Below are 56,132 nucleotides of genomic sequence, written 5' to 3' on the forward strand. Positions count from 1 at the left end.
GTACCGGTGGCGGTGGCCACGTGGTTTCACCGTCGCGGACCACGGTGACCGACCGTTGCACGACGTCGTCGAAATCGAGGACGAGTGTGCCGTCTTTTTCCGGGGTAAGCAGCTTGACGAGGTTGACCAGGTTGGTCCCGTAGAGCTGGGATGCCTGGGTGGGCAGCCGGCCTGCCAGGTCGGTGTAGCCGATGATGGTCACGCCGTTGTCGGTCAGGACGGCCTGGTCTTTGACGGTGCCTTCGACGTTGCCGCCGTTGGCTGCGGCCATGTCGACGATCACACTGCCCGATTTCATCGAGGCGACCATGTCGGCGGTGATGATGCGCGGTGCGGGCCTGCCGGGAATCAGCGCCGTCGTGATGATGATGTCGACATCCTCGGACTGCTCGGCGTACAGCTGCGCCTCGCGGGCCTTGTAATCGTCACCCATCTCCTTGGCGTACCCGGTAGCCGAAACCTCGGACTCTGGGGAATCGATTGAAAGATATTCTCCGCCAAGGGATTTGACCTGATCAGCGACCTCGGGGCGCGGGTCGGTGGCACGCACGATGGCGCCGAGGCTGCCCGCGGCGCCGATCGCCGCCAGGCCGGCCACACCCGCGCCGACGACCAGCACCTTGGCCGGCGGGACCTTGCCTGCCGCGGTCACCTGGCCGGTGAAGAACCGGCCAAATGCATGCGCCGCCTCGACGACTGCGCGGTAACCCGCGATATTGGCCATCGACGACAGGACGTCCAACGATTGGGCTCGTGAGATCCGCGGTACGGCGTCCATCGCCAGCACGGTGATCGGACGGGTAGTCAGCTCCTCGACGAGTTCGGGTTTCAGCGCGGGGGAGATCAGGCTGATCAACGTCGCGCCGTCGCGCAGTGCGGCGATCTCGGCGCTGGTGGGCGCATTGACCTTGAGGACGATATCGGTGGCCAGCGCTTCGGCGGCCGTCCCGATACCCGCACCGGCCTCGACGAATGCTTCGTCGGAGAAGCTCGCCGCGACACCCGCACCGGACTCCACCAGTACCTCGTAACCGAGCTTGATGAGCTGCCCGACCGTCTGTGGTGTGGCGGCGACACGTGTTTCCCCAGGCAGAGACTCACGTGGAATCCCGATGATCATCAGTGCGATCCGATCTGGTTGGTCATGCGGAGGCGGGGTGGAAGATGCCAGTGTATGGAATGGCATGGTTCGCCCGCGAACTCCCGGTCGCCGCCAGCAGACTCCACATAGACAGGTGTCCAGTTGAACGACGGGATGTTGTCCTAGGCTCGGGCGGGTGAGCACCGGCGGCGTCGTCTTGGTGGGGTTGGCCATCGCCGTCGGGCTGGTCGGCGTCATCGTGCCGCTGCTGCCGGGCACCCTGCTGGTCTACGCGGCCATCGCGGGGTGGGCCGCGGTCGAGCACAGCCTGGTGTCCTGGGTGGTGCTCGGGATGGTCACCGTGGTGCTCGGCGCCGGCCTGTTGATCAAGTACCTGTGGCCGGCCCGGCGGATGCGTGCCGGCGAGGTCGGCAGATGGACGCTGGCCGCCGGGGCGGCACTAGGGGTCATCGGCTTCTTCGTGGTGCCGGTGATCGGCCTGGTGTTCGGCTTCGTGCTCGGCGTCTACCTCGCCGAACTGGCGAGCCGGCGCGATCAGCGGCGCGCCTGGGCGGCCACGGTCCTTGCGCTGAAGGCCGCTGCGCTCTCGGTCGGTGTCGAGCTGACCGGGGGGCTGATCGCCACCGCGGTGTGGGTGGCCGGTCTGCTGCTAACCCAGTAGTTCTTTGCGCGTGCGTGCGACGTCCTCTTCGGACACCCCGGCGGTGCGCAGGAAGCCATCGAGGTCGCCGTAGTTCTCGGCGATCACCCGGTGCGCGGTGGCCAGGTAGCCCTCCCGCACACCGAGCACCCCGTTGGTCAGGCGCGCCTCGGCGAACGTGGCGATCTCCGGTGTCTCGCCGGCCCGGCTGACGATCGACTCCATGATCCGCTCACGCAGCGACTCGACGGCGTCGTTGCTGCGCAGGAAGTCGGAGAGCACCTTCTCGCGCGGCACGCCGATGGACTCCAGCACGACCGCCACGGTGAAGCCGGTGCGGTCCTTGCCCGCGAAGCAGTGCGTGATCACCGGGCGTCCCGCGCTCAACAGCGAAAACACTTGGCGCACTGCGCGTTGCGCACCGGCGAGGACCGGGAACTTCTCGTATTCGCCGGTCATGAAGCGTTCGGCGGCGTCCTCGACGTCTTCGTCGTCGACCTTCTCGGTCATCATCTTCTGCCAGCTGGTCTCGTGCGGCGCCTCGGCTGTCGTGTTGGACAGGTCCGGGAACGGCAGCAGATGAATGGCGACACCGTCGGGCACCGCGCCGGAGCCGCGGCGCTCCAGCTCCTGCGGTGAGCGCAGGTCGGCGACATCGGTGATACCCAAGCGGCGGAAGGCCTCCCGGCCGTCGTCGTCGAGCCGACTGAGCTCACTGGACCGGAAGAACTTGCCCGGCCGGATCCCTGTGGTGTCGGCGATATCGCGGAAGTTCCACGCACCCGACAGTGCGGTGTGGCTCACGCGCCGGTCACCGCCGCTGCGAAAGAGCTTGGCTCCGAACCGATCTCGGCCCTGGCGATGCTGCGCATGTGAACCTCGTCGGGTCCGTCGAAGATCCGCATGGCCCGCTGCCAGCCGTACATCCGGGCCAGCGGGAAGTCATCGCTGACCCCGCCGCCGCCATGCACCTGGATGGCGCGGTCGATGACGTTGCAGGCCATCTGCGGCGCGACGGCCTTGATCTGGGCGACCAGATTGCGGGCCTCTTTGTTGCCGTGCTGATCGATGGTCCAGGCGGCTTTCTGGCAGAGCAGGCGAGCCTGGTCGATCTCGTTGCGGGACAACGCAATCTGCTGCTGCACCACACCCTGATCGGCAAGCGGCTTGCCGAACGCGATGCGGGTGCGGGCGCGATGGGTCATCAGCGCGAGCGCACGCTCGGCGACCCCGATCGCACGCATGCAGTGATGAATCCGGCCCGGGCCCAACCGCGCCTGCGCGATCGCGAAGCCCATGCCCTCTTCGGCCAGCAGATTCGATGCGGGCACCCGCACGTTGTCGTAGATCACCTCGGCGTGGCCGTGCTGGTCCTGCCAGCCGAACACCGACGTCGAGCGCAGGATCTGCACGCCGGGGGTATCGGTGGGGACCAGGATCATCGACTGCTGCTGATGCGAGGCCGCGTCCGGGTTGGTGCGGCCCATCACGATCAGCACCTTGCAGCGCGGGTCGTTGGCGCCTGAGGTCCACCACTTGCGACCGTTGATGATGTAGTCGTCACCGTCGCGGACCATTTGGGTCTGGATGTTGCGGGCATCGCTGGAAGCCACCGCCGGTTCGGTCATCGAGAACGCGCTGCGGATCTCGCCGGCCAGCAGCGGCTCCAGCCACGTCTTGCGCTGCTCCTCGGTGGCGAACAGGTGCAGGGTCTCCATGTTGCCGGTGTCGGGCGCCGCGCAGTTGATCGCCTCGGGCGCGATCTCGGTGCTCCAGCCGGTCAACTCGGCCAGCGGCGCGTACTCCAGGTTGGTCAGTCCCGACTCGGGCGGCAGGAACAGGTTCCACAGGCCCTGTTTCTTGGCCAGTATCTTCAGTTCCTCGACCACCGGCGGCACGGTGAAGTCACCCGGGCCGGCGGCCTCGCGGTACTCGTCGTAGACCTTCTCGGCCGGGAAGACATGTTCGACCATGAACTCGGTAAGGCGTTTGTGGTAGTCAGCACCCTTGGCAGACATGGCGAAATCCATGACCGCCACGATATGACACCCGTCTAAACAACAACGAGGCCCTCCCTTATGACCATAGGGAAGGCCTCGTTGTCATGTGGAGTAAGAGGGTTAGCGACCGATAAACCTCCAGTACCTCGCGGACGGGTGACGGGTGGTGCTCATCTGACCTCCTCGCCTTAGCGCAGTTTCGCGGCTGCTGAGTGGAGTTAGAGGTGGATGTCGACCAACCCGGCCGAGGAGGCCGAGGCGAGGCTCAGGCCCATGGTGTCGGTCGCTGCGGGGGTGTCCACGATCAAGGTGCCGGCCAGAACGCCCACCGCGAGGGTGGGACCCGCCAGGGCGGTGGTGAAGCGACGAGTGAATGTGCGGTCCATGTCCGTCTCCTTGCTTCTGCGGCCGATGGTTTTCGGCGATGAACCGACTATCCCGCGCAGGTCGGGAGCTGTCTGTCCGCTGATAGGCCCCTGCGAGGGATGAAGTGTTTGTCCCCCCATCGGTGGACCCCTGTGGGAAGCTCCTGGCATGTCCGATAACCGAAAGGTGCGTGTCGTCGTCGGCGATGACCACCCGCTGTTCCGCGACGGACTGGTTCGGGCGTTGTCGGGCAGCGGCGAGGTCGAGGTGGTCGCCGAAGCCGAGGACGGCACGTCGGCGCTGGCGGCCATCAAGGAACACACGCCCGACGTGGCGCTGCTCGACTACCGGATGCCCGGAATGGACGGCGCCGAGGTGGCGGCCGCCGTGCGCCGCGACGAACTGTCGACCCGGGTGCTACTGGTCTCCGCGCACGACGACGCCGAAATCGTCTATCACGCGCTGCAACAGGGCGCGGCCGGCTACCTGCCGAAGGACTCCAGCAGATCCGAGATCGTCAACGCGGTGCTGGACTGCGCGAAGGGTCGCGACGTTCTGGCGCCGCGGTTGGCGTCGGGCCTGGCCGTCGAAATCCGGCGCCGCGCCGAGCCGTCCGGGCCGACGTTGAGCGCGCGGGAACGCGAGGTGCTCGGCATGATCGCCGGCGGACGCAGCATCCCGGCGATCGCCGAGGCGTTGTTCCTGGCGCCCTCGACGGTCAAGACCCACGTGCAGCGGCTGTACGAGAAGTTGGGTGTGGGGGACCGGGCAGCGGCGGTCGCTGAGGCGATGCGGCGGGGACTGCTTGAGTAACCTGCCGGCCCCGCTGAGCCGCGCGGCAGATTTCCTGGGCACCGAGCCCGTCCGGGTCGCGGCCGTCCTTCGGCTGCCGCTGATCGTGCTGATCGGACTACTGGTCTGGATCGAAGGCGTCGACCACTGGCTGCCCGCGGTGTACTGGTCGGTGCTGATCGTCTACACGGCCACCGCCACGTTCTGGCTGGCGATCGTGCTGCGGCGGCCGCTGCGGTGGTGGTTCGGCTGGGCCTCAACGGCGATCGACATGGCAGCGGTGCTGGCGATGTGCGTCGCCTCCGGGGGCGCGACGAGTTGGCTGCTACCGATCTTCTTCTTGATCCCGATCACCGTCGCCTTCCTGGACCGCCCGGAGATCACCGCGCTCATCGGTGCCAGCACTGCGGTCGGATACCTGGTGGCCTGGATCATCTACTCCAAGCGCGACGACACCATGGGCCTGCCCAACGTCGTCTACGTCCAGGTGGGTTGCCTGGCCTGGCTGGCGCTGGCCACCACCGCGCTGTGCCTGGTGCTGGCCCGCCGCCGGGCCAGGGTGCGTTCACTCCTCGAGGTGCGGCGCCGGCTGGTCTCGGAGTCGATGCAGGCCGATGAGCGCAACAACCGGCAGTTGTCCGAACAACTCCACGACGGGCCGCTGCAGAATCTGCTCGCCGCACGGCTGGATCTGGAGGACCTGCGCGAACAGCCCTCCGCCATCGGGTTCGAGCGGGTCGATACCGCGCTGCACGACGCGATCAACATGCTGCGCAGCGCGGTCTCGACGCTGCATCCCCAGGTGCTGGCCCAGGTAGGCCTGGGCGCGGCGCTGCGTGAACTGGTCGGCCAGTACGAGCGGCGCTGGAACGTCACCATCGACTGCGCGGTGGAAGAAGTGGGCAAGCCGGCCGCGCAAGCGCTGCTCTACCGGGCCGCCCGCGAGCTATTGGCTAACGCGCACAAGCACTCTCGGGCCACCCGGCTGCGAGTGGAGCTGGATCACGAGGCCGGTTCGCTGGTGCTGCGCGTGGTCGACAACGGCGTCGGCTTCGACCCGGCTGTTCTGAATCAGAAGGTCGCCGAGGGGCATATCGGGCTGTCGTCCCTGGTGGTCGGTGTCGAAGCGATGGGCGGATCGGTACACCTGATCGACACGGTCGGGGGCGGCACGACAGTCATCGTGACGGTGCCCGACGGCGATATCCCTGCTGAGAGAGACTGATAGCCGGCATACCGTCAGCTGACGCGGCGTTGACGGTGGTTGGCGTCGGTCCGCAGGACCGTGCGGATCGCAACGGTGTCGCCGAGCATCGCTCCGGCGGTGCGCATGGTGGCGTCAGCGGCCCGGATGCCGGCGTGAAGTCCGTGCCGCGCCGGAACGGTCGCGGTCAGCGTCACGGTGGGGATGCCGCCCCGAACGGCGGCGCTGCCACTGGCTTTGAGAACCTGGGCCTTCGATTTCAGCGCCGTGGCCGATGCCCGGGCCACCGCATTGGCGTTCACAGTGACCGCGTGGTCGTCGTCGTAGTCGAGGGCCACTCGGGTGGCCCGCCGTGCCGGCCGGTGTGCGGCCAGCCATCTCAGACCCACCAGAACCAGGATCAGGCCGACTGCCCCGGTGGCGAACGGCCACCACCCGGCATGCATCACCTGTTCGACCTCGGCCAGGCGAAGTGCCTTGCCGCCGTAAAGCTTTCCGATCTGCCACTGCCAGGCGGCGATGGGCAGTGCGATCAGGCACAGGCCGACGACCAGTGCGACGGCACGGTCGACGCCGATGGCGAAACGGGTCATCGTCGGGACTCCTGTCGGACGCGCACGGTGATGCGGGGTGGCTTGGCCAGCGGCTGGAGTTCGTCGCGGACCGCTCGCGCGACCAGATGCCTGACCTCGGCGAGTTCGGGCGCAGACGCAACGCATCGCAGCGAGACCTTGCGGGCGGTCGCGGTGCTGTCGACCTGCTCGACGCCGGGCACGTCCCGGGCGGCGGTCGCGGCGGCCTGGGCGACGTCGCGCAGGCGGACGTAGACGGCCCCGCCGCTGTCGCTGCGGGCTGCCACCGCGGTGGCCCGGCGCGGCTTGATTGCGAGCCCGGTCAGCAGGATGCCGACAACCCCGGCCGCGATGGTCACGGCCAGCACGATCGTCGACGGTTGCAGACCGTCAACGACCCTGACCGCCAACGGAAGCCAGGGTTCACCGCCCACCAGGCCGGCCTGTACGGCGGTGTCGCGCAGACCGACGCCGCCGGCCGCGATCAGCAGAACCGAGAGGGCAGCGGCGGCGTAACTGGCCCCCGCCGGGGCGAGCGGCGCCGCCGCCGGCCGGCACCGGGCCTCGCTCGGCGCGCGATCGGCGGGAGGCTGCTCGGCGGAGACGGTGACAAGCTCAGCCACGACCCCGGCTCCTGAGCCAGGCGGTGGCGTCGAACTCGCCGTCGCGGTGGCCGCCGATGACGTAGCCGATCAGTCCTAGCAGCAGCGCCAGCAGAAAGCCGGTGAAGCCGCCGGCGGCGGCGGCGACACCGAGAAGAATTCCGGCGAGCATGCCGGCGGTAGCGGTGGTCATGAATCCTCCTGAGGTGTCGGGTCGGTTCCGGTGTTCGTGGGTGCTGCGGTGATCTCTTCGACGGTCACATCCACCGGCAGGTCGGGCATTGCTGCCCTGACCGCCGAGCGGACTGCCGCAGCGGTCTGCCGGACGTGCGCACTCGCGGTGACCGTGATGTGGACCTCCACCCGGTCGTCGCGGATGCGCACCCCGGTGACGCGCCGGCCGGGCAGGTAGGTGCCCACTTCGCCGAACATCCCGGGGTGCAGGGCCGCCACGCCGGGCACGGCGCGAGCGATGCTCGCGACCGTGTCCGCGGCGGTCGGATCGTCGTGCACTATTCGACCCGGGTCAGCTGGCCGGCGGTGTCGTCGCTCTCGTCGTCGACGAAGATGTCGTGCACCGTGATGTTGACCTCGACGACCTCCAGGCCCGTCATGCGCTCCAGGGCGGCGATGACATTGCGGCGGATTCCGGTGGCCAGGTCGGCGATGGAAACGCCGTACTCGGCGACGATGTCGAGGTCGACGGCTGCCTGCTTCTCACCGACCTCGACCGAGACGCCCTGCGCGTAGTTGGTCGAAGCGCCGGGGATGCGCTCCCGCAGCGCGCCGACCGCGCGACTGGCGTTGCCGCCGAGATCGTGGACGCCGTTGACCTCCCGTGCGGCCAGCCCGGCGATCTTGGAGACGACGGTGTCGGCGATGGTGGTGCGTCCGTGGCTGGTCGTCAGTGGGCCGTTGGCGGCGGCTGCAGGGGCCGTGGTGGCCGGGGTCAGGGTGCCGGTGGTGCTCATCGGGTGATCCTCTCTGTCCTCGTTGTCCGTACATCTGGTGAGACGGCGCGGCTGCCGCGAACCGAACGCCGGCTCTGTGTGGCATGCACCACACATCCGAATGGCCGTCGGTGCCGAATAACTGACGTGCGGCCACCGCTCAGCGACGATGCAACGCCTATGCCCCCGCCGGGCGGTGACCGCGACCGCGAGTTGGCCGCCGCCGCGGCGGCCGGGTCCATCGAGGCGTTCGAGGAACTGGTGCGCAGACACGGTCCCGCTTTGTATCGCTACGCGCGGCGCATGACGCGGGATGCCGACGCGGTCAACGACATCGTCCAGGAGACCTTCGTGGCCGCCTGGCGGCAGATCGGGAACTTCCGCGGCGACAGCGCAGTCCTGACCTGGCTGTTCGCCATCTGCGCTCGCAAGGTCACCGACTCCCATCGGGTCAAGCGGGCGATCCCGATCGACGACCGTCTCATCGAGCCGATCAGCCAGGACGCCGGCGCCAGCCCGTTCACGTTCGCCTCCAACAGTGCGTTCCTCGACGCTATGGAGGAGGCGCTGGCCGAATTGCCGCCGCGGCAGCGGGCAGTCTGGATGCTGCGGGAGATCGAAATGTTGACGTTCCCGGAAGTTGGCAACATCCTGAATTTGAGCCCGGACGCGGCCCGGGGGCATCATCACCGAGCGCGGGTAACCCTTCAGCAGAGGCTTCAGCAATGGCGATAGGAGATCTCGAGATTTACGACAACGCCGGACGGCAGTTGCGGGCAGTCCCGGAGCCGGAGTGGCAAGCCATCGAGCCGGCGGTGCTGGCCGCGGTGCGCGCCACCCCTCGGGGCGGCTGGCCGCTGGCGGTCGAAGACCCTGAGCCGGGCAGCGCGCACGGGCGCATCCGGGTCAGCGATCTCGCGGTGACCGCGGCGCTGAGCCGGGCACTGGCCGGTCAGCCGGACTATCTTGTCGACCGGATTGAAGCCACCTCCGATGATGAAGTGCTGCAAGGGATTCAGATCCAGCTCAGCGGGCTCTACGGAGCCGACCTGGTGTCGGTCACCGAGCGCGTGCGCGAGCGGGCCGAAGGTGTTCTCACCGACGTGATCGGACCGGGCACCGCTGTCCCGGTCAGCGTGACGGTGGTCGACGTCCACCGTTGACGACGGTCGCCACCGTGTGATCGACACCACGTCGATGCGGCGTTCGGTTGCGCGCGGCGCCACCGTCCAACTCCTGTCGGCGCATCACCGCGCCGGTACGCCAAGGCCGCAATTGCGTTGCGGCGCAAAGGAGGAGGATGTCATGTCAGATGCAAAGGACACCGCCAAGGACGCTGCCGGCGGGATCATCGAGGACCTCAAAGGCAAGGCCAAAGAGGTCGTCGGCTCGGTGACCGGACGCGACGATCTGGTGCGGGAGGGCAAGGCCCAGCAGGACAAGGCCGCGTCGATGCGGGAAGCGGCCGCCAAGGAGGCCGAGGCCGAGAAGGCCCGGGCGCAAGCCAGGGTGCACGAGGCGCGCCAGCAGGCCGAGCGGTAGCGGCGACGGGCGGCGCGGGGTACGCCCGCGCCGCCCATCGAGGCCTACGCCTGCGGCGACTTCAGGCGCACGGTCTCCAGCGCGGCCAGCGCGTGGTCGGGAATCGGCACCGGTCCGTCGTCGCCGAGCAGCACCAGCACGGTGTCACACACTCCGACGCAACGACCGTCGACGAACAATCCGGTCGACGCGACGAACGAGGTGCGCCCGACCCGTCCGACCCCGGCGCCGGTCTGGATGGTTCCCGGCCAGTGCGCCTCGGCGAGGAAGTGCACGGCGTTCTGCGAGGTGACCAGGCGCAGTCGTCGGGTGGTCACGTCGTAGATGTCGGGAAACAGGCTGCGGTTCATGGTCGCCCGGGCGTTCTCGTGCATCGCCTCCAGCGCCAGGTTGTTGAGGTGGGCGTTGGCATCCATGTCGCCGTAACGCGCCTCGACGGCGCCGATGACGGGGTAGGAGTCCAGCCGCAGCCGCATCTCATGCGGGCGGCCCGCGGTCGTTGTCCAGTCGCTCACAAGTGCGCAAGCTTATCGGCCGCGTGCCGCCAGCTGACCAGCGCCGCCGCCGCGACCATGATCAGGGCCGCAGCGATCGTGGGCTCAGCCAGCAGCGCCGCGGCCAGCATCGCGACGGTCAGCAGCACCACGCCGACGGACTGGATCACGTCGCGGCGTCCCGCGTCGAGCACCAGCCACGTCATCAGCAGGAACACCGCCAGTGGGACGGTCAACGTCAGCCCGGCGACCGTGTGGGGCAAGTGGCCCTCACCGAGATGTTCGGCGACGATGACCTCCACCCCGGCCGAGAACGCCGCTGCCGAGGCGAAGATGAAGTAGTGCAGGTAGCCCCAGTAGAACGAGCGGCGCCTGGTCGCGGTCTGGTGGTGCTGCGGACGGTCGAAATAGATCCACCACATCGAGGCCACGATCGCCAGTGAGCAGACCGCAACCCCGATCAGTCCGACGCGGGCGTCGTCGTTCGACAGTCCGCCGATGATCGAATTGGCCGCTGCCAGAATCGATTCGCCGAGAACGATCAGGGTGAACAGGCCGTATCGTTCGGCGATGTGATGGTGGTGGTAGGCCGTCGCCTGGTACCGCTCGGCGATCAGCGCCACCGACAGGTCGGCCATCGCCAGCACCGGGAACAACCAGACCGGGCCGTGCAGGAACCACCAGGACACCCACAGCACTTGCGCGACGACGATGCCGATCGCGTACCGCACGCAGGTGCCGCGGTAGTGCGGATCGCTGATCGCCGCCCGGATCCACTGCGCCGCTGTGGCCACCCGCATGATCACGTACCCGGCGACGATGGCCCCGAAATCGTTGGACAGCATCGCGCTCTGCGCGCCCGCGGCGATCACCAGGGCGCCGGCCATTTGCACGAACACGGTCAGCCGGTAGAGCCAGTCGTCGGTGTCGTAGGCACTGGCGAACCAGGTGAAGTTCATCCAGGCGTTGAAGATCGCGAAAAACACCATCGCATAGGCCGCTATACCTGAGGCGAAGTGCTGTTCCTCCCAAAGATGGTGCAGCGCACCGGAAGACTGGGACACGGCGACCACGAAGACGAGGTCGAAGAGAAGCTCCAGGGAGCTGGCCGCGCGGTGCGGTTCATCGGGGTCGCGGGCGAGCATCGCCCGCAGGCCGGCCGGCAAAGGTACGGTTCAGCGGCGATTAAACCGGCGGATAGGCGGGCGGCGGGTAGACACCGCGCAGCGCCCAGGGCAGCCAGCTGAAGAAGTACTCGACCTCATCGCTCGCGTCATAGTCCGGATTCGGATCCATCCCTCGCACCTCCTGAGCGTCACCGCAATAGAACCGGAGTCTAGTCCGCGGGCCCCAACCGCGACACCGGTCATTAAACTATCCAACCAGTTGATAGAGAGCCGGCGTTGTCGGCGGACAAAATGACGCCGTGCCGGCCGGCGCCGGCACAGGACAAGCGAGGACATCATGGCATCCGAGAACGGGATGACCCGGCGCGAAGAGCTGCTGGCCGTCGCCACCAAGCTCTTCGCCGCGCGCGGCTATCACGGAACCAGGATGGATGACGTCGCCGATGTCGTCGGCCTGAACAAGGCGACGGTCTACCACTACTACGCCAGCAAGTCGCTGATCCTGTTCGACATCTACCGCCGTGCTGCCGAGAACACCCTGGAAGCCGTGCACGACGATCCGTCCTGGACCGCCCGCGAAGCGCTCTACCAATACACCGTGCGGCTGTTGACGAACATCGCCGAGAACCCCGAGGGCGCGGCGGTGTACTTCCAGGAGGCGCCCTACATCACCGAGTGGTTCACCGAGGAGCAGGTCGCCGAGGTCCGGGAGAAGGAAACCCAGGTCTACGAGCACGTGCACGGCCTGATTGATCGCGGCATCGCCAGCGGCGAGTTCTTCGAGTGCGATACGCACGTGGTGGCGCTCGGCTACATCGGCATGACGCTGGGCGCCTACCGGTGGCTGCGACCGGACGGCCGGCGCACGGCCAAGGAGATCGCCGCCGAATTCAGTACCGCGTTGCTGCGCGGGCTGATTCGGGACGAGACGGTGCGGGTGGAATCCCCGCTGGGCATGCCCGACGTGGCGGGCGCGGCCAAGAAGGCGCCCGCCTGAGGCCGATATGATCGGCCGATGCCGCTCGTCAGCAAGACCGTTGAAGTCAACGCCGATGCCGACACGATCCTCCGGATAGTCGCCGACTTCGAGACCTATCCGGAATGGAATCCCGAGGCCAAGGCCGTCTACGTCCTGGCCCGCTATGACGATGGCCGGCCCAGCCAGCTGCGGCTCGACATGGAGATCCAGGGCCAGTCGGGCACCTTCATCCAGGCCGTGTACTACCCCGGCGAAGGCCAGATCCAGACGGTGCTGCAGCAGGGCGAGGTGTTCACCAAGCAGGATCAGCTGTTCTCGGTGGTCGCGATGGGGCCGTCGAGCCTGCTGACCGTCGACCTGGAGGTCGAGGTGTCTCTACCGGTACCTGCCGTGATGGTCAAAAAGCTGATCAACGACGTGCTCGAGCACCTGGCCGACAATCTCAAGACCCGCGCCGAGCAGCTGTCTGCGAGCTCGTAGCCGCGCGATCGGCTAACGCCACATCCCGTTGCGCTCGAGCTGTTCCAGCAGCCGGTGCACGCCGTCGTTGAACTCCGTCGCGGACAGCTCTTCGAGGGTGGCCTTGTCGCGTCGCCGTAGCGCGTCGATCAGCCGGCGATGGGTCTCCACCGCGGCAGCTCCCCAGGTCGGGTCCGTTACGTAGATCTGCGGCGGCATATACCGCGCGGCGTGCAGCAGGAACCAGGCCAGTTTGATCCGGCCCGCCCCGCGGTTGAGCAGTCGGTGGAAGGCGAACTCGGCAGCACCCACGGTGGCCGGATCGCCCTCGGCCACCGCTGCCTCCAATGCCTCGTTGGCGCGTTCGAGCTCGTCGACCTGTTCGTCGGTCAGCCGGTCGGCGGCACTGCTCACCAGTTCCTTGGCGATGGTCGCCTGCAACCAGTAGATGTCGGCGATGTCCTGGCGGCTCAGCGGCTGCACCACGTAGCCGCGCCGTGGCTCGAGTGCGACCATGCCCTCGCCGCGCAGGGTCAGCAGCGCCTCCCGCACCGGGGTGATGCTGACCTCGAGCCGAGCGGCGGTCTCGTCGAGCCGGATGAACGTCCCGGGCCGCAGGACGCCGGTCATGATCGCCTCGCGAAGGTGGGCGGCGACCTCGTCGGACAGTTGTGACCGACGGCTTCCCCGGCGGTTGCCGGCCCGTGTGGAAGCCGGTGCGTTCACGTGACCTCCGGGGACTTGTGTGGCGAGCGGCCAAGCAATAGTGTGACCCAAGCAACAACAGATTTGATCAAATATAACGATTATTGCGTTCTCCAGCCACCGGGTTCACGCATCCTTTACGACATAGGGAACTGTCGCCATTCGGAACTGTTGAGAGGGCAACGAAGACCAGTGACCAGCCAGCTGACCACGACGACCGAGCAGCCGTATCTGGCGCGCCGGCAGAACTGGACCAACCAACTGGCGCGCCATGCTCTCATGCAACCCGACGCCACCGCACTGCGGTTCTTGGGCCGGACTACCACCTGGGCCGAGTTCGACCAGCGGGTGACCAAGCTCGCCGACGCGCTGAGCCGCCGCGGGGTCGGCTTCGGCGATCGGGTGATGATCCTGATGCTGAACCGCCCGGAGTTCGTCGAGGCGACGCTGGCCGCCAATCAGCTCGGGGCGATCGCCGTGCCGGTCAACTTCCGGCTGACACCGCCGGAGCTGGCGTTCCTGGTCCAGGACTGCGAAGCGGCCGTGCTGGTCACTGAAACGGTGCTCGCCGACGTCGCCAAGGCCGTGCGTGACCTCGCGCCGGGGCTGTCGGCCGTGATCGTCGCCGGCGGCGCGACCGAGGACGGGGTGCTCGGTTACGAGGATCTGATCGTCGAAGAGGGCGAGCAGCACCAGCCGGTGGACATCCCCAACGACAGCCCGGCGTTGATCATGTACACCTCGGGCACCACCGGGCGGCCCAAGGGCGCGGTGCTGACCCACACCAATCTGGCCGGCCAGGCGATGACCGGGATGTACACCACCGGCCCCGACATCAACAATGACGTCGGGTTCATCGGGGTTCCGCTGTTCCACATCGCCGGTATCGGCAACACCCTGGGCGGCCTGATGCTCGGCACGCCGACCGTCATCCACCCGTTGGGCGGATTCGACCCGGGCCAGCTGCTCGACGTGCTCGAGGCCGAGCGGGTCACCGGTATCTTCCTGGTGCCCGCCCAATGGCAGGCGGTCTGCGCGGCGCAGAAGGCCAAGCCTCGCGACATCCGGTTGCGTGCGCTGTCCTGGGGTGCGGCCCCGGCATCGGACACCCTGCTGCGCGAGATGTCGGAGACGTTCCCGGACAGCAAGATTCTCGCCGCGTTCGGCCAGACCGAGATGTCTCCGGTGACGTGCATGCTCCTCGGCGACGACGCGATCCGGAAACGCGGGTCGGTGGGCAAGGTCATCCCAACCGTGGCCGCGCGCATCGTCGACGAGGACATGAACGACGTCCCGGTGGGGGAGGTCGGCGAAATCGTCTATCGCGCACCGACTCTCATGGCCGGTTACTGGAACAACCCGCAGGCCACCGCGGAGGCGTTCGCCGGCGGCTGGTTCCATTCCGGCGACCTGGTCCGCGCCGATGCCGACGGCTACATCTGGGTGGTCGACCGCAAGAAGGACATGATCATCTCCGGCGGCGAGAACATCTACTGCGCCGAGGTCGAGAACGTGCTGGCCGCCCACCCGGCGATCGTCGAGGTGGCGGTCATCGGCCGGGCCCACCCCAAATGGGGTGAGGTGCCGGTGGCGGTCGCCGCGATCAACGCCGCCGCACTGCGGCTGGAAGAACTTGACGAATTTCTGACCGAACGCCTAGCACGGTACAAACACCCCAAGGGACTTGAGATCGTCGACGCGTTGCCCCGCAACCCCGCGGGCAAGGTGTTGAAGACGGAGTTGCGGATTCGGTTCAGCGCCAGTGCCGCAACGGATCCCGTGGATGAAACCGGTTCGGGGGCAGCCAATCCCGGTTGACGATCGAATGGCTAACGGATGCGACAAAAATCGAGTAGTGGGGATGGAGGGTCAATAGTGCAGATGCGGTGCACGGCCCGTGAGGCATCGGGTACATTCCTGTGGTCCGCCTTACTACTGAGTAGTAGGGAGACGACACTCACTCACTTCGGGTCGGGGCAAGGAGGGGACGTGCCAGTCGGACTGCCGCCACGCGACGACCGGCGTGGTCCCGTCATGTGGGTGAACCGGTGACCGCCGCGACCACTGGCGTCGGTGGCTACCTCCAGGACAAGGCCCGTCCGGCGCTGACCGCCATCGGCGGCTTCTTTCGCATGTGCGTCCTCACCGCCAAGGCAACCACCAAGTGGCCGTTCGAGTGGCGCGAGTTCATCCTTCAGGGCTGGTTCCAGTTCCGGGTGACCTTCCTGCCGACCATCGCGGTCGCGGTCCCCAACACCATCCTCATCATCTTCACGATCAACATCCTGTTGGTGGAGTTCGGCGCCGCCGACGTCTCCGGAGCCGGTGCGGCCCTGGCCGCGGTGACCCAGCTCGGCCCGATCGTGACCGTGCTGGTGGTCGCCGGCGCCGGGTCGACGGCCATCTGCGCCGACTTGGGCGCGCGCACCATTCGCGAGGAGATCGACGCCCTCGAGGTCCTCGGCATCGACCCGATCCATCGCCTCGTGCTGCCCCGCGTGGTTGCCGCGACGTTCGTCGCCGTGCTCCTCAACGGCGCGGTCATCACCGTCGGCCTGGTCGGCGGCTTCATCTTCGGCGTCTACATGCAGAACATCTCCGCCGGCGCCTACGTATCCACGCTCACCCTGATCACCGGATTGCCGGAGGTCATCATCTCGATCGTCAAGGCGCTCACCTTCGGGCTCATCGCCGGCCTGGTCGGCTGCTACCGCGGCCTGACCGTCTCCGGCGGCGCCAAGGGCCTCGGCACCGCGGTGAACGAAACGCTCGTGCTTTCCGTGGTCGCTTTGTTCGCCGTCAACGTCGTCCTGACCACCATCGGTGTTCGGTTCGGAACGGGGCACTGAAATGAGTACTGCGGCAGTCCTTCGGTCCCGCTACCCCCGCGCGTACACCAGCGCGACCAGGTGGGCGTCGGCTCCCGGCCGGTTCGTCGACCGGGTCGGTGACGTCGCCTGGTTCACCGTCACCGCGGTCGGCCAGATCCCGCACGCACTGCGTTATTACCGCCGCGCCACCCTGCGGCTGATCGCGGAGATCGGCATGGGCACCGGCGCGATGGCCGTCATCGGCGGCACCATCGCCATCGTCGGTTTCGTGACGCTGTCCGGCGGCTCGCTGATCGCGATCCAGGGTTATGCGTCGCTGGGCAACATCGGTGTCGAGGCGTTCACCGGATTCGTCGCGGCCCTGGTGAATGTGCGCGTCGTCGCACCGCTGGTCTCCGGGCACGCACTGGCCGCCACCGTCGGTGCCGGCGCCACCGCCGAACTCGGTGCCATGCGCATCGCCGAGGAGATCGACGCCCTGGAGGTGATGGGCATCAAGTCCATCAGCTACCTGGTGTCCACCCGCATCCTGGCCGGCATGGTGGTGATCATCCCGCTCTACGCGATGGCGCTGCTGCTGTCGTTCCTGGCCGCGCAGCTCACCACGACCGTGTTCTACGGCCAGTCGACGGGCACCTACGACCACTACTTCCGGACGTTCCTGCGCCCCGACGACGTGTTCTGGTCGTTCGTCGTCGCCATCATCATCGCGGTCTTCGTGATGATCAATCACTGCTACTTCGGCTACAACGCCAGCGGCGGTCCAGTGGGCGTCGGCGAGGCGGTCGGCATCTCGATGCGCGCATCGCTGGTAGCTGTGGCGACCGTGGTTCTCCTTGCTTCGTTGGCGCTCTACGGCACCAACCCGAACTTCAATCTCACGGTGTAGCGGTATGACGACGCCGCTCAACTCATCCCGGCGCCCGCCGCTCAAGCTCGCGGGTGTGGTGTTCCTGTTGCTGGCCCTCGTGCTGGCCACGCTGGTGTACCTGCAATTCCGGGGCGACCTGACCCGCAAGACCACGCTGACGATGGTGTCCAACCGCGCCGGTCTGGTGATGGATCCGGGGTCGAAGGTCACCTACAACGGGGTCGAGATCGGCCGCGTCACCAAAGTCGCCTCGGTGAACCGCGACGGCAAGTCGGTGGCCGAGCTGACACTCGAGGTTGCCCCGCACTACATCTCGCTGATCCCGGCCAACGTCGACGCGCAGATCAAGGCCAGCACCGTCTTCGGCAACAAGTACGTGTCGTTCACCAGCCCGAAAGATCCGGTCAAGGCCCGTATTTCGAGCAGCGACGTCATCAAGACCTCGGGGGTCACCACCGAGTTCAACACGCTGTTCGAGACGGTCATCTCGATCTCGGAGAAGGTGGATCCGGTCAAGCTGAACATGACGCTCAGCGCGGCCGCCGAGGCGCTCAACGGCCTGGGTACCAAGTTCGGTAAGTCGATCGTCAACGGCAACGCGGTGCTCGATGACGTCAACCCGCAGATGCCGCAGATCCGCACCGACATCCGGCAGCTGTCGAACCTGGCCGATGTCTACATCAAGGCCAGCCCGGCGTTCTGGGATTCCCTCGACCATGCGGTCACCACGGCCAGCACGCTGAACGCCCAGCAGAAGGATCTCGACGCCGCGCTGTTGGCGTCCACCGGATTCGGCAACACCGGCGCCGACATCTTCGAACGCAGCAAGCCTTTCTTCGTGCGCGGCCAGGCCGACCTGGTGCCGACCGCCCAACTGCTCGACACCTACAGCCCGCAGCTGTACTGCCAGATCAAGGGCGAGGCCGAGGCGCTGCCGCAGGCGCTGGATGCGTTCGGCGGCAACGGCTATTCGTTGGATACCGTCACCGAATTCCTCGGTGCCCCCAACCCATACGTCTATCCGGACAACCCGCCCAGGATCAACGGGCACGGCGGCCCCGGCGGTGCGCCGGGTTGCTGGCAGAAGATCGATCGGAACTTCTGGCCGGCGCCGCACCTGGTGGTCGACGACGGAGCCTCCCTCGCCCCGTACAACCACTTCGAACTCGGCCAGCCCATCCTCACCGAGTACGTGTGGGGTCGCCAAGTCGGGGAGAACACGATCAACCCATGAGAATCACCGGCACAGCAGTCAAACTCGCGGCATTCTCGTTCGTGCTGCTGCTCTTCACGGCGGTCATCATCATCGTGTTCGGGCAGTTCCGCTTCGACCGAACGACCTCGTACACAGCCGAATTCAGCAATGCGAGCGGTCTGCGGGACGGTCAGTTCGTCCGCGCCGGCGGCGTCGAGGTCGGCAAGGTGTCCGACATCAAGCTCGTCGGCAACGGCGACCGCGTACAGGTCACGCTCAACGTCGACCGCACCCTGCCGCTGTACCAGTCGACCACCGCGCAGATCCGTTACCAAGATCTGATCGGCAACCGTTACGTCAACCTCGACCGCGGCACCGGTGAGGGCGCCGACCGGATCCTGCCCGCGGGCGGCTTCATCCCGATGTCGCGCACACAGCCTGCACTGGATCTCGACGCACTCATCGGCGGGTTCAAGCCGCTGTTCAAGTCGCTGGATCCGCAGAAGGTGAACACCATCGCCTCCTCGCTGATCACCGTCTTCCAGGGACAGGGCGGCACCATCAACGACATCCTGGATCAGACCGCTCAGCTGACCTCCGCGCTGGCCGATCGCGATCAGGCCATCGGTCAGGTGATCACCAACCTGAACACCGTGCTGGACACCACCGTCAAGCACGAGAAGGACTTCGACCAGACGGTCAACAACTTCGAGGTGCTCATCACCGGGTTGAAGAACCGCAAGGACCCGCTGGCACAGTCGGTCGCCGACATCAGCAACGCGACAGGAACGTTGGGAGATCTTCTGGCCGACGACCGCCCGCAGCTGCAGAACACCATCGCCAAGCTGGAGACCATCCAGCAGCCGCTGGCCGACGGTCAGGACCGGCTGGACGACCTGCTGACCAAGCTGCCCGCGGCCGTGAAGATGATCGGTCGTGCCGGCGGTATCTACGGAGACTTCTTCAACTTCTATCTGTGCGACATCAACCTGAAGCTCAACGGCCTGCAGCCGGGTGGACCGGTCCGCACCGTGAAGATCACTCAGCAGCCCACGGGTAGGTGCACGCCGCAATGAGGACGCTAGAGGGTTCCAACCGCATCAGGAATGGCCTGGCGGGCATGCTGATCGTCATCCTGGTCATCGGGGTGGGACAGAGCTTTTCCGGCATTCCGCAGCTGTTCGCCCAGCCGGCCTACTACGGCCAGTTCACCGACAGTGCCGGGCTGAACGCGGGCGACAAGGTCCGCATCGCCGGAATGGATGTCGGCACCGTGAAGTCGCTGAAGATCGACGGCGACAAGGTGCTGATCGGATTCGACTTGGGCGCCAGGCAGATCGGCACCGAAAGCCGGCTGGCGATCCGCACCGAGACGATCCTCGGTAAGCGCGTCCTGGAGATCGAGCCCCGCGGCAGCAAGCTGTTGCGGGCCAGCGGGGTGCTGCCCGTCGGCCAGACCACCACGCCGTACCAGATCTACGACGCGGTGTTCGACGTGACCAAGGCCGCCTCCGGCTGGGACATCGACACCGTCAAGCGATCGTTGAATGTGTTGTCGGAGACCGTCGATCAGACCTACCCGCACCTGAGTGCGGCGCTGGACGGGGTGGCCCGGTTCTCCGACACCATCGGCAAGCGCGACGAACAGTTCAAGCAACTGCTGGCCAACGCCAACAAGGTCGCCGCCGTGCTGGGTAACCGCAGCGAGCAGATCAACCGACTGGCGGTGAACGCCCAGACGCTGCTGGCCGCGGTCAACGAACGTCGTGCCGAGGTCGATTCGCTGCTGTCCAACATCTCGCTGATCTCCCAGCAGTTCACCGGCTTCGTCAACGACAACCCGAACCTGAATCACGTTCTGGAGCAGCTGAAGACGATCAGCAATGTGTTGGTCAAGCACAAGACCGACCTCTCCGACGTGCTGATCACCGCCTCGAAGTTCATGGGCGCGCTGGCCGAGGCCATCGGTTCCGGCCCGTACTTCAAGGTGCTCGTGGTCAACCTGCTGCCGTACCAGATCCTGCAGCCGTGGGTGGACGCCGCATTCAAGAAGCGCGGCATCGATCCCGAGGAGTTCTGGCGCAACGCGGGCCTGCCGGCCTTCCGCTTCCCGGATCCCAACGGCCAGCGCCAGCCCAACGGTGCTCCGCCGCCTGCTCCGACCCCGTTGGAAGGCACGCCGGACCATCCTGGTCCCGCGGTCGGCCCCGGCTCGCCGTGCTCGTACACCCCGCCACCGGACGGCATCCCGACGAACGCCAACCCGTTGCCGTGTGCCGGTCTCACCCAGGGGCCGTTCGGAGGGCCGGGCTATCCGAACGCCGACGTGCCGATCTCCGCGCCCAACCCCGCCGCGGGCTACGCCCCAGGTGTTCCGAGCGCCGCCTTCCCGGGTGAACTCTCGCCGAGCATCCAGGGTGTGCCCGCCCCGCCGCTGGCACCCGGTCCGCCGGGGGCTCGCACGGTGCCGGTCGCTCCGACACCGGGCCCGGCCACCGACATCCCCGGATACGCCCCGCCGCCCAACGCCTTGGTCGGCCCGATCCCGCCGCCGGGACCGGGACCGCAGGTGCCGCCGGTCGGTGACTTGGCGCCCGTCGACCAGGGAGGGGGAGCGTAAATGTCGACAGTCTTCAACATCCGTAATCTGGGCCTGCCCAAGATGTCTCGGACGTCGGTCATCGTCGGCACCCTCGTGGTGGTCATCGCGCTGGTCGTGGCGGTGGTCGGTTACAAGCTGTACGAGAAGCTGACCACCAACACCGTGGTGGCGTACTTCCCCGAGGCGCTGGCCCTCTATCCGGGTGACCGGGTGCAGATCATGGGCGTGCGGGTCGGCGGGATCGACAAGATCGAGCCGGCCGGCGACAAGATGAAGGTCACCTTCCACTACGACAACAAGTACAAGGTGCCCGCCAACGCGACCGCGACGATCCTCAACCCCAGTCTGGTCGCCTCCCGCGTGATCCAGCTGGCGCCGGCATACACCGGCGGCCCGGTGATGGCCGACAACGCCGTCATCCCGATCGACCGCACCCAGGTGCCGGTGGAATGGGACGACCTGCGCAACCAGATCTCCGACATCGTCACCAAACTCGGCCCGACACCCGAACAGCCCAAGGGCCCGTTCGGTGATGTCCTGGAGTCCTTCGCCAACGGCCTCGAGGGCAAGGGCCAGCAGATCAACACCACGTTCAAGGCCCTGTCCGACGCGGTGAGTGCGCTCAACGAGGGTCGCGGCGATTTCTTCGCCGTCCTCAAGAGCCTGGCGTTGTTCGTCAACGCGCTGCACAAGAGTGATCAGCAGCTGGTGGCGCTCAACACCGACCTGGCCACGTTCACGAACTCGTTCTCCAACTCCGATCAGGAAGTCGCCAAGGCGGTCAAGGACATTGACACCTTGCTGACCACCGCGCGCAAGTTCGTCAAAGACAACGGTTCGGTGCTGACCAAGGACATCCACAACCTCTCCGATGTCACCACTCAGGTGCTGCAGCCGGATTCGCGCAACGGCCTGGAGACGGTGTTGCACGTCTACCCGAACCTGGCCGCCAACCTGCAGAACATCTACCACCCGACTCACGGTGCGCTGGTGGCCATTCCGACGATCGCGAGCTTCGCAAACCCGATGCAGTTCATCTGCAGCGCGATCCAGTCCGGCAGCCGGTTGGGTTACCAGGATTCTGCGGAGATGTGCGCGCAGTACCTGGCCCCGATCATGGATGCCATCAAGTTCAACTTCCCGCCGTTCGGCGTGAACCAGTTCTCGACGGCGGAGACGCTGCCGAAGTACATCGCTTACTCCGAGGAACGGCTGCGGCCGCCGCCCGGATACAAGGACACGACGGTGCCGGGCATCTGGTCGCGCGACACCTTGTTCTCGCACGGCAACCATGAGCAGGGCTGGATCGTGGCGCCGGGCATGCAGGGCGTCGACGTCCAGGCGTTCACCGCCAACATGCTGACCCCGGACTCACTGGCCGCGTTGATGGGCGGGCCTGATCCGGTGAACTACCCGCCGGGTGGTCCGCGGGGTGGCGCGCCGTCGAATTCGTACGACCAGAACAACCCGCTGCCGCCGCCGTGGTACCCGGGAGCGATCCCGCCGCCACCGCCGGGTCCGGACGTGGTCCCGGGACCGTTGCCGGTCTCGCAGCAGATCAACGGCGGGGCCCCGGCTCCGGCCGGGCCGGCACCGGCCGCACCCGCACCCGCGGGTCCGCCGCTGCCCGCTGAGATGGGAGGTGGACAGTGAGCACGATTCTGAGCACCACCCGTCGGTACGGCTGGCGTGGGTTCGTGCTGGTGCTGACGGCGCTGATCCTGACGTCGTGCGGATGGCGCGGTATCGCCAACGTGCCGATCCCGGGCGGTCCCGGCACCGGTGACAAAGCCATGACCGTGTACGTCCAGATGCCGGATACGTTGGCGCTCAACGTCAACAGTCGCGTCCGGGTCGCCGACGTCTTCGTCGGTACGGTGCGTGCCATCGAACTGAAGAACTGGATCCCGACGCTGACGCTGGGTCTGCAGCCCGGGGTCAAGCTGCCTGCCAATGCCATTGCGCGCATCGGCCAGACCAGCCTGCTGGGCACCCAGCATGTCGAGCTGGATCCGCCGCCGAACCCGTCGCCCGAGCCGTTGCGCGACGGTGCGACGATCCCGCTGAAGAACTCCCAGTCGTTCCCGACCACCGAGCGAACCCTGGCCAGCATCGCCACCGTGCTTCGTGGCGGCGGCATCTCCAACCTGGAGGTCATCCAGACCGAGGTCGCGAACATCCTGGACGGCAACGGCGAGCAGATCCGCGACTTCCTGACCAAGCTGGATACGTTCACCGATCAGCTCAACCAGCAGCGGGACGACTTGACCCGGGCGATCGACAAGACCAACGAATTGGTGTCGATCGTGGCTGCGCGCAACAACACCCTGGACCGCGTACTGACCGAATTCCCGCCGCTGATCAAGTATTTCGCCGACGCCAGGGACCGGTTCACCGGTGCCGTCGAGGCGCTCGGCCGGTTCAGCAAGGTCACCGCCGACACCTTCTCGGAGGCGCGGGCGAACTTCGACACCAACCTGGCATTACTGCAGCGGCCGTTGAAGCAGCTCGGCCGAGCGGCGCCCTACCTGATCGACTCGCTGAAGCTCGTCATCACCGCGCCGTACCCGATCGACAACATCCCGAAGGTGATCCGCGGCGACTACATCAACACGTCGGCCACCTTCGACCTGACGCTCAGTTCGATCGACAACGCGTTCCTCACCGGTACCGGTGTGTCCGGAATGCTGCGTGCGCTCGAGCAGGCGTGGGGTCGCGACCCGCAGACGATGATCCCGGATGTCCGGTTCACGCCTCACCCGAACATGACCGACGGGGGACCGTATGTCGAGCGCGGCGAGTGAAGGGGTGACGGCTAGATGTTGACCCGTTTCATCAAGACGCAGCTCGTCATGTTCGGTGTGCTGACCGTGATCGCCCTGCTGGTGCTGGGCTGGTACTTCCTGCGCCTGCCCACCCTGGCAGGCATCGGGCAGTACGAGCTGAAGGCCAACCTGCCGTCCTCGGGCGGCTTGTACGCCACCGCCAACGTCACCTACCGGGGCATCACGATCGGGCGCGTCACCGAGGTGGAGCCCACCGAGAACGGTGTCCGGGCCACGATGAGCATCAGCGACAAGTACAAGATCCCGGCTGACGCCACGGCCAACGTGCACTCGGTGTCGGCGGTCGGCGAGCAGTACCTCGACCTGGTGTCGGACGGCAATCCCGGGCAGTACTTCTCGCCCGGGCAGACGATCACCAAGTCGACGGTGCCGGAGGAGATCGGCCCGGCGCTGGACGCCGCCAACAAGGGGCTTGCGGCGCTACCGGCCGACAAGATCCCGGTGCTGCTCAACGAAACGGCCCAAGCCGTAGGTGGTTTGGGGCCGGCGCTGCAACGTCTGGTCGACGGCACGCAGGCGATCGTGACTGATTTCAAGACGAACATCGAAGACGTCAACGACATCATCCAGAACTCGGCGCCCGTCGTCGACAGCCAGGTCAACTCCTCGGATGCGATCCAGCGGTGGGCGGCCAACCTGGACACCATCACCACCCAGACCGCCGCGCAGGATCAGGCGCTGCGCGACGGGCTGAAACAAGCCGCGCCGACCGCCGACGCGGTCAACGCGGTGTTCAGCGACGTGCAGGAAGCGCTGCCGCAGACGCTGGCCAACCTCGAGATCATCCTGGACATGCTCAAGCGCTATCACAAGGGCGTCGAGCAGTCGCTGGTGCTGCTTCCGCAGGGCGCATCGGTTGCGCAGTCGGTGTCCGCGCCGTACCCGCACCAGGCCGCGCTGGACTTCGGTTTGACGATCAACCAGCCGCCGCCGTGTCTGACCGGCTTCCTGCCGGCCAGCCAGTGGCGAGCTCCGGCGGACACCCGGCCGATGCCGGTGGAGAACGGGCTGTACTGCAAGATCCCGAAGGACACCCCGGCCAACGTGGTCCGCGGCGCGCGTAACTTCCCGTGCGCCGATGTGCCCGGCAAGCGCGCCGCCACGCCGATGGAGTGCCGCAGCAACGAGCCCTACACCCCGTTGGGCAACAACCCCTGGTACGGCGACCCCAACCAGGTGCTGAACTGCCCCGCGCCCGGTGCTCGATGTGATCAGCCAGTGAACCCCGGTACCGTGATACCGGCACCGTCGATCAACAACGGGATGAACCCGTTGCCGGCCGATCTGCTGCCGGGCCCGACACCACCGACGAGTGACCCACTCACTGCACCCGGGACCGGCACCGTTCAGTGCAACGGTCAACAACCGAACCCCTGCACGTACACCCCGGCAGCAGGTAGCCCGGCACCAGGTAACACGGCCGTCTACAGCCCGCAGAGCGGGGAGTTGACCGGTCCCGATGGCGTGAAATACGACGTCAAGAACTCGAGCAGTACAGGAGACGACGGATGGAAGGAGATGCTGGCTCCGGCCGGCTGACCCCACCGCCAGCCGACGATGCCGACCACAGTGCGGCTGAGGAGACGGCGAATCCGACCCCACCGGTCGACGAGACCGAACCGAGCGACGGCATCGCGGCGCGCGGGTCACGGTTGAGCGGACGCCGCCTGGCTGTGGTGTCTGTCGGATTGGCGATCGCCGGCCTGCTCGTCGCCACCGGCGGATTCTTCGCACTGCGGTCGCACGAGAAGAGCGCCGCCGCGGCGCGGGCCGAGACCGTCGCGCTCGCCGCCGCCAAGGACTGCGTCACCGCCACCCAGGCGCCGGATGCGACCGCGATGGCGGCCAGCCAGCAGAAGATCATCGAATGCTCGACCGGCGATTTCGCGGCCCAGGCCAGCCTGTACAGCGGGTTGCTGGTGGACGCCTACCAGGCCGCCAAGGTCCAGGTTCAGGTCTCCAACATGCGTGCGGCCGTGGAACGCCACAACGACGACGGATCGATGGACGTGCTGGTCGCGGTGCGGGTGAAGGTGTCCAACTCCGCGGCCCAAGACCAGGAGCAGGGGTATCGGCTGCGGGTCAAGATGGCGCCTGAGGGAGGCACGTACAAGATCGCCAACCTCGACCAGGTGAGCAAGTGACGGTGACGGTCCCCGAAGCGGACACCGGCGCCGAGGCCGACGTCGACGCAACCGAGGTCGCCAACGAGGCTCCCGCCGGGCTGCCGGCCGGCTGGTCGGCACGGGCAGGTGCGTTCGTGGTCGACGTGTTCTTCGGTGTCGGCGTGGTGATCACCTGCCTGCTGGTGGCGCAGTCCGCGTCGTTGTCCGGCATCGCATGGTTGCGGTGGGGCAGCGCTGCAGTGGCTGGGGCGGTGTTCCTGGCGATGGCCGTCAATCGCTGGCTGCTGCCGACCGTCACCGGCTGGACCCTGGGCCGTTCGCTGGCCGGCATCGCCGTCGTCAACCGGGACGGCACGCCGCCCGGGGTATTCCGCCTGTTGGTCCGCGATCTGGCGCATCTGCTCGACACCGCAGCGGTGTTCCTCGGCTGGCTGTGGCCGCTGTGGGATTCGCGCGGCCGCACTTTCGCCGACCTGCTCACCCGCACCGAGGTCCGCCGCGTCGAAGGTGAGCGCCCCAACCGGCGACGACTGGCCGGCGTGGTGCTGGCGGTTCTCGCCGTGCTGGCCGCCTGTGCCACTGCGCTGGCCTACTTCGGTGTGTATCGGCCGGAACTCGCTGTCGAACAGGCCCGCCAGCAGTTGGCGGTGGACGGCCCCCGGATCGTCTCGCAGATGCTGAGCTATGACGTCGCGTCGATCGATAACGACTTCGCGCGGGCCCGCGGCCTGGCCACCGACGCGTACCGGCCGCAGCTGGTTGAGCAGCAGGACGCCGTGCGTAAGGCCGGACCCGTCGACAACGACTACTGGGTGACCAACAGCGCGGTGCTGACCAACACCCGTGACAAGGCCGTCATGCTGCTGCTCATGCAGGGCCAGCGCGGTGAGGCGCCCAAGCAACGGCTGATCACCGCCACTGTGCGAGTGAACTTCGAGAGGTCGGCGGCCGGCCAGTGGCAGGTCGCCAACCTGTCGGTGCTGGCCAAGCCCAACCCGGCCGGGGAGCCCAAGTGAGCCCGCGCCGCAAGCTCGACGCCGACCACCGGGACCTGTTCCGGTTGCCTGACCCGCAACCGCGCCGCTGGGTGCTGCCCCTGGTCGCTGGGTTGGCGGCGGTGCTGATCATCGCCGCGATCACCGCCAGCACACTGCTGCTGGTCAAACGCGAGACCCAGCGGCACGACGCGGTTCGGGATGTGGCAGTGCTCAGCTTTGTTCGCGGATTCGTCACGCACTACACATCCATCGACCCGTTCCACGCCAACGACTACGCGGACAAGGTGCTGGCGCAGGGCACCGGGCAGTTCGCAAAGCTGTACCAGGACAAGATGAATGAGGTCGTCATCCAGGTGGCCCGGGCCGAGCCGACGACGGGAACCGTCCAGGATCTCGGTATCGAGCGCTGGAACCGCGACGGCAGCGCCGACGTGGTGGTGGCCGCCACCACCAAAACCCGGATGCCCGACGGCAAGACCCTTGAAAGTGGCAGCCGCTGGGTGGTCACCGCAACCCAGGAAGGAGGTGCAGGAGGTCCGTGGAAGATCAGCAACCTGCTGCAGGTGATCTGACCGACGCCGCACCCGAGGCCACGCCCGAGGACGAGGCGAACGAGACCGACGCCGGCACCGAGACTGAGGAGCCGGCCGCCGCGGAAACGCCGAAGCAGCCAACCTGGTTGAGCCGCAACAAGACCGCGGTCGCTGTGGGAGCCTCGGCGGCTGTGTTCGTCGCCGGAGGCGCATTCGCGGGTGTCGCCGTCCAGCCGTACCTGATGGACCAGGCAGCGGTCGACACCAAGCTCGTGATCGCCCGCACCGCCGCCGACGCGATCACGACACTGTGGACCTACACCCCCGACGACATGGACAAGCTGCCCGATCGATCGGCGAAGTACCTGTCCGGCGATTTCGAGGATCAGTACCGCAAGTACGTCGACGCGATCGTGCCTACCAACAAGCAGGCGAAGGTCACCAACAGCACCGAAGTGGTCGGCGCGGCCGTCGAATCGCTGACCGGATCGGAAGCCACCGCGATCGTCTACACCAACACCACGTCGAAGAGCCCGCTCACCAAGGACATTCCCGCGACGAAGTATCTGTCGTACCGCGTTCAGCTGACCCGCGACGGATCACACTGGCTGGTCACCAAGATGACAACGGTGACCTCACTGGACCTGACGCCCAAGCTGTAACTCGTTGCGATACTGGGCGCATGGCCGTCGCCTCGCCCGTCTCGCAACGATCCACCGTCGTCGCGCTGCTGTTGCTGACGTTCGCGACCGGACTGGTCGACGCGATCAGCGTGCTGGTCTTGGGCCACGTATTCGTGGCGAACATGACCGGCAACGTGATCTTCCTGGGGTTCTGGTTCGTGCCGCATTCCGGGGTGGACATGACCGCCGCGGTCGTCGCGTTCGTCAGCTTTCTGGCCGGAACGGTGCTCGGCGGACGCTTCGCGCGCCACCTCGACCATGAGGTGGCGGTGCGGACCTGGCTGACCGCCGCGCTCGGCGCCGAGGTGGTGCTGCTTGCGGTCCTGGCCGCGCTTGCCGGTAGCGGTGTTGTCGACTACCACGACGACGGCAAGCTCATCCTGATCGCCGGGCTGGCGTTGGCGTTCGGTGGCCAGAACGCCGCGGCCCGACAGTTCGGCATTCAGGAACTGTCCACAACGGTGCTGACGACGACGCTGGTGGGGATCGGCTTCGACAGCCGGCTTGCCGGCGGCACCGGGCAGCGGGAAAAGTTGCGCTACACCGTGGTTGCGACGATGTGCGCGGGTGCGACCATCGGTGCGACGATGTCGCGTTTCATGGTCGCGCCGGTGATCGCTCTGGCGGCGGTCGTGGTGGCAGCCGGCCTGGCCGTGTTCCGATACGGTCCGCAACCCGACGCGGCACCGAAATCACAGATCAGTTGAAGGCGAGCCAGGCGGGCAGCGCGCGCTCACGCGAATCGCACAGCACAGCCATCGTGTCGCAGGAACCCTTCGGCACACCGGCACCGGCCCACATGCCGCCGGTGTCGCGGCGAAGCACGATCGCCGACGAGCCGCCGCCGTCGAGCAGGATCGCGGTGTCGCTGCCCAAACCCCGGAACAGATCCTGGATCTGGTCCGGGGTGTAACTTCCGCCCTGGAACACGTACATCTCATCCTTGTCGCGGGCGTAGGCCAGCGCGGTGCGGGCGGCGCTCGGCCCGCCGTCGTTCATCTGCCCGGTGTCGCCCGGCGCAAGCAGTCCCAGTCCGCTGACGGCGACGAAGCGGGTCCCCTTGTCCAGCAGGCCTTGAATCACCGGGGTGGCAGCGTCGTAGTCGTCGGGTGATTTGGGGGTCACGACGAACGGCGCCCCGGCGACGGGCAGGATCATGGTGGTCAGCGCGGTCCACACCTCGTCGCCGCCGGACAGCGCTTGCTTGCCTGCGTAGGCGACGGTTCCGGTCACCGCGGCATTGGCCCGGCCCTGTCCCTGAGTGTTGTCGATGTAGGCGCCAAGCGGGGAGCTGCACCCGGTCGATTTCCACGAACCGGCTTGCTGCCCACGGACATCGAAGAAGTTGGCGTTGATCGCGATGGTGGGCTGGCCGAGTGCCTGCCAGGCCTGCAGCGGGGTGTAGATCTCCGAGGCCTGTACCAGGCCGTCCCGCGTGCGGGTGCCGGGCGTCCGTTCACAGCGCGCCTGATAGCCGGAGTGGCTGTCGACGAGCAGTCGCGGCGTCAGCCGACTCGAGGCCGCCTTGATGATCATCAGGTGGCCGCCGTTGGTGAGCTCGTACCAGTTGCCGCCGGCATTGAGCATCGGTGCGGGAAAACCGCTGCCGAAGTTGTAGACCAGGTAACTGCCGCGCGTGGTGGCGATCGCCTGGGCCAGCTGCGCGCGCGCATCGGCCGCCGCCACGGGAGTGCCGGTGGTGGCTGCCAGGGTCAGACAGCTCACCGCGGTCATGCTGCCCGCGACCAGGAGGCGCAACTTCGCGGCGATGGTTGGCACAGTTGCCCTTTCATGACGGTCGGTGCCCTACGGCACGTACTCCATCATTCTCAGCAACCACACAGTCAACTTAGGTAACAGTCCCGCGGCGGTTCGGCACCGGCGTCGTCACGACCAGCAGCAATGGCTGTCCGGAACGGAAATTTCTCGCGAGACGGTTATGTGTCCCGTGAGTGGGGAACCACTCATCCACGCGGTGCTCGCCCGGGCCCGCCGGAACATGAGGAGCAGCAATGATCGGAACGATTATCGGAGCCATCGTCGTCGGCCTGATCGTCGGCGCGCTGGCGCGACTGGTTATGCCCGGTAAGCAGAACATCGGCATCATCATGACGATCCTGCTCGGTGCGGTGGGATCCTTCCTGGGCTCGTGGATCACCTATCAGGTCGGATACTCGAACGCCAACGGCGGCTTCGCGATCATCCCCTTCCTGGTCGGAATCGTCGTTGCCGCAGTGCTGATCGCGATCTACGTCGCGGTCACCGGACGCAGTACCCGAGTTCACCACTGAGAGGTCAGCGGCCCGGCGGCGCAAGCCGGTACACATCACCGGCGTAATCGTCGGTGATGTACACCGCGCCGTCCGGGCCCGCGACAGCAGCCACGGGACGCCCCCAGCGCGACCCGTCCTGGTCCTGGAAACCTCCGACCAGGGTCTGCTGAGGTCCCAAAGATCCTGCGTACCAAGCGAAGAACGAAACCTCCGGCGCTCTGGGAGGGGTACGGTTCCACGAGCCGTGCACCCCGACCAGGGCGCCGGAGTTGTATGGAGCGGGGAGCGAGCCCTCGGTAAAATTCAATCCCAGCGGTGCGGAGTGAGCACCCAGGGTCTGCTCCACCGGACGTAGCGTCGCGCAGTCGAGCGTGCTTCCGTCGGCGTTGGTCTGGACGTCCCGCACGAACGCAGGCGGCCCATCGATGTCGGGATTGCAATAGGGCCAACCGAGTTCGCGTCCCGGCGTCAGCCGTGCCACCGATTCCGGCGGGTGGTCGTTGACGTAGCCGGTGACTCGCCCGTACGACGGCCCTGGCCGCGGATCGGGAACCTGGTCGCGATTGTTGACCGCCGTCCACAGCGCTCCGTCTGGCGCGATGGCGAGGCCGGTCCCGTTGCGCACGCCCGTGGCGAAGGGCACCGCTGGACCGCCCCCGGGCGGGACCCGCATGATCGTGGCTCGCGGCGGTTGCGCCGTCCGATCGTCGGCGGTGATGTTGCCGGTCGAGCCGATCGAGAAGTAGACCGCCCCGTCGCGACCGACGGCGACGCTTTTGAGGGCATGGGCATACGCCCCACCGAGATCCGGACTGCGCGCATCGGGTAATCCGGCGGCGACAACGCGGGGGCCGTCGGCCCGGGTGCCGCGATAATCGAAGGCGTCGACCTGATCGCTTTCGGCCACGTACAGCGTGCCGCGATCGAAGGCGAGGCCGTGCGGCTGGTCCAGGCCGTCGAGCAGCACCGTGCTCTGTGGTTGAGGCAGGCCGGGTGCCAGTCGCAGTACCTGGCCCGCCGCGGGCACCGACACCAGCAGCGCCCCGTCCGGTGCCCAGGCCGCCAGCCTGGCCCGTGGCACCCGGGCCCACACCGACATGGTCCAGCCCGGCGGGACCAGGGCTCGGCGCGGCGTGTCGAACGGCGCGGTGTCGAGTCCGGCCGGCACGGCGACGACGACCGGTGCCAACCCGGTGGGCGCTGAGGCCGGGGGAGCCGGCGGCGCGGAATCTCCGCACGCCGCCGTCAGCACCACGGCGGCCGCGCAGGGGGCGCTAGCCCGCCAGCCCGGCATGCATCTCCCACACGAGGATCTCGGACGGCGCGGTGGCGGTGACCCGCTGGCCGCCGGCGGCGGTGAATCGCACTGCGTCACCTTCGTGCAACTCGCCTGCGCCCTCGAGAGTCACCTCACCGCGCGGAACGAACAGGTGCAGGTAAGGAGCCTCGGGCAGCTCGACCGCCTCACCCGGCTGCAGCCGGGCACCGTGCAATGCCGCGTATCGGTTGCGGATGGCGATCGCGGTGTGGCCGTTGTGCTCGGGCATTCCGGAGGCGATCGTCACCAGCCCGCCGCGCAGCAACTCGTCGTCGATCTCCAGCTGCTGATAGCCCGGATCGATCCCGGATTCGTCGGGAACCACCCACATCTGCACGAAATGAACTGGCTCACTGTGGCTTTCGTTGCCAGTGAGTGTCCAGGAGTCGTTCTTCTCCGAGTGCAGGATGCCGCGGCCCGCCGACATCCGCTGCGCCAACCCCGGGTAGATCACGCCGGAGTGTCCGGTGGAGTCCTGGTGGACCAGGGATCCCTGCAGTACCCAGGTGACGATCTCCATGTCGCGGTGCGGGTGGGTGTCGAATCCCGTGCCGGGCTTGACGATGTCGTCGTTGTTCACCAGCAGCAGGCCGTGGTGGGTGTTGTCGGAGTCGTAGTGGTGCCCGAACGAGAACGAGTGCTTCGAGTCCAGCCAATTGATCTTCGTCGCAGCGCGATCGGCGGCACGTCTGATGTCGACGGTTGCGGCCATGTCATCACCCCTTGGGTCGTTGCCAGCCTAGGTGGCGGGCTGTTCAGCGACAACATAGATGACGTATCATGTATTCCGGTAGGGTGAGCGGTATGGCTCAGCGCTGGTTGACCGGCGACCAACAGCGGATCTGGCGCAACTACCTCGCGTTGAACGGCCGTCTGCACGCCGCGATGAACCGCCAGCTGCAGGCGCGGTGCGGACTGTCGCTCGCCGATTACGAGGTGCTGGTGGCACTTTCCGAGCAAGGACCGGCCCGGGTACTCGAACTGGCCGAGGCACTGGGCTGGGAGCAGAGCCGGCTTTCACATCACCTCGCCCGGATGCGGAGCCGTGGCCTGATCGAGCGGCACGGCACCGAGCAGGACCGCCGGGGCGCGAGTGTCGAGATCACTGCTGACGGAACGGACGCGTTGCACGCGGCGGCACCCGACCACGTCGCCCTCGTTCGTTCGGTGCTCTTCGAACCGATGACGCCGACGCAACTGCGAGCCTTCGACAAGGTGATCACCACGGCGCTGGACCGCCTCGAGGGTGCCTAGAGCGCACTCCGCCGCCACAGCACAGCCGTGGCGGCGGACGTCGTGTCAGATCGGCTCAGCCGGCCATGAACATGGTGTAGGCCGACTCCAGATCCGGCGGCAGCACCGTGACGTTGCACGCGCGCTGGGTGTCGCCGATCGGGGCCAGGATGCCGCGCAGGTCGTAGTACTCACCGGGGTTTGCGGTGAAGTACCCGCGCACATTGGCTTCGGCCTGCGGGCGCGGCTGGTTGTAGGCCGCCGTCAGAACCTGATTGGCGCCGGGATGTCCGGCCAGGTACTGGTGTGCCGAACCGGTCACCGAGCTGACGGTGCTGGCGACTCCGGCACTGCTGCAGTCCGGTGCTGCCGAGGCCATCGGCGCGGACATTGTGGCCACCGCCATGCCCCCCATGAGCAAACCGGTACCCACGGCCGCGACCCGCTTACTTGACGCGATACCGCTGAACTTCATGATCACTTCTCTCTCCGACGCGCGGTCGGTGATTGGTTCCCCCGTCCTGAAACCCAAAGTACCCATGAGGTTTTGCGGCAAACCCGTGCGCAGCGACCGGGGATAGCCGAATTACGAAGTGTTACAGCCCAACCCGGTGACATGCCTCTCAAAGCGGGTGATTTCGCGTCGCGAACGCTGCGGGTCCGCTGAGAAGTCTTAACGGGTGCGGCGGTCTCTTAACTGATCGTTATGAACGGTGTTATCGGACTGTGACCCGGGCAAACGCGCGGTTGCCTGCGAATGAATTACCAAGGGAATTGACGGTTTTAGAAATTCTGGGTGGTCGGTGGTGCCGGTGTGGCCAGCGTGTCTCAAGAATGTGAGATGGCTTGCAGAAACCCGTCAGCCTGCTCCGAACGCGCATACCCATCGGAGGGATCGGGTAGAGGCCATTACGAGGTGCAAACCCCGCGCCGGCACGAATCCGTCAACGCACCAGGGGAGAAACACAATGACCCAACCCGATACCACTACTCTGCTCGCCCAGCTGCGGGCCATTCTCGATCTGACCAACACGGAAGTTCAGATCGCCGAGACCAGGGTGGCCCAGGCTCGCACCGACGCAGTGCGCACCGAGCTCACCCAGAATGCGGCCAACGGTCGCGAACGCGCGGAGGCCATCGAGAACGCGATCCGCGAGCTCGGCGGTTTCCCGGACGTCATCGGCCCGTTCTTCGGGCGTGCCGCCGCAGCCGTCAAGGCGCTGACCGAGCAGGCGCAGCCGTTCGACGAGGCCCTGCTGGGTGACCTCGCGCTCGAGGGCCAGCTGCTCGACCGTGCCCGCTACGTCAAGGCGCTGGCCGTGGCCGCGCGCAAGCCCGACATCGAAAGCCTGGCCAATCGTCTGATCACGGCACACTCCGCGACCGTCGACTGGCTGACCACCGTGCTGGCCGAGGACGCGCTGGGCGGCCCGGCGGCCCTGCGGCGCACGCCGCTGCAGATCCTGACCGGCCTGACCGTTCGGGTGGCCAACTGGCCGATGATCTCCTCGGCTCGCGGTATCGATCGCGCGCTGGAGGCATTGCGCCACACCCGGCCGGCCGTGGACCAGTTGGTCAATCGTGGCGCCCACGCCGGTGAGGTCGCCGTCAAGGCCGCGTCCGGTGCCCGGGATGCGGCGCTGGAGACCGCCGAGAAGGTGGCGCGCCGGGAAGGCGCCGACGGCGCTGCCGACGCGATCCACTCGCTGCGCAGCTCCACCGGCATCCTGTCGCCGGAGGAACTGCCGATCGCCGGCTATGACGAGTTCAACCTCAACGAGGCTGTCGCCGCGGTGAAGGAGCTCGAGGACCCGGCCGACATCCGGGCGATCGTCGCCTACGAAGAGGCGAACAAGAATCGCGCGCGGCTGGTCTCGGCTGCTCAAACCCGGCTCGCTGCGATCGCTCAGGAAATCGTCGGTATCGACTGACCGCCCAGGGCCGCGCGCCGTGCCCGATGATGGTGCGGTGTTCGAACACCGGAACCACAAAGTCGCCATCATCGGGGCCGGCAGCGTCGGCACCGCGATCGCCTACGCCTGCCTGATCCGCGGATCGGCAGGCGTTTTGGCGCTCTACGACACCAACGCCAAGAAGGTGCGGGCCGAGGTTCTCGACCTCAACCACGGCAGCCAGTTCGTTCCGCACTGCATCGTGACCGGTTCCGACCAGATCGACGTCACCGCCGCGTCGGCGGTCGTCGTGGTCACCGCCGGGGCCAAACAACATCCCGGACAGAGCCGGCTGGACCTGGCAGCCACGAATGTGGCTATGGCGCAAGAACTTACGCCGCAGCTGCTGGAGCTGTCCCCGCACGCGGTGATCGTGTTCGTGACGAACCCCGTCGACGTCGTCACCTACGCCGCCACACGGGCCGTCGACGCGCCGACCGGACGTATCTTCGGATCGGGAACGCTGTTGGACAGCAGCCGGTTTCGGTATCTGATCGCTCAGCGTGCGGATCTCGCGGTCGGCAACGTGCACGGGCTCATCGTGGGCGAGCACGGTGACTCCGAGATTTCGCTGTGGTCGAGCGTCTCGATCGGCGGTGTGCCCGCCGCGCAGTTCCGCGCCGAAGGTGCGGCGGTCTTCGACGAGGCGGCTCAGATAGCCATCTCAGCAGCCGTGGTCAACGCCGCATACGAGATCATCGAGGGTAAGGGCGCGACCAATCTGGCGATCGGCCTGTCCACCGCGCGCATCATCGAAGCCGTGCTCGGAGACCAGCACCGGGTGCTGCCGATATCCACGGTCCAGCGCGGCGCCTACGAAATCACCGATGTGGCACTGTCATTGCCGACCGTTGTGTCGGCCGCCGGTGCCGGTGAGGTGTTACAGGTTCCGCTCGCGGTTCCCGAACTCCTCGGGCTGCAGGCGTCGGCGACCACGTTGCGACAAGCCCGGCATTCCCTGGGCCTGTAGCGGCTACGGTGAGGCGATGACAGCCAATTTTCACGAGATGAACCAGAAGGTCATCGATGAGTTTCGGGCCACCGGAGGCAAGGCCGGCGGCATGTTCGAGGGAAAGCCGCTGGTACTGGTCCACCACCTCGGTGCCAAGTCCGGGACCGAACGGATCACCCCCCTGGTGCCGTACCTCGCCGACGGCCGGATCTTCATCTTCGCCAGCAAGGCCGGCGCCGACACCAACCCCGATTGGTTCCACAACCTCGTCGCCCACCCGCAGACCACCGTCGAATTCGGCACCGAGACGTTCGGTGTCACCGCTCGGATACTCGACGGCGACGAACGCGACGAGATCTATGCCAAGCAAGTCGCCGCCCAACCCCAGTTCGGCGACTACGAGAAGAGCACGTCGCGGGTCATCCCGGTGATCGAGCTGGCGCGTTCGGAGAGTTAAAGCATCTCCGGCAGGCCGAATTTCGCGAACAAGCTGGTGTCGAGGAACGCCACCACGTGCGAGACGCCGTCGGCGCGCACGTCGAGGACGTGCAGCTGGAACGGCACATGCCGGCCGCCGGTCTCCGGAAGCCGCATATACATCGCAGCGGCCGGCTGGCCGTTGGCGGTCAGCGGCAACAGCCGCATGTCGCCGGCCTTCTCCGCGGGACAGTTCTGGTGGATGAGCGCGCCGATGGTCGGGCCGCCCTGATACCAACCGTCGAACGGCGGCATCTCCCAAATCGCTTCGTCGGTGAACATTTTCACCAGGCGATCGATGTCGTAATCCTCGAAAGCCGAGATGTAGTCGGCCAACTTTTCGCGAGCCTCATCGGACTCCGGCGGTGACAGTTCGTCGTCCTGGCTGGGACCGATGGCCTCGAGCTGGGCGCGGGCCCGCTGCAGCAGACTGTTGACAGCGGCCACCGAGGTGTCGATGGCGTCGGCGACCTCCGCGGCGCGCCACTGCAGCACATCGCGCAGCACCAGAACGGCGCGCTGGCGAGGGGACAGGTGTTGCAGCGCCGCGACGAACGCCAGACGGACAGATTCCCGTGACCCGACGATCACCGACGGGTCAGCCGGGTCCTCGTACAGCGAATCGGGGAGTGGCTCCAGCCAGGGCACCTCGGCACGCTCGACGAGATCGTCGTTCGGATTCGAACTCGGTGCGCCCAATCCGGTCGGCAGCGGCCGCCGCTGCCTGCCCTCCAGCGCCGTCAACGAGGTGTTGGTGGCGATGCGGTGCAGCCAGGTGCGCACCGACGACTTGCCCTCGAAGCGGTCATAGGACTTCCACGCGCGCAGGAAGGTCTCCTGCACCAGATCCTCAGCGTCATGCAGCGAGCCGGTCATCCGGTAGCAGTGCGCCAGCAGTTCGCGCCGGTAGGGCTCGGCCTGAGCCAGGAAATCGCCCCGGCCGGGGTCCAGCCCGTCATCGAGGTTATGGGCGAGCACGCTCACCGTGCCGAGCTTACGCACCGGCACCGACAGCCGGAACCGTCGTGAGCACGAGCACCCCGTTAGGCTCCCCTGATGGTCACAACACGCACCGAGCGGACGTTCGAGGGGGTCGGGGGTGTCCGCATCGTCTACGACGTGTGGACACCAGACACCGAACCGCGCGGCGTTGTCATCCTCTCGCACGGCCTCGGTGAACACGCCGGCCGCTACCACCACGTCACCGAGCGTTTCGGCCAGGCCGGGCTGATCACCTACGCCCTCGATCACCGCGGCCACGGCCGCTCCGGCGGCAAGCGGGTGATGGTGCGCAGCATCGATGAGTACACCGGGGATTTCGGCACTTTGGTCACGACCGCCACCGCCGAGCACCCGGATCTCCCGCGCATCGTGTTGGGCCACAGCATGGGTGGCGGCATCGTCTTCACCTACGGGGTTGAGCACCCGGGTGACTACGACCTGGTGGTGCTGTCCGGCCCCGCGGTCGCCGCCAACGTCGGCGTACCGCCCGTCAAGGCCTTTTTCGGCAAGGCAGTGGGGTCGCTGCTGCCGAACCTGCCGGTCGAGGAACTCGACGCCAATGCCGTGTCCCGCGACCCCGCGGTGGTGGCCGCCTACAACGCCGACCCGCTGGTGTGGCACGGCAAGGTTCCCGCCGGCATCGCCAAAGCGCTGCTGAAGGTGGGGGAGACCATGCCGCAGCGGGCGCGCCGGCTCACCGCGCCGCTTCTCGTCGTCCACGGCGGCCACGACCGGCTGGTTCCCGCCGCCGGAAGCGAGCGCCTGGTCGAGTGCGTCGGCTCGGCCGACGTGAGCCGCAAGGTGTATCCGGAGCTCTACCACGAGGTGTTCAACGAGCCCGAGCGCGACCTGGTGCTCGACGACGTGACCGCCTGGATCGAAGCCAGGCTGTGAGCCTGCGCCGTCGCCTCGCCCTGGTCGCAGTGGCCGTGTTGCTGGCAGTGTTGCCGGTCGCCGGATGCTCGTCGAACAGCCGGCAGGCCAACACCTGGGTCGAAGACGAGGTGACCTTCGACGCCGGTGGGCTGACCGTGCACGGCACCTACCGCCACCAGCACGGCGACAAGCAAGCACCCGCGGCGCTGCTGATCTCGGAGAGCGGACGCACCGACCGCAACGGCGACAACAACGTCGCCGGGCCGATCGGCAACATGCGCCAGCTCGCCGAATACCTGTCCGACCACGGCGTGGCTTCGCTGCGCTACGACAAGGTCGGCACCGGGAAGACCGGCCTGGGTCCGTACGCCGACCACCCGGCCGATGTCGGCAGCGCCGTCTACACCACCGGGGCGAAGGCCGCGGTGCGATTCCTGGCGAGCGAGGCCGCCACCGACAAGAACCACATCTCGGTCTACGGCCTCGGCGAAGGAACCGTTCACGCGATGACGCTGGCCGACGACACCTCCGCAGGCGCCCCCAAGATCCATTCCGTGGGTCTGTTGCAGCCGCTGGCGGGCCGCTACCTGGACCTGATCACCAACCGGGTCAGGGCCGATGTCGCGGCCGCGGTCAAGGCCGGACAGAAGAACCAGCAGCAGGCCGATCAGACGGTCGCCGCATGGACCGCCGCCGTCGACCAGGCGCGGAAGACCGGCACCGTGCCCGCCCAACTGCCCGACGGTCTGAGCGCGATCCTGAACCCCGGCAACGTCAAAGCAGTCGTCGAGGCCGACGCGATCGACCCGCTGAAACTGGCCGCCGCCATCCCCGCCGCCACCCCGGTGCTGCTCACCTGCTCGGACTCCGACGGCCAGGCCAACTGCGCGGACATCACCCCGCTCTCCGACGCACTGGACCACACGTCGCTGTCACTGGTCGCGCTCAAGGGCGTCAACCATGTGCTGCGCGACGACCCCACCGACAACGTCGGCAACTATTCGAAGCCAGGGCCGCTGTCGCCGCAGCTGACCGCGGCGCTGAACGCGTTCATCAACAGCTGATTCCACTGCCGGCGCACCGATGTCGGCTGGCTCGGCTAGGTTTGCCAAGCGTGACCGACGACAAGATGCTGGCACGCATCGCCGCACTGCTGCGCCAGGCCGAGGGCACTGACAACGCTCACGAGGCTGAGGCATTCATGGCCGCCGCACAGCGGCTGGCCACCGCCACGTCGATCGATCTGGCCGTGGCACGGTCGCATTCCGCCACCCGCAGTGCCGCGCAGGCGCCGACCCAGCGCACGATCACCATCGGCGAGCCGGGTGCCCGCGGTCTGCGGACCTACGTGCAACTGTTCGCCGGCATCGCCGCGGCCAACGATGTGCAGTGCGATGTGGCTTCCAACTCGGCGTTCGTCTACGCCTACGGGTTCGCCGAGGACATCGACGCCAGCCACGCGTTGTACGCGAGCCTTGTGGTGCAGATGGTGCGCAGCTGTGACGCCTACCTGGCCACCGGCGCGCACAAGCCGACGCCCACGATCACCGCACGGCTGAATTTCCAGCTGGCGTTCGGCGCCCGCGTCGCTCAGCGCCTCTCGCACGCGCGGGACGAGGCGCGCCAGGAGGCCACCCGCGATCGCGCGACCGCGCCGGGAACCGCTGTGGCACTGCGTAACAAGGAACTCGAACTGCGCGAGCACTACCGCCAGACGTCCAAGGCGCGCGGCACCTGGCGGGCCAGCCGTGCCTCGGCGGGGTACTCGTCGGCGGCCCGGCGTGCCGGCGACCGCGCGGGCAAGCAGGCCCGGCTGGGGTCCAGTCCCGAGTTGCCGGGGGCGCGGACCCGGCTGCCCCGGTGACGGCGCGCGACAGTCAACGCTCCCGCGTCTACGCGGCCGAGGAGTTCGTCCGGACACTCTTCGACCGTGCCGCCCAACACAGTTCGCGCACCATCGACTTCTTCGGCACGCAGCTCACCCTGCCGCCGGAGGGCCGGTTCGCCTCGATGGCGTCGGTGCAGCGTTACGTCGACGAGGTGCTCGCACTACCCGCGGTGACCTCGCGATGGCCCGCCCCGGGACCGCTCAGTGTGCGACCCCGCCGCGCCGCGACTGCTGCCCACTACGAAAACAGCGATGGCACAGGCGTTATCGCGGTTCCGGACCGCTCGACAGCCGACTGGGCCATGCGCGAGCTGGTGTTGCTGCACGAGATCGCGCACCACCTGAACCCGCTGGGCCCCGCCCACGGTCCGGGCTTCGTCGCGACGTTCTGCGAGCTGGCCGGTCTGGTGATGGGCCCGGAGGTGGGCCATGTGCTGCGCGTGGTGTACGCCAAGGAAGGTGTCCGCTGACCGGCGCGGTGGAGGATCGCGGCGGAGGATGAGGATCGCGGTGGAGGATACTGAGGCGATGCATCGTGAAGTGACGACCGTCGCCGAGCTCCGGGAGATCGTGGGCGAACCCGACCACTACGTGGCGAACAAGGTCAAAGACCGGCTGTCGCCTGTGCAACGCGACTGGCTGGCGCATTCGCCGCTGGCGTTTGTGGCCACCACTGATGCCCAAGGCCGCGTTGATATTTCGCCGAAGGGAGATCCGGCGGGATTCGTCCACGTGATCGACGACCGTACCATCGCCATCCCGGATAGGCCTGGGAACAAGCGGCTCGACGGGTATCTCAACGTGCTGCAGCGTTCCGGTGTCGGCACCCTGTTCGTGATCCCTGGTCGCGGCGACACGCTGCGGATCAACGGCCGGGGCCGCATCCTGGCCGACGCCGACTATTTCGACACCATGGCGGTCAAGGGCAAGCGGCCGCTGCTGGCGTTGGAGGTCGACATCGACGAGGTGTTCTTCCACTGCTCCAAGGCATTCTTGCGATCGGACACCTGGAAGCCGGAGACCTGGAATCCGACCGCGTTACCCAGCGTCGCCCAGATGGCCAAGGCGTTGCGGCACGACTGGTCCGACGCCGAGCTCGAGGAACGCTACTGCGAGGACAACATTCGCAAGGTGTTGTACTAGCCGGCCGGAGCGACCTCCACCGGCAGCGCGTTCAGTACCGCGGTGCCCGACAGCGGATCCAGCAACGTGCCGTCGTTCAGGTTGTTGACGTTCACGCCCGGGTGCTGCGCCGCGATCCGCATCCGGGTGCCCGGCTCGGAGTGCCCCCAGCCGTGCGGCAGTGACACCACGCCGGGGCGGATCGCGTCGGTGATCTCCACCGGCACTTCGAGTTTCCCGCCCGGGCCGGTGACGATAGCCATCTCCTCGAGGCCGAGCCGGGCGGCGTCGTCGGGATGGATCTGCAGCGTGCAACGGTTCGTGCCGCCGGACAGGGCGGGCAGGTTGTGCATCCAACTGTTGTTGGACCGCAGGTGCCGTCGGCCGATCAGCAGGAACCCCGGCTCCGATGTCAGCGCGGCATGCAGCCGCGGGACGTCGGCGAGAATCGGTTCGGGATCCAATTCGATTGTGCCCGAGGGGGTCCGGAGAATCTCCGGGATCCGCGGGGTCAGCGCGCCGAGGTCCACCCCGTGTGGGGTGTGCTTCAGCCGCTGCAGGGTCAGGCCGTCCGGCTTCGCGCCGAAACCGTCCCCGAACGGGCCCAGCCGCAGCATCATGTCCAACCGTCGTTCGTAACCGCGGCCCTCGGGCAGCATCGCGGTCAGTTCCTCGACGGATCGGCCCGCCACCGGGGAGTGCTCGTCGGCGACCTCCTTGCCCAGCGTGGTCGCGATCACCTGCTCGTCCACCAGCGTCGGATCGGCGTCGGGGCCCATGCCCAGCACGATCAGCGCCAGCCGCGCCAGGATCTCGCACTCGTCGGGCCTGCCTTCGGGCAGTGGCAGCACCGGCGGTGAGTACCTGGCGTTGTTGCGCACCGCCGCCCCACTGAGCGCGAGGTCGTAATGCGCTGTGCGAGAAGGCGAAGGCGGCGGCAGGATCACGTCGGCGTGCCGGGTGGTCTCGTTGAGATAGGGATCCACCGACACCATGAAGCCGACGCCATCGAGGGCGTCGGACAGCCGGGCTCCGTCGGGTGCCGACAACACCGGGTTGCCCGCGATCGTGATCATCGCCCGCACCTGCCCGTCGCCGGGAGTCTCGATCTCTTCGGCAAGCGCGACGGCGGGCAGCTCGGACAGTGCCTCCGGATGGCCGGACACCCGGCTGCGCCAGCGTCCGGTGGTGAACCCCCGGCCCGGACGCGGCGGGCGCGGCGCCCCGGCGATCGGTGAGCTGGCGAACATCACCCCGCCCGGGCGGTCCAGATTGCCGGTCAGGATGTTCACCACGTCGACCAGCCAGCTGGTCAGCGTGCCGAATTCGACAGTCGAGGTGCCGATGCGCCCGTAGACCGCCGCACTCGGGGCCGCGGCGAGTTCGCGTGCCAGCGTTCGGATCTCGTCGGCCGTCACCCCGCAGTGCTCGGCCACCGCCTCCGGCGGGAAGTCCTGCGCCGCCGCCCGCACCCGCTCCAGCCCGGACACATGCTCGGCCAGCCTGCCCAGGTCGACCAGGTCCTCGTCGAACAGCACATGGGTGACCGCGAACAGCAGCGCGGCGTCGGTGCCGGGCCGCGGCGCGAGGTGGCGGTCGGCCAGTTCGGCGGTGCGGGTGCGGTTGGGATCGATCACCACCAGCGTGCCGCCGCGGCGCCGGAGTGCCTTGAGCTTGCCGGGGAAGTCCGCGGCGGTGGCCAGGGATCCGTTGGACACCAACGGGTTTGCGCCCATCACAACCAGATAGTCGGTGCGGTCGAGGTCGGGCAGCGTGAACGCCAGCGGATTGCCGAACAGGTATCCGCAGGACACGTGTTTGGGCATCTGGTCCAGCGTGCTGGCCGAATATACCTGCCGGGTGCCCAGCGACTTGATGACGACCGGCCCGTACAGCGACCCGGCGATGGTGTGCGCGTTCGGGTTGCCCAGGTACACCGCGACCGACGAGCCGCCGGTGTCGGCGATGACGCGCTGCAAACCCTCGGCCGTCGCGGCGAAGGCCTCCGCCCACGATGTCTCCACCAGTTCACCGTCGCGGCGCACGAGGGGCTTCTGCAGCCGGTCGGGGTCGTTGTCCAACTCGGGGAAGCTGGCCCCCTTGGGGCAGATGAAGCCGTGACTGAACACGTCATCACGATCACCCCGGGCTGAACTGACCCGCTCGTTGTCATCGATGGTCAGGACCATCCCGCAGGTGGCCTCGCAGAACGGGCATATTCGCAAAGCGGTGCGGCTCATGACTGCCACTGTGCTCTGCGACCGACCCCGGTGGCAAGCCCAACCAACCGGATGGTCAGATTTGATTCAGTCCGTCCAGACCGGTGACTCCAGAGCCTCATGCAGCGCGGCGACGATGCGGTCGGAGTGGGCGCTGAACCGGCCGGTGGGGGCGGGCACCGAGATCGCGACGATGTTGCCGCCGGCCGCGCGGCCCGCGATCCCCGCGGCCGAGATGCCGTCGGTGTGCTCGTCGCGATCGAACGCCACCCGCTCGGTGCGGATGGTCCGGATCTCGGTGCGCACCCGGTCGGCCTGGCCCGGTTCGAGGGCGGCGAGCACCTGTTCGACGTCGTCATCGTCCAACAACGCCAGCACCGCCTTGCCATTGGCGGTGTCGCACACCGTGAATCGCCCGCCGATCGCCGAGACCGCGCGCAGCCGGTGCGGCGACTCGATCTGGTCGATGAACAGCATCTGGCCACCGCGATACACCGAGAGGTCGACCGTTTCACCGGTGGCCTCGGCCACCCGCTCCAAGGTGGACCGGAATGCCGACGTGATGTGGGCGGCGTCGGCGTTGACCAGGCCGAGCAGGCGGTCCCCGAGCACGATGCGGCCGTCGTCGTCCACCGCGGCGAACCCCACCTCGACAAGACCGACGAGGAGTCGCCGCGCGGTCGACTTGGCCAGCCCCAGCCGGCTGTGCAGGTCGACCAGGCGCAGTCGGCCTGGCGCGGTGGCGATTTCGTCGAGCGCGGCCGCGGCGCGGCGCAGTACCTGAATGCCGTCGTCCCGGGCATTCGAGGGACGTCCATCGCCGACCATAGAAATTTTCGCGTCAGTCAACTCGCATCCCTTCCCTCCGCCCACCGGCAGCGGTAGTGTGCCGCAATACGGATCATAGCGATTCGCTATGTGAACCAAAGGAGGCTTCGGTGGGGTCACTTCCTGAGGGTCGGCATTTCTTCCATGGCGACGACGGCTACGAGAGCGCGCGCCAGGCCACGGTGTGGAACCAGCGGGTGCCCGACCGCTACCCGGATGTCATCGTCCAAGCGGTCGACACCGACGATGTCGTTGCGGCCCTGCGCTACGCGAAGGCCAACAACAAGCAGGTCAGCATCAAATCCGGTGGCCACAGCTGGGCGGCCAGCCATCTGCGCGACGGCGCGGTGCTGCTCGACATGAGCCGGGTCGACCAGACCAGCATCGACACCGACGCGATGACCGCGGTCGCGGGACCGGGCAAGGGCGGCAGCGCGCTGGCCGCCGAGCTCGATGCGGTGGGACTGTTCTTTCCCGCCGGGCACTGCAAGGGTGTGTGCATCGGGGGCTACCTGCTGCAGGGCGGTTACGGCTGGAACAGCAGGGTGGTCGGACCGGCCTGCGAAAGCGTGGTCGGGCTGGACGTGGTGACCGCCGACGGCGACACGATCTACATCGACGCCGACCATCACCCCGACCTGTACTGGGCCGCCCGCGGCGCCGGCCCGGGCTTCTTCGCCGTCGTCACCGCGTTCCACCTCAAGCTGTATCCGAAGCCGGCGGTGCTGGGCAGCAGCTTCTACGCCTACCCGATCGAGCTCGCCGACGAGATCTTCACCTGGGCCCGCGGCATCTCCGCCGATGTCGACCGCCGGGTCGAGTTGCAGATCGTCGCCACCAGGAGCGTGCCGAACGCGGGCATCGACCGGCCGGCGATTGTGATGGCATCGCCGGCGTTCGCCGACACCGAGGCCGAAGCCAAGAAGGCCTTCACCCTGCTCGACCAGTGTCCCGTCGTCGACAAAGCACTGATCGCCGTGCCGTATGCGCCGATGGCCCTTGCAGATTGGTACACCGCGGTGATGAGCAACTACCTGGAGGACCATCGGTACACCGCCGACAACATGTGGACCAATGCCTCGGCCGCCGAGCTGATGCCGGGCATCCACCGCATCCTGGACACCCTGCCGCCGCATCCCGCGCACTTCCTGTGGCTGAACTGGGGGCCATCACCGCAGCGCCAGGACATGGCCTACAGCTTGGAAAGCGAGATCTACTTGGCGCTGTACGCCGGCTGGATGGACCCCCAAGACGACGAAAAGTACAGCGACTGGCCACGATCCAACATGGCGTCGATGGCATCGCTGGCGACCGGAATCCAACTGGCCGACGAGAATCTGGGCCGTCGCCCCGCCAAGTTCGTCACCGACGAGAACATGGCCCGGCTCGATCGGGTGCGAGCCCAGTACGACCCCGATGGCCGGTTCCACAGCTGGATGGGACGACTCTGATGGCCGAGACGTACCTGGGTTACCGCCCCGGTGACGGGGATACCGCATGGGGCAAGTACTTCGACCCGCAGATGGCCGAGCTGCCCCGCCATACGGTCGTCGCACTCGAGCACGGTCCGCAGGCCGACCAGACGATGCTCGGGTTCGATTCGGCGGCAACGGTTCTCGACGAGGGATACCATCAGACCGAGAACGGCTACGGCGCGCTGCGCGGCGGCGGATTTCATGTCGCGATCCGCACCGATATGCCGGGCGTCACGCCGGCGATGTGGGACTGGTGGTTCGGCTGGCATGGCAGCGAGTCCAGCCGCTACAAGCTGTGGCATCCGCGTGCGCATGCGTCAGCGCACTGGGGCGACAGCGGTCCCGACGGCAGCTATGTCGGACGGACCTCGATCATCGAGGAGTACCTGGGCTCGGCATACGCCAAAGCGGCCATCGCGTTCCTCGAACCGTCGGCTTTGGGCCTCGACGAGTCCCGGCTGGGCACCGACGTCGCGGTGTGCGCGCGGCTGGGCTCCAGCGAGTTGCCGGTCGACATCGGCTGGTTCATCCACCACGTTCGTGCGGTGCCGGGCGGCGCGGAAATGCGGTCGCGGTTCTGGATGGGTGGTCCCTACATCGGAGTGCGCCGTGGCAGCCGGCTGGCCGATTCCGTGATCCGTCCGATCGCCGCACACCAGCTGCCGGAGCCCCGGGATCTGCTGGTGCACTGCTCACAGGAGATGAACCACCTCGCGAGCTTCCTGCCGAGAATTTACGCGGAGTTCGCTGAAACCTGACCGGTCTCACCTCTGGCGGCAGAGATTGCCAAATCGCCACCGTCGCCGACCTGAGGGGTTATGTTCGCAAAACAGCCTCGCTGGGGCGGCGATCGGGGGTTTCAGATGGTAGCTGTGGCGTTTTCACACAACATCCGGCGGAGATGGACGGCCGGCACCAGGAAGACCGTGTTGCTCGGCGCGGCGGCCGCCACCGCCGTGGCCATGACGATGGGCACGGTCGCCGAACCCGTGGCGCCCGCCGCAAACGCGTTGACCCTCGACACCACCACGACAGGGCCGCTGCTGTGGCTGATCAACGAGCTCGGGGTGGACAGCTACACCTTCGACAACATTCCTGTCGTCGGGTCCATCACGCTGGCCTTCGACTGGCACAAAGCCGACCCGGTAGGGCTGAACAACCTCCTCAACGCGGAGCCGTTCGGTGGGTATGTTCTCGGCACCGCGACCCGGCCGAACATTCTGGCGACCAGTCCCACCGGTCCGCTGCTGATCGCCTCGGGCACAGGCGTTCCCGCTGCGCTCCAGACCTATCAGGCCCTACTGTCCAGCGCCAACGGCAGCGCCCTTCCGGGATACGATCCGCTGGTTGCCGCCGGCAAGGTCAATTCGATCACGGGCCAGCCGTGTTCGTCGGGCCTCACCTGCGTCCAGGGCACCAACGTCACCAACCTGCCGATCGCCTTGGTGCGCAACCCTGAAACTCCCAATGGCGGTCTCTACGCGCGCTTCGCCCCGATCTTCAACCTGTTCGGGATGAACCCGGTCAGCCCGAACGCCGGCTCCGGTTCGAGCCTCGGCATCAAGTTCAACGGTGCGTTCGTCAACGTCGCCCTTGGCTACGACATGCTGTCGGACTTCCCGGAGACGCTGAACCCGTTCTCGCTGGCCAACTCCTTCATGGCCAGCGTGCTCCCGACCTATCTGCTCGGCGGCGCGCAGCTGCAGGGCACCAGCGTCAACACGATCGAGGGCAACCTAATCAGTCTGCTGACCCTCGGCACTCCCAGTACCACCTACAGCACTCTGGTGCCCACCGATCTGCCGCTGCTGGAGCCGCTACGGCTGCCGTCGCGCATCCTCAACGCGGTCTTCAAGGCGGCGAAGATTCCGATCACGCTGGGTACCCCGCTCGCCGATGCGCTGCAGCCGGCGCTGTCGATTCTGGTGAACATCGGCTACACCGACGTACAGACTCCCAGCCAGGGAGGCACCTACAACCGCACGTATGACCAGTCGTCGCAATACATCCCGTTCCTGTCGCGGGCCACGCTGACGCCGCAGGAGTGGGCCGCGGTTCCCGGGGACGTGGCCAAGGCGCTGTTCACCGGATTCCGGGATGTGTTGAGCGGCAAGTCGACGACGACGCCCGCACCGGCGCCCACGGTGACGGCAGCCGCGGTAACCACGCCATCGACGGTGACGCCCCCGCCCACCGCCACGTCGGGCACGCCGTCGAAGAAGTCGAGTTCGACCTCGAGCAAGAAGAGTTCAGCGCCCAAGGCGTCGGCCGAGAAGGGCGTGGGCGGGTCCAAGCGGGCCAGCTAGCCGTGGTGCTCCCCCTCCGGGGGTCACCATGTGTTTGTTCAGAACGCGATATCACTGGCGCTATCACGTTCTGAACAGCACACCCAATCCCTGGTAGGCGGGCCGCGGGGACTGACTACCCGCAGACGGCGCCGGTCGCCGCTGAGCCGACCAGCTTGCGGTACTTGGCCAGCACTCCGGTGGTGTACTTCGGCGCGGGCGGAGTGAATCCCGCCTTGCGCGACTCGAATTCGGCGTCATCGACCAGCACGTCCAGCGTGCCCTTGCCGACGTCCAAACGGATCCGGTCACCGTCGCGGACGAACGCGATGGGACCACCGTCGACCGCCTCCGGCGCGATGTGCCCGACGCACAGGCCGGTCGTGCCACCGGAGAACCGGCCGTCGGTCATCAACAGCACGTCCTTACCGAGCCCGGCACCCTTGATCGCGCCGGTGATCGCCAGCATCTCGCGCATGCCGGGGCCGCCTTTGGGGCCCTCGTAGCGGATGACGACGACGTCGTTGGCCACGATCGTGCCGTCTTCCAACGCGTCCATCGCTGCGCGCTCGCCGTCGAAAACCCGTGCGGTGCCCTCGAACACGTCGGAGTCGAAGCCGGCCGACTTGACCACCGCGCCCTCCGGTGCGAGCGAGCCGTGCAGGATCGTGATGCCGCCGGTCGGGTGAATCGGATTGCTCAGCGCGCGAAGCACTTTGCCGTCCGGATCCGGCGGCGCGATGTGGGCCAGGTTAGCCGCCATGGTCTCACCGGTGACCGTCATGACGTCACCGTGTAAGAGGCCAGCGTCTAACAGTGCTTTCATCACCACCGGCACACCGCCGATGCGGTCGACGTCGAACATCACGTGCTTGCCGAACGGCTTGACGTCCGCCAGGTGCGGCACCTTGGCGCCGATGCGGGTGAAGTCCGCCAAATCCAGCTTCACGTTGGCCTCGTGCGCGATCGCCATCAGATGCAGCACTGCGTTGGTGGACCCGCCGAACGCCATCACCACCGCGATCGCGTTCTCGAAGGCTTCCTTGGTCAGGATGTCGCGGGCGGTGATCCCGCGGCGAAGCAGCTCCACGACCGCCTCGCCACTGCGCCGGGCATACCCGTCGCGGCGCCGGTCGGTGGCAGGCGGTGCCGCGCTGCCCGGCAACGACATCCCCAGCGCCTCAGCCGCGGACGCCATCGTGTTGGCGGTGAACATGCCGCCGCAGGCACCCTCGCCCGGACAGATCGCCCGCTCGATGGTGTCGACGTCCTCGCGCGACATCAGCCCGCGCGCGCACGCGCCGACAGCCTCGAACGCGTCGATGATCGTCACGTCCATCTCGGTGCCGTCCGACAGCTTCGCCCGGCCCGGCAGGATCGAACCCGCGTAGAGGAACACCGCGGCCAGATCCAGTCGCGCGGCGGCCATCAGCATGCCGGGCAGCGACTTGTCGCAGCCGGCCAGCAGCACGGAGCCGTCCAGACGCTCGGCCATCATGACCGTCTCCACGCTGTCGGCGATCACCTCGCGCGACACCAGCGAGAAGTGCATGCCCTCGTGGCCCATCGAGATGCCGTCGGACACCGAAATCGTGCCGAACTCCATCGGATAACCGCCCGCACCGTGCACGCCCTCCTTGGCGGCCTGCGCGAGTCGCTGCAACGACAGGTTGCACGGCGTGATCTCGTTCCACGACGACGCCACCCCGATCTGCGGCTTGGCGAAATCCTCGTCGCCCATGCCTACCGCGCGGAGCATTCCGCGGGCGGCGGCCTTCTCCAGGCCGTCGGTGACGTCGCGACTGCGGGGCTTGAGATCGGGGGTTTGGCTCACCGGACAAGTATGCCGTGGTCGGGGGTGCCCACCAAATTTCTTTTTATACCCCCGAGGGGTATTGAAGGTACTGTGTTTGCAGGCGATGATCGGCCACCACCAGGGCGCGATCGAGAGGGTCAACGCCGAGACCGTCACCGCACCACAGGCCGAGATCGACCAGATGAAGCAGATGCTTGGAGGCTAAATGACCGGCGCACATGGTTATTCGTCGCAAAAGGACAACTACACCAAGCGGCTGCGCCGGATCGAGGGCCAGGTCCGCGGCATCGCGAAGATGATCGACGAGGACAAGTACTGCATCGACGTGCTGACCCAGATCAGCGCCGTCAACAATGCGTTGCAGTCCGTCGCGCTCGGCCTGCTCGACGAGCACCTCGGGCACTGCGTCAGCCATGCGGTCGCCGAGGGGGGCGACGAGGCCGACAAGAAGCTGGCCGAAGCCTCTGCCGCGATCGCGCGCCTGGTCCGCTCCTGACGCAGCACTGCCCGGCGACATAGGCCGGTCAGATAAGCCGGAGTCGGCGCCGGAGCCGATACCGTGAACCCGTGCCGACAGTGCAGCGCACGTGGACACCGCGAGTCGCCACAGCGCTGGCCGTGCTGGCCGCCGCGGCGTTCATCTACGTCACCGCCGAGATCATGCCGGTCGGTGCGCTGTCCGCAATCGCCCGCGATCTACACGTCAGCGAAGCGATGGTGGGCACTCTGCTGGCCAGCTACGCCCTGGTGGCCGCGCTGGCCACGATGCCGCTGGTGCGCTGGACGGCGACCTGGCCGCGACGGCGCACGTTGCTGTGGACGCTGGCCTGCCTGTCTATCTCCCAACTGATCTCCGCGCTGGCGCCAACCTTCACGGTGCTGGCCGTCGGCCGGGTGCTCTGCGCGCTGACCCACGGATTGATGTGGTCGGTGATCGCGCCGATCGGTGTGCGGCTGGTGCCGCCGAGCCACGCCGGCCGCGCCACCATGGCGGTCTACGTCGGCACCGGCCTGGCGCTGGTGGTCGGCAGCCCGCTGACGGCGGCGATGAGCGAACTGTGGGGCTGGCGGCCCGCGGTCGGTGTCATCGCAGTGGCGTCGGTGCTTGTCCTGGTGGCGGCGCGGCTGGCACTTCCGGTGATGGCGTTGACCGACGCGGCCGGCGGCGTGCGGCCGCGCCGAATCGTCCACCACCGCAACCGCCCCCTGCTGATGCTGAGCGTGCTGACGCTGGTGGGTGTCACCGCCCATTTCATCTCCTACACGTTCATCGTGGTGATCATCCGGGACGTGGTCGGCGTGCACGGGGCGCACCAGGCCTGGCTGCTCGCGGTGTACGGGGTGGCCGGCCTGACCGGCATGGCGTTGCTGGCCCGGCCGGGGGACAGGCGGCCCAAGGCTGCGGTGATGGGTTGTCTGGCCGCATCGTCGCTGGCGTTCGCGGCGCTGGCGGCGCTGGGTCACCTGGGGTGGCACACCGTCGCCGTCGCAGCGGCCGGGGCGGCGGCGATCGTGCTGTGGGGCGCCACCGCAAACGCGATGCCACCGATGCTGCAGACCGCGGCGATGCGGCACTCGCCGCAGGATCCCGATGGTGCCTCCGGGCTCTACGTCGCGTGCTTCCAGGTCGGCATCATGGCCGGATCGCTGACCGGCGGGCTGCTCTTCCAACGCGCCGGAGTCGCGGCGATGCTCACCGCGTCATGCGTGCTGATGCTGGGCGCATTGGCCTGCGTGGTGGTCAGCCGCGGCCTGTTCGCGGACCACCCGGCTACCAGCGAAAAGTAACGCTTGTCACCCGATCCCCGACGATCTGCACAGTTCAGGGCAGTGACGGAGTTCAGGGTCGGGTTCGCTGGCGGATGAACTCCAGAAGTGCACCCAGCGTGTTATGTCAGACTGGGTCGAAGTCGGTATCGAGGGAGTTTTGGTTATGACGCTGCGGGTGAAGGGGGCCATCGCCACCGCGCTGTGCGTGGTCGGAGTGGCCGCCGGAATCAGTCTCGGCAGCGGTTCGGCGCTCGCCGATCCGGACCAGGCGCCCGCCGATCCCGGGATCGCCGACGTGCCACCCGTGCAAGTGCCGCCACCGGTCGACCCGGCGGCGTTCCCGCCGCCAGCGCCCGCGGCAGACCCGTTCGCTCCGCCGCCGCCACCGCCGGTCGACCCGGTGGCCGCCCAACAAGCCGCCGCGGCAGCCGCCGGTCCGGTGAAGGGCCAGAACCCGACGCCCTACACCGGTGACCCGGTGTTCGCGCCGCCGAGCTTCAATCCGGTGAACGGCGCCATGGTGGGCGTGGCCAAGCCGATCATCATCAACTTCGCGCGTCCGATCGCGAACCGGCCGATGGCCGAGCAGGCGATCCACATCTCTTCGGTGCCGCCTGTTCCGGGCGCCTTCTACTGGTTGACCGACACCCAGGTGCGGTGGCGGCCCTACAACTTCTGGCCGGCCGGCACCATCGTCAACATCGACGCCAGCGGCGCGAAGTCCAGCTTCCGCGTCGGAGACGCCGTGGTGGCCACTGCTGACAACGCCACGCACCAGATGACGATCACCCGCAACGGCAAGCTCGAGCAGACCTTCCCGATGTCGATGGGTAAGCCTGGCCACGACACCCCGAACGGCACCTACTACGTGCTCGAGAAGTTCCCGGACATCGTCATGGACTCGGCGACCTACGGCGTGCCGAGCGATTCACCCGACGGGTACAAGGTTCACGTCAAGCTCGCCGTGCGGATCGACAACCAGGGCAACTTCGTGCACAGCGCGCCGTGGTCGGTGGGAGACCAGGGAAAGCGCAATGTCAGCCACGGCTGCATCAACCTCAGCCAGGCCAACGCGCAGTGGTTCTACGACAACTTCGGCAGCGGTGACCCGATCATCGTGAAGAACTCGGTAGGCACCTACAACAAGCCCGACGGCGCCGACGACTGGCAGTGGCAGCTGTCCTAGCCAGTCGGCTGCCGGCCGGGCCGCTTTCAAAGCTCAGGCACAGAAACGAACTCCACAATGGGGTTCGTGCCGCCTACCCCGACACCGCCGTCGCCGACGCCGTCGGCACCGTTGCCTCAGCTCCCCGCGCCTGACTTTCACCAGTACGCGCACGGGGTTTCACTGCTGGGCGGCTGGCTGCCGCTGACCGTCGAGATCGTCGCCGCGATCGCGCTGATCGTCGCGATCGGATGGCGGCGGAGCAGGCGCTGGTGGCTGGTTTGGCTGCCGGTCTGCGTGGTCGTCGGCCTGCTCGGCGCGCTCGCCGCGCGCCTGTACGTCAACTCCGAGGGGCTGGCCTCAGATCCGGCCCCGTTCTATTTGTGGGTCTGGATAGGGGTTTTCGCCGCCGGGGTCGCGGTGGCGGTACTTGGCTGGCGCGGAAGCTCCTGGTGGCGACGAGGTGTCGCCGTCCTGGCGATTCCGTTGACCTTGGTGGCGGCCCTGCTGGCGCTGAACAAGTGGGTCGGGTATTACCCGAGCGTGCAAACAGCCTGGGGCGCCCTGACGGCCGGGCCACTGCCGAACCAGATCGACGCCGCCGAACTGCCCGGCCTGCGCAACACCGTGCAGACGACAGGCAAGCTCGTCGAGGTCGACATCCCGGCAGATGCAAGCGGATTCAAGCACCGCAGTGAGTACGTCTACCTGCCGCCGGCCTGGTTCGCCGGCCCGACCCCACCCCGGTTGCCGGTCATCATGATGGTCGCCGGCGAGTTCAACACCCCGGCCGACTGGATCCGCACCGGCAACGCGATGCCGATCATCGACGGCTACGCGAAAGCCCATGGCGGACAAGCCCCGATCTTCGTGTTCGTCGACTCCGGCGGCAGCTTCAACAACGACACCGAATGCGTCAACGGTCCCCGCGGCAACGCTGCCGACCACCTGACCAAGGACGTTCGGCCCTACTTGGCACAGCAATTCGGCGCATCCGATCAGGCGGCCAACTGGGCGGTGGTCGGCTGGTCGATGGGCGGCACGTGCGCGATCGACCTGACCGTCATGCATCCGGATCTGTTCAGCACCTTCGAGGACATCGCCGGCGATCACGGCCCGACCTCAGGGACCAAAGACCAGACGATCAGCAGGCTCTACGGCGGCGACGCCGCCAAGTGGGACGAGTTCGATCCGCGGACCGCGATGATGCGGCACGGCCCGTATCAGGGTGTCGCAGGGTGGTTCGAGGACACCGTGACGCCGACCAACACCGCATCGCCGTACGGCGGGGGCGGGGGGCACCGGCCGCAATCCGACGCACCCACCGGCTTCGGCGGGCACGACGAGTTCAAGGACTCCGATGAGGCCGGAGCGGCCGACGATCTGTGCGCGACGGCAAAGACGGTCGGCATCTCCTGCTCAGTGCACCGCATCATCAGCTTCCACACCTGGCAGTTCGCCGAGCGCGCCTTCTCCGATGCGCTGCCGTGGCTGGCGGCTCAGATCAAGACGCCGGGCGCGACGGATTCGCCGGCCTGACGTCATGTCTTAAGCCGACTGCCGCAGCACCCAGGCAGGCCAACGCCACGATCACTGCGAACCACGGGAACACCTGCGCCAGCGGCCATGTGGTGGCCGCCCAGCCCGCGGCGATCGTGGGCAGCGCCATCGCGGTATAGGCCAGCAGGTAGAACGCCGACATCGTCTCACCGCGGCGGTCCGAGGGCACCACGTCGGACAGGTGGCGCAGCGAGCCGCCGAAACCAAGTCCGAACGTCGCACCCAGCAGTGCCGCGGCGGCGAACACCAGGGGCCAGCGGTGGGTGAGCAGCACCGGGATCGTCAGCAGCAGTGCGGCGGCCATGCCGATGTCCCCGATCACCGCCGAGCGCCGGGCCGGAACCCGGGTGGCCACCAGCTGCGCCATGGCAGCCGAGAACGCCGTCACCCCGACCACGCCGCCGCCGAACACCAGGTTGTGCACGTGGGTCTGCTGCGCGGCCAACGACGGGTACAGCGACAGCAGCACACCGAGCACCGACCAGGACGCCATCGCGCCCAGGGCGGCGAACCAAAAGTCCTCGCGGATCGCCTGTGGCACAGCCGGTTTGCTGATCCGGATTCGGCCGCCGGTGCGGCCTTCATGGGTTTCCCGCAGGGCCACCACGCCGACGCCGACGATTGCGCACACCACCGCGACGACCGCATACGGGGTGCGCAGCGGGTGCGCGACGTACTGCGCCAGCAGCGACGAGCCGACGATCGCCACCGTCATGCCGATGTTGAAGCTGACGCCGCTGAGCTGGCCGCTGCGCACCCCGTGGTGCGGCCGTAGGTCCAGTAGCGCGGCGGCGGCGGCGACGACGATCGAACCGACGGCGGCGCCGTGAATGGTGCGGGCCAGCAGCAGCATCTCGAAGTTGTCGGCGATCAGGAAGATGCCAAGACCGGCGATCAGTGCGATGAGTGCGCCGAGGAGCACCGGCTTGCGGCCGACGACGTCGGAGATGCGGCCGGACACCAGCACCGCCGCCAACGCGGCGAAGGCGTACACCGCGAACACGATGGTGGTGGCGAGCGGCGAGAGATGCCAGTTCGATTCGTAGATGCCGTACAGCGGCGCGGGCAGGCCCGAGACGCCGAGTGCGACGCCGCTGAGCACCAGAAGCAGGGGGTACGCCCAGCGCTGGCCGGTGCGGTCAGCGGGTGACGTCTCCTGCACACAGGCCATGACAACTCCGGAGTAGTTTGATGGTCATCGAACCCGTTCGAGCGTACGCTAGGTTTGATACTGATCAAACTTCGCAGGCCGTGATGGCGGACACAGGAGACAACCGTGGTTGAGGTGCAGGCATTCCCTGCCGACAGCTATCCCGTCCATCGGGTCGGCCCGCTGCACCAGGTGCTCGCGGCCCTGCAGGATCCCGCTCGGCTGGAGATGATCAGGCGGCTGCACAACGCCGGCGCACCCTTGCAGTGCAGCGCGCTCTACGACGGCATCAACAAGTCCACGGCCACCCACCACTTCAAGATCCTGCGCGAAGCCGGATTGCTCGAGCGATTGGTTCTCGGCGGTCTCACCCACCAACGGCTGCGCGCCGAGGAAGTCGACGCTGCACTACCCGGGCTGCTGGCCTCGGTGGTCGACGGCGCCAACCGAGAAGTCGCCGCCCGCGGTTAGCTCCAGATGCGGACGCGCCGGTCGGGCTCGAGATACAACTCGTCGTCCTCGCTGACATCGAACGCCTCATAGAACGCGTCC

At 67.4% G+C, this 56,132-nt stretch carries 62 protein-coding genes and 1 pseudogene (2 of these 63 running past the window's edge); 40 read left to right on the forward strand and 23 right to left on the reverse strand.

The window, feature by feature from the left end:
- A protein-coding gene (locus Y900_RS13850; RefSeq protein WP_036342563.1) for a Re/Si-specific NAD(P)(+) transhydrogenase subunit alpha crosses the window boundary here: on the reverse strand, positions 1-1,120 show its 5' portion. It extends 413 nt beyond the left edge of the window; the window shows 1,120 of its 1,533 coding nt (coding positions 1-1,120); its start codon is at positions 1,118-1,120; its stop codon lies off the left edge, out of view.
- 157 nt (positions 1,121-1,277) lie between these two features.
- Here Y900_RS13850 and Y900_RS13855 point away from each other — a divergent pair, with 157 nt between their 5' ends.
- On the forward strand, positions 1,278-1,763 hold the full coding sequence (locus Y900_RS13855; RefSeq protein WP_036342564.1) for a DUF456 domain-containing protein: 486 nt from the start codon (positions 1,278-1,280) through the stop codon (positions 1,761-1,763).
- Here the strand turns inward: Y900_RS13855 and Y900_RS13860 are convergent.
- From Y900_RS13860 to Y900_RS32400, 3 genes are all read right to left on the reverse strand, one after another.
- Positions 1,752-2,546, reverse strand: coding sequence for a tyrosine-protein phosphatase (locus tag Y900_RS13860; protein WP_036342566.1), 795 nt, complete (start codon positions 2,544-2,546; stop codon positions 1,752-1,754). The genes Y900_RS13855 and Y900_RS13860 overlap by 12 nt on opposite strands.
- On the reverse strand, positions 2,543-3,772 hold the full coding sequence (locus Y900_RS13865) for an acyl-CoA dehydrogenase family protein (protein ID WP_036346714.1): 1,230 nt from the start codon (positions 3,770-3,772) through the stop codon (positions 2,543-2,545). The genes Y900_RS13860 and Y900_RS13865 overlap by 4 nt, the downstream gene beginning before the upstream one ends.
- Positions 3,773-3,960: 188 nt before the next feature.
- Positions 3,961-4,128 carry a hypothetical protein gene (locus Y900_RS32400; RefSeq protein WP_157838252.1) on the reverse strand — a complete coding sequence of 56 codons (168 nt, stop codon included), beginning with the start codon at positions 4,126-4,128 and terminating at the stop codon, positions 3,961-3,963.
- Between the two features lie 148 nt (positions 4,129-4,276).
- Here Y900_RS32400 and Y900_RS13870 point away from each other — a divergent pair, with 148 nt between their 5' ends.
- Together Y900_RS13870 and Y900_RS13875 are read left to right on the forward strand one after the other, a co-directional pair.
- Positions 4,277-4,921, forward strand: a complete 645-nt coding sequence (locus Y900_RS13870; protein ID WP_036342568.1) for a response regulator — start codon at positions 4,277-4,279, stop codon at positions 4,919-4,921.
- Entirely contained in the window at positions 4,914-6,125 is a 1,212-nt protein-coding gene (locus tag Y900_RS13875; protein ID WP_081845102.1) for a sensor histidine kinase, read from the forward strand. The genes Y900_RS13870 and Y900_RS13875 overlap by 8 nt, the downstream gene beginning before the upstream one ends.
- Before the next feature lie 14 nt (positions 6,126-6,139).
- Here the strand turns inward: Y900_RS13875 and Y900_RS13880 are convergent, their stop codons facing one another.
- Genes Y900_RS13880 through Y900_RS13900 form a run of 5 tightly spaced genes read right to left on the reverse strand, consistent with a single transcriptional unit; the run spans position 6,140 to position 8,249 of the window.
- Positions 6,140-6,697 (reverse strand): hypothetical protein, encoded by a 558-nt coding sequence (locus Y900_RS13880; protein WP_036342570.1) that lies wholly within the window; start codon positions 6,695-6,697, stop codon positions 6,140-6,142.
- The gene (locus Y900_RS13885) at positions 6,694-7,299 is read right to left on the reverse strand and encodes a DUF6286 domain-containing protein (protein ID WP_036342572.1); all 606 of its coding nucleotides are present in this window, start codon (positions 7,297-7,299) and stop codon (positions 6,694-6,696) included. Before Y900_RS13885 ends, Y900_RS13880 begins: the two co-directional genes overlap by 4 nt.
- A complete protein-coding gene (locus tag Y900_RS13890; protein WP_036342574.1) occupies positions 7,292-7,471 on the reverse strand; it encodes a hypothetical protein in 180 nt (59 codons plus the stop codon). Before Y900_RS13890 ends, Y900_RS13885 begins: the two co-directional genes overlap by 8 nt.
- Positions 7,468-7,791 carry an iron-sulfur cluster assembly protein gene (locus Y900_RS13895; RefSeq protein WP_036342575.1) on the reverse strand — a complete coding sequence of 108 codons (324 nt, stop codon included), beginning with the start codon at positions 7,789-7,791 and terminating at the stop codon, positions 7,468-7,470. Before Y900_RS13895 ends, Y900_RS13890 begins: the two co-directional genes overlap by 4 nt.
- Positions 7,791-8,249, reverse strand: a complete 459-nt coding sequence (locus Y900_RS13900; protein ID WP_036342578.1) for an Asp23/Gls24 family envelope stress response protein — start codon at positions 8,247-8,249, stop codon at positions 7,791-7,793. Before Y900_RS13900 ends, Y900_RS13895 begins: the two co-directional genes overlap by 1 nt.
- Positions 8,250-8,408: 159 nt before the next feature.
- Between Y900_RS13900 and Y900_RS13905 the strand changes: the two genes are divergently transcribed.
- From Y900_RS13905 to mbp1, 3 genes are all read left to right on the forward strand, one after another.
- Positions 8,409-8,963, forward strand: coding sequence for an RNA polymerase sigma factor (locus Y900_RS13905; protein ID WP_036342581.1), 555 nt, complete (start codon positions 8,409-8,411; stop codon positions 8,961-8,963).
- Positions 8,954-9,391: a hypothetical protein gene (locus tag Y900_RS13910; protein ID WP_036342582.1), complete on the forward strand. Its 438-nt coding sequence runs from the start codon at positions 8,954-8,956 to the stop codon at positions 9,389-9,391. Before Y900_RS13905 ends, Y900_RS13910 begins: the two co-directional genes overlap by 10 nt.
- 142 nt (positions 9,392-9,533) lie before the next feature.
- The gene (mbp1, locus tag Y900_RS13915) at positions 9,534-9,770 is read left to right on the forward strand and encodes a microaggregate-binding protein 1 (RefSeq protein WP_036346719.1); all 237 of its coding nucleotides are present in this window, start codon (positions 9,534-9,536) and stop codon (positions 9,768-9,770) included.
- 44 nt (positions 9,771-9,814) lie between these two features.
- On the opposite strand, the gene Y900_RS13920 is transcribed toward mbp1, so the two are convergent.
- From Y900_RS13920 to Y900_RS33575, 3 genes and pseudogenes are all read right to left on the reverse strand, one after another.
- Positions 9,815-10,285, reverse strand: coding sequence for an acyl-CoA thioesterase (locus tag Y900_RS13920; RefSeq protein WP_036342584.1), 471 nt, complete (start codon positions 10,283-10,285; stop codon positions 9,815-9,817).
- A complete protein-coding gene (locus Y900_RS13925; RefSeq protein WP_420329763.1) occupies positions 10,282-11,430 on the reverse strand; it encodes a low temperature requirement protein A in 1,149 nt (382 codons plus the stop codon). The genes Y900_RS13920 and Y900_RS13925 overlap by 4 nt, the downstream gene beginning before the upstream one ends.
- A gap of 19 nt (positions 11,431-11,449) precedes the next feature.
- A pseudogene (locus tag Y900_RS33575) lies at positions 11,450-11,557 on the reverse strand (hypothetical protein); the annotation flags it as partial.
- 171 nt (positions 11,558-11,728) lie between these two features.
- Between Y900_RS33575 and Y900_RS13930 the strand changes: the two are divergent.
- Entirely contained in the window at positions 11,729-12,388 is a 660-nt protein-coding gene (locus tag Y900_RS13930) for a TetR/AcrR family transcriptional regulator (protein ID WP_036342585.1), read from the forward strand.
- An 18-nt stretch (positions 12,389-12,406) separates the two neighbouring features.
- A complete protein-coding gene (locus Y900_RS13935) occupies positions 12,407-12,850 on the forward strand; it encodes an SRPBCC family protein (protein WP_036342588.1) in 444 nt (147 codons plus the stop codon).
- 12 nt (positions 12,851-12,862) lie between these two features.
- Here Y900_RS13935 and Y900_RS13940 read toward each other — a convergent pair whose 3' ends face one another.
- Positions 12,863-13,555 (reverse strand): GntR family transcriptional regulator, encoded by a 693-nt coding sequence (locus tag Y900_RS13940; protein WP_036342589.1) that lies wholly within the window; start codon positions 13,553-13,555, stop codon positions 12,863-12,865.
- 171 nt (positions 13,556-13,726) lie between these two features.
- On the opposite strand from Y900_RS13940, the gene fadD5 reads away from it, so the two are divergent.
- The 14 genes from fadD5 to Y900_RS14010 all read left to right on the forward strand — a co-directional run bounded on the left by fadD5 (position 13,727) and on the right by Y900_RS14010 (position 28,926).
- Positions 13,727-15,352, forward strand: a complete 1,626-nt coding sequence (gene fadD5 / locus Y900_RS13945) for a fatty-acid--CoA ligase FadD5 (protein WP_036342592.1) — start codon at positions 13,727-13,729, stop codon at positions 15,350-15,352.
- A gap of 230 nt (positions 15,353-15,582) precedes the next feature.
- Positions 15,583-16,383 (forward strand): MlaE family ABC transporter permease, encoded by an 801-nt coding sequence (locus tag Y900_RS13950; RefSeq protein ID WP_036346725.1) that lies wholly within the window; start codon positions 15,583-15,585, stop codon positions 16,381-16,383.
- A gap of 1 nt (position 16,384) precedes the next feature.
- Positions 16,385-17,254 carry an MlaE family ABC transporter permease gene (locus tag Y900_RS13955; RefSeq protein ID WP_036342594.1) on the forward strand — a complete coding sequence of 290 codons (870 nt, stop codon included), beginning with the start codon at positions 16,385-16,387 and terminating at the stop codon, positions 17,252-17,254.
- 4 nt (positions 17,255-17,258) lie between these two features.
- The gene (locus Y900_RS13960) at positions 17,259-18,470 is read left to right on the forward strand and encodes an MCE family protein (RefSeq protein WP_036342596.1); all 1,212 of its coding nucleotides are present in this window, start codon (positions 17,259-17,261) and stop codon (positions 18,468-18,470) included.
- The gene (locus Y900_RS13965) at positions 18,467-19,507 is read left to right on the forward strand and encodes a virulence factor Mce family protein (protein ID WP_036342598.1); all 1,041 of its coding nucleotides are present in this window, start codon (positions 18,467-18,469) and stop codon (positions 19,505-19,507) included. Before Y900_RS13960 ends, Y900_RS13965 begins: the two co-directional genes overlap by 4 nt.
- Positions 19,504-21,051: an MCE family protein gene (locus Y900_RS13970; RefSeq protein ID WP_036342601.1), complete on the forward strand. Its 1,548-nt coding sequence runs from the start codon at positions 19,504-19,506 to the stop codon at positions 21,049-21,051. The genes Y900_RS13965 and Y900_RS13970 overlap by 4 nt, the downstream gene beginning before the upstream one ends.
- Positions 21,052-22,686 (forward strand): virulence factor Mce family protein, encoded by a 1,635-nt coding sequence (locus tag Y900_RS13975; RefSeq protein WP_036342602.1) that lies wholly within the window; start codon positions 21,052-21,054, stop codon positions 22,684-22,686.
- 5 nt (positions 22,687-22,691) lie between these two features.
- The gene (locus tag Y900_RS13980; RefSeq protein WP_237752689.1) at positions 22,692-23,837 is read left to right on the forward strand and encodes a virulence factor Mce family protein; all 1,146 of its coding nucleotides are present in this window, start codon (positions 22,692-22,694) and stop codon (positions 23,835-23,837) included.
- Positions 23,838-23,852: 15 nt separating this feature from the next.
- Positions 23,853-25,418 carry a virulence factor Mce family protein gene (locus tag Y900_RS13985; RefSeq protein WP_036342607.1) on the forward strand — a complete coding sequence of 522 codons (1,566 nt, stop codon included), beginning with the start codon at positions 23,853-23,855 and terminating at the stop codon, positions 25,416-25,418.
- A complete protein-coding gene (locus Y900_RS13990; RefSeq protein ID WP_036342609.1) occupies positions 25,388-26,023 on the forward strand; it encodes an Rv1363c family protein in 636 nt (211 codons plus the stop codon). Before Y900_RS13985 ends, Y900_RS13990 begins: the two co-directional genes overlap by 31 nt.
- A complete protein-coding gene (locus tag Y900_RS13995) occupies positions 26,020-27,021 on the forward strand; it encodes an RDD family protein (protein ID WP_051660057.1) in 1,002 nt (333 codons plus the stop codon). The genes Y900_RS13990 and Y900_RS13995 overlap by 4 nt, the downstream gene beginning before the upstream one ends.
- Entirely contained in the window at positions 27,018-27,575 is a 558-nt protein-coding gene (locus Y900_RS14000) for an Rv1363c family protein (protein ID WP_036346728.1), read from the forward strand. Before Y900_RS13995 ends, Y900_RS14000 begins: the two co-directional genes overlap by 4 nt.
- A complete protein-coding gene (locus Y900_RS14005) occupies positions 27,542-28,198 on the forward strand; it encodes an Mce protein (protein WP_081845103.1) in 657 nt (218 codons plus the stop codon). The genes Y900_RS14000 and Y900_RS14005 overlap by 34 nt, the downstream gene beginning before the upstream one ends.
- A gap of 20 nt (positions 28,199-28,218) precedes the next feature.
- Positions 28,219-28,926 carry a YoaK family protein gene (locus tag Y900_RS14010; RefSeq protein WP_036342614.1) on the forward strand — a complete coding sequence of 236 codons (708 nt, stop codon included), beginning with the start codon at positions 28,219-28,221 and terminating at the stop codon, positions 28,924-28,926.
- Here the strand turns inward: Y900_RS14010 and Y900_RS14015 are convergent.
- A complete protein-coding gene (locus Y900_RS14015; RefSeq protein WP_036342616.1) occupies positions 28,919-29,998 on the reverse strand; it encodes a phosphodiester glycosidase family protein in 1,080 nt (359 codons plus the stop codon). The genes Y900_RS14010 and Y900_RS14015 overlap by 8 nt on opposite strands.
- Positions 29,999-30,231: 233 nt before the next feature.
- On the opposite strand from Y900_RS14015, the gene Y900_RS14020 reads away from it, so the two are divergent.
- Positions 30,232-30,510, forward strand: coding sequence for a GlsB/YeaQ/YmgE family stress response membrane protein (locus tag Y900_RS14020; protein WP_036342619.1), 279 nt, complete (start codon positions 30,232-30,234; stop codon positions 30,508-30,510).
- Between the two features lie 4 nt (positions 30,511-30,514).
- Here Y900_RS14020 and Y900_RS14025 read toward each other — a convergent pair whose 3' ends face one another.
- Together Y900_RS14025 and Y900_RS14030 are read right to left on the reverse strand one after the other, a co-directional pair.
- Positions 30,515-31,786, reverse strand: a complete 1,272-nt coding sequence (locus tag Y900_RS14025) for a PQQ-dependent sugar dehydrogenase (protein ID WP_036342621.1) — start codon at positions 31,784-31,786, stop codon at positions 30,515-30,517.
- Positions 31,767-32,522: a pirin family protein gene (locus tag Y900_RS14030; RefSeq protein WP_036342624.1), complete on the reverse strand. Its 756-nt coding sequence runs from the start codon at positions 32,520-32,522 to the stop codon at positions 31,767-31,769. Before Y900_RS14030 ends, Y900_RS14025 begins: the two co-directional genes overlap by 20 nt.
- Positions 32,523-32,614: 92 nt before the next feature.
- Here Y900_RS14030 and Y900_RS14035 point away from each other — a divergent pair, with 92 nt between their 5' ends.
- On the forward strand, positions 32,615-33,064 hold the full coding sequence (locus Y900_RS14035) for a MarR family winged helix-turn-helix transcriptional regulator (RefSeq protein WP_036342626.1): 450 nt from the start codon (positions 32,615-32,617) through the stop codon (positions 33,062-33,064).
- A 55-nt stretch (positions 33,065-33,119) separates the two neighbouring features.
- Here Y900_RS14035 and Y900_RS14040 read toward each other — a convergent pair whose 3' ends face one another.
- Positions 33,120-33,518, reverse strand: a complete 399-nt coding sequence (locus tag Y900_RS14040) for a heme-binding protein (RefSeq protein ID WP_036346731.1) — start codon at positions 33,516-33,518, stop codon at positions 33,120-33,122.
- Positions 33,519-34,011: 493 nt separating this feature from the next.
- Between Y900_RS14040 and Y900_RS14045 the strand changes: the two genes are divergently transcribed.
- Genes Y900_RS14045 through Y900_RS14055 form a run of 3 tightly spaced genes read left to right on the forward strand, consistent with a single transcriptional unit; the run spans position 34,012 to position 36,404 of the window.
- Complete coding sequence (locus Y900_RS14045; protein ID WP_036342628.1) at positions 34,012-34,974, forward strand: hypothetical protein; 963 nt, start codon at positions 34,012-34,014, stop codon at positions 34,972-34,974.
- A 37-nt stretch (positions 34,975-35,011) separates the two neighbouring features.
- Positions 35,012-35,965, forward strand: a complete 954-nt coding sequence (locus Y900_RS14050; protein WP_036346733.1) for an L-lactate dehydrogenase — start codon at positions 35,012-35,014, stop codon at positions 35,963-35,965.
- Between the two features lie 16 nt (positions 35,966-35,981).
- Positions 35,982-36,404 (forward strand): nitroreductase family deazaflavin-dependent oxidoreductase, encoded by a 423-nt coding sequence (locus Y900_RS14055; protein WP_036342631.1) that lies wholly within the window; start codon positions 35,982-35,984, stop codon positions 36,402-36,404.
- Here Y900_RS14055 and Y900_RS14060 read toward each other — a convergent pair.
- Positions 36,401-37,408 carry a sigma-70 family RNA polymerase sigma factor gene (locus Y900_RS14060; RefSeq protein WP_237752556.1) on the reverse strand — a complete coding sequence of 336 codons (1,008 nt, stop codon included), beginning with the start codon at positions 37,406-37,408 and terminating at the stop codon, positions 36,401-36,403. The genes Y900_RS14055 and Y900_RS14060 overlap by 4 nt on opposite strands.
- A gap of 72 nt (positions 37,409-37,480) precedes the next feature.
- Between Y900_RS14060 and Y900_RS14065 the strand changes: the two genes are divergently transcribed.
- The 5 genes from Y900_RS14065 to Y900_RS14085 are packed head-to-tail and all read left to right on the forward strand — an operon-like array spanning position 37,481 to position 41,333.
- Positions 37,481-38,320: an alpha/beta hydrolase gene (locus Y900_RS14065; RefSeq protein WP_036342633.1), complete on the forward strand. Its 840-nt coding sequence runs from the start codon at positions 37,481-37,483 to the stop codon at positions 38,318-38,320.
- On the forward strand, positions 38,317-39,366 hold the full coding sequence (locus Y900_RS14070) for an alpha/beta hydrolase family protein (RefSeq protein ID WP_081845104.1): 1,050 nt from the start codon (positions 38,317-38,319) through the stop codon (positions 39,364-39,366). Before Y900_RS14065 ends, Y900_RS14070 begins: the two co-directional genes overlap by 4 nt.
- Positions 39,367-39,416: 50 nt before the next feature.
- Entirely contained in the window at positions 39,417-40,166 is a 750-nt protein-coding gene (locus Y900_RS14075; RefSeq protein WP_036342635.1) for a DUF2786 domain-containing protein, read from the forward strand.
- Complete coding sequence (locus Y900_RS14080) at positions 40,163-40,660, forward strand: TIGR04338 family metallohydrolase (RefSeq protein ID WP_036342636.1); 498 nt, start codon at positions 40,163-40,165, stop codon at positions 40,658-40,660. The genes Y900_RS14075 and Y900_RS14080 overlap by 4 nt, the downstream gene beginning before the upstream one ends.
- 58 nt (positions 40,661-40,718) lie before the next feature.
- Positions 40,719-41,333 carry a pyridoxamine 5'-phosphate oxidase family protein gene (locus Y900_RS14085; protein WP_051660389.1) on the forward strand — a complete coding sequence of 205 codons (615 nt, stop codon included), beginning with the start codon at positions 40,719-40,721 and terminating at the stop codon, positions 41,331-41,333.
- Here the strand turns inward: Y900_RS14085 and Y900_RS14090 are convergent.
- On the reverse strand, positions 41,330-43,552 hold the full coding sequence (locus tag Y900_RS14090) for a molybdopterin oxidoreductase family protein (protein ID WP_036342641.1): 2,223 nt from the start codon (positions 43,550-43,552) through the stop codon (positions 41,330-41,332). The two genes, Y900_RS14085 and Y900_RS14090, sit on opposite strands and share 4 nt — an antisense overlap.
- Before the next feature lie 66 nt (positions 43,553-43,618).
- Positions 43,619-44,359, reverse strand: coding sequence for an IclR family transcriptional regulator (locus Y900_RS14095; RefSeq protein WP_036342643.1), 741 nt, complete (start codon positions 44,357-44,359; stop codon positions 43,619-43,621).
- A gap of 110 nt (positions 44,360-44,469) precedes the next feature.
- Between Y900_RS14095 and Y900_RS14100 the strand changes: the two genes are divergently transcribed.
- The 3 genes from Y900_RS14100 to Y900_RS14110 all read left to right on the forward strand — a co-directional run bounded on the left by Y900_RS14100 (position 44,470) and on the right by Y900_RS14110 (position 48,140).
- The gene (locus tag Y900_RS14100; protein ID WP_036342645.1) at positions 44,470-45,810 is read left to right on the forward strand and encodes an FAD-binding oxidoreductase; all 1,341 of its coding nucleotides are present in this window, start codon (positions 44,470-44,472) and stop codon (positions 45,808-45,810) included.
- The gene (locus Y900_RS14105) at positions 45,807-46,592 is read left to right on the forward strand and encodes a DAPG hydrolase family protein (RefSeq protein WP_237752691.1); all 786 of its coding nucleotides are present in this window, start codon (positions 45,807-45,809) and stop codon (positions 46,590-46,592) included. Before Y900_RS14100 ends, Y900_RS14105 begins: the two co-directional genes overlap by 4 nt.
- Positions 46,593-46,706: 114 nt before the next feature.
- Complete coding sequence (locus tag Y900_RS14110) at positions 46,707-48,140, forward strand: PE-PPE domain-containing protein (protein ID WP_192827512.1); 1,434 nt, start codon at positions 46,707-46,709, stop codon at positions 48,138-48,140.
- Positions 48,141-48,255: 115 nt separating this feature from the next.
- On the opposite strand, the gene ilvD is transcribed toward Y900_RS14110, so the two are convergent.
- Positions 48,256-49,953 carry a dihydroxy-acid dehydratase gene (ilvD, locus tag Y900_RS14115; protein ID WP_036342651.1) on the reverse strand — a complete coding sequence of 566 codons (1,698 nt, stop codon included), beginning with the start codon at positions 49,951-49,953 and terminating at the stop codon, positions 48,256-48,258.
- Positions 49,954-50,140: 187 nt separating this feature from the next.
- Here ilvD and ricR point away from each other — a divergent pair, with 187 nt between their 5' ends.
- The 4 genes from ricR to Y900_RS14135 all read left to right on the forward strand — a co-directional run bounded on the left by ricR (position 50,141) and on the right by Y900_RS14135 (position 54,409).
- Positions 50,141-50,431, forward strand: coding sequence for a copper-sensing transcriptional repressor RicR (gene ricR, locus Y900_RS14120; RefSeq protein WP_036342653.1), 291 nt, complete (start codon positions 50,141-50,143; stop codon positions 50,429-50,431).
- Between the two features lie 80 nt (positions 50,432-50,511).
- On the forward strand, positions 50,512-51,723 hold the full coding sequence (locus tag Y900_RS14125) for an MFS transporter (RefSeq protein WP_036346741.1): 1,212 nt from the start codon (positions 50,512-50,514) through the stop codon (positions 51,721-51,723).
- 145 nt (positions 51,724-51,868) lie between these two features.
- Positions 51,869-52,891, forward strand: a complete 1,023-nt coding sequence (locus Y900_RS14130; protein ID WP_036342656.1) for a L,D-transpeptidase — start codon at positions 51,869-51,871, stop codon at positions 52,889-52,891.
- Positions 52,892-52,957: 66 nt separating this feature from the next.
- Entirely contained in the window at positions 52,958-54,409 is a 1,452-nt protein-coding gene (locus tag Y900_RS14135) for an alpha/beta hydrolase (RefSeq protein ID WP_237752557.1), read from the forward strand.
- Here Y900_RS14135 and Y900_RS14140 read toward each other — a convergent pair.
- Positions 54,375-55,601, reverse strand: coding sequence for an MFS transporter (locus tag Y900_RS14140; protein WP_036342657.1), 1,227 nt, complete (start codon positions 55,599-55,601; stop codon positions 54,375-54,377). The two genes, Y900_RS14135 and Y900_RS14140, sit on opposite strands and share 35 nt — an antisense overlap.
- A gap of 105 nt (positions 55,602-55,706) precedes the next feature.
- On the opposite strand from Y900_RS14140, the gene Y900_RS14145 reads away from it, so the two are divergent.
- Complete coding sequence (locus Y900_RS14145; RefSeq protein ID WP_420329764.1) at positions 55,707-56,051, forward strand: ArsR/SmtB family transcription factor; 345 nt, start codon at positions 55,707-55,709, stop codon at positions 56,049-56,051.
- Here the strand turns inward: Y900_RS14145 and Y900_RS14150 are convergent.
- A protein-coding gene (locus tag Y900_RS14150; RefSeq protein WP_036342659.1) for a M13 family metallopeptidase crosses the window boundary here: on the reverse strand, positions 56,048-56,132 show its end. It continues 1,928 nt past the right edge of the window; 85 of the gene's 2,013 nt are visible here — the last part of the coding sequence; its start codon lies off the right edge, out of view — the gene reads right to left on this strand; the stop codon is at positions 56,048-56,050. The two genes, Y900_RS14145 and Y900_RS14150, sit on opposite strands and share 4 nt — an antisense overlap.

Source organism: Mycolicibacterium aromaticivorans JS19b1 = JCM 16368, from assembly GCF_000559085.1.
Classification (GTDB): Bacteria; Actinomycetota; Actinomycetes; order Mycobacteriales; family Mycobacteriaceae; genus Mycobacterium; species Mycobacterium aromaticivorans.

Bases quoted from the DNA above. Each gene is read 5' to 3' on its own strand.
- Y900_RS13975 (WP_036342602.1), top strand. From the start codon at position 21,052: ATGTCGACAGTCTTCAACATCCGTAATCTGGGCCTGCCCAAGATGTCT.
- ricR (WP_036342653.1), top strand. From the start codon at position 50,141: ATGACCGGCGCACATGGTTATTCGTCGCAAAAGGACAACTACACCAAG.
- Y900_RS13955 (WP_036342594.1), top strand. From the start codon at position 16,385: ATGAGTACTGCGGCAGTCCTTCGGTCCCGCTACCCCCGCGCGTACACC.
- Y900_RS14040 (WP_036346731.1), bottom strand. From the start codon at position 33,518: ATGAAGTTCAGCGGTATCGCGTCAAGTAAGCGGGTCGCGGCCGTGGGT.
- Y900_RS13965 (WP_036342598.1), top strand. From the start codon at position 18,467: ATGAGAATCACCGGCACAGCAGTCAAACTCGCGGCATTCTCGTTCGTG.
- Y900_RS14090 (WP_036342641.1), bottom strand. From the start codon at position 43,552: ATGAGCCGCACCGCTTTGCGAATATGCCCGTTCTGCGAGGCCACCTGC.
- Y900_RS13870 (WP_036342568.1), top strand. From the start codon at position 4,277: ATGTCCGATAACCGAAAGGTGCGTGTCGTCGTCGGCGATGACCACCCG.
- Y900_RS13930 (WP_036342585.1), top strand. From the start codon at position 11,729: ATGGCATCCGAGAACGGGATGACCCGGCGCGAAGAGCTGCTGGCCGTC.
- Y900_RS14020 (WP_036342619.1), top strand. From the start codon at position 30,232: ATGATCGGAACGATTATCGGAGCCATCGTCGTCGGCCTGATCGTCGGC.
- Y900_RS13960 (WP_036342596.1), top strand. From the start codon at position 17,259: ATGACGACGCCGCTCAACTCATCCCGGCGCCCGCCGCTCAAGCTCGCG.
- Y900_RS13880 (WP_036342570.1), bottom strand. From the start codon at position 6,697: ATGACCCGTTTCGCCATCGGCGTCGACCGTGCCGTCGCACTGGTCGTC.
- Y900_RS14045 (WP_036342628.1), top strand. From the start codon at position 34,012: ATGACCCAACCCGATACCACTACTCTGCTCGCCCAGCTGCGGGCCATT.
- Y900_RS14130 (WP_036342656.1), top strand. From the start codon at position 51,869: ATGACGCTGCGGGTGAAGGGGGCCATCGCCACCGCGCTGTGCGTGGTC.
- Y900_RS14055 (WP_036342631.1), top strand. From the start codon at position 35,982: ATGACAGCCAATTTTCACGAGATGAACCAGAAGGTCATCGATGAGTTT.
- Y900_RS13910 (WP_036342582.1), top strand. From the start codon at position 8,954: ATGGCGATAGGAGATCTCGAGATTTACGACAACGCCGGACGGCAGTTG.
- Y900_RS14065 (WP_036342633.1), top strand. From the start codon at position 37,481: ATGGTCACAACACGCACCGAGCGGACGTTCGAGGGGGTCGGGGGTGTC.
- Y900_RS13865 (WP_036346714.1), bottom strand. From the start codon at position 3,772: ATGGATTTCGCCATGTCTGCCAAGGGTGCTGACTACCACAAACGCCTT.
- Y900_RS13900 (WP_036342578.1), bottom strand. From the start codon at position 8,249: ATGAGCACCACCGGCACCCTGACCCCGGCCACCACGGCCCCTGCAGCC.
- Y900_RS32400 (WP_157838252.1), bottom strand. From the start codon at position 4,128: ATGGACCGCACATTCACTCGTCGCTTCACCACCGCCCTGGCGGGTCCC.
- Y900_RS14025 (WP_036342621.1), bottom strand. From the start codon at position 31,786: ATGCCGGGCTGGCGGGCTAGCGCCCCCTGCGCGGCCGCCGTGGTGCTG.
- Y900_RS13935 (WP_036342588.1), top strand. From the start codon at position 12,407: ATGCCGCTCGTCAGCAAGACCGTTGAAGTCAACGCCGATGCCGACACG.
- mbp1 (WP_036346719.1), top strand. From the start codon at position 9,534: ATGTCAGATGCAAAGGACACCGCCAAGGACGCTGCCGGCGGGATCATC.
- Y900_RS14035 (WP_036342626.1), top strand. From the start codon at position 32,615: ATGGCTCAGCGCTGGTTGACCGGCGACCAACAGCGGATCTGGCGCAAC.
- Y900_RS13970 (WP_036342601.1), top strand. From the start codon at position 19,504: ATGAGGACGCTAGAGGGTTCCAACCGCATCAGGAATGGCCTGGCGGGC.
- Y900_RS13985 (WP_036342607.1), top strand. From the start codon at position 23,853: ATGTTGACCCGTTTCATCAAGACGCAGCTCGTCATGTTCGGTGTGCTG.
- Y900_RS14140 (WP_036342657.1), bottom strand. From the start codon at position 55,601: ATGGCCTGTGTGCAGGAGACGTCACCCGCTGACCGCACCGGCCAGCGC.
- Y900_RS14085 (WP_051660389.1), top strand. From the start codon at position 40,719: ATGCATCGTGAAGTGACGACCGTCGCCGAGCTCCGGGAGATCGTGGGC.
- Y900_RS13905 (WP_036342581.1), top strand. From the start codon at position 8,409: ATGCCCCCGCCGGGCGGTGACCGCGACCGCGAGTTGGCCGCCGCCGCG.
- Y900_RS14030 (WP_036342624.1), bottom strand. From the start codon at position 32,522: ATGGCCGCAACCGTCGACATCAGACGTGCCGCCGATCGCGCTGCGACG.
- Y900_RS14095 (WP_036342643.1), bottom strand. From the start codon at position 44,359: ATGGTCGGCGATGGACGTCCCTCGAATGCCCGGGACGACGGCATTCAG.
- Y900_RS14010 (WP_036342614.1), top strand. From the start codon at position 28,219: ATGGCCGTCGCCTCGCCCGTCTCGCAACGATCCACCGTCGTCGCGCTG.
- Y900_RS13890 (WP_036342574.1), bottom strand. From the start codon at position 7,471: ATGACCACCGCTACCGCCGGCATGCTCGCCGGAATTCTTCTCGGTGTC.
- Y900_RS13990 (WP_036342609.1), top strand. From the start codon at position 25,388: ATGGAAGGAGATGCTGGCTCCGGCCGGCTGACCCCACCGCCAGCCGAC.